58 protein-coding genes and 1 tRNA gene (2 of these 59 cut by a window edge) are annotated in these 57,671 nt (G+C 48.1%); 27 read left to right on the forward strand and 32 right to left on the reverse strand.

Features of this window, described 5'->3' with window-relative positions:
• Together pepF and O3C58_02225 are read left to right on the forward strand one after the other, a co-directional pair.
• Positions 1–1,082: the 3' portion of an oligoendopeptidase F gene (gene pepF, locus O3C58_02220; protein MDA0690681.1), read on the forward strand. Its footprint begins 727 nt before the window's first position; 1,082 of the gene's 1,809 nt are visible here — the last part of the coding sequence; the start codon falls outside the window, past its left edge; it ends in the stop codon at positions 1,080–1,082.
• Positions 1,083–1,192: 110 nt separating this feature from the next.
• On the forward strand, positions 1,193–2,002 hold the full coding sequence (locus O3C58_02225) for a hypothetical protein (protein ID MDA0690682.1): 810 nt from the start codon (positions 1,193–1,195) through the stop codon (positions 2,000–2,002).
• Positions 2,003–2,017: 15 nt separating this feature from the next.
• Here the strand turns inward: O3C58_02225 and dacB are convergent, their stop codons facing one another.
• Positions 2,018–3,331, reverse strand: coding sequence for a D-alanyl-D-alanine carboxypeptidase/D-alanyl-D-alanine-endopeptidase (dacB, locus tag O3C58_02230; protein MDA0690683.1), 1,314 nt, complete (start codon positions 3,329–3,331; stop codon positions 2,018–2,020).
• A gap of 335 nt (positions 3,332–3,666) precedes the next feature.
• Between dacB and O3C58_02235 the strand changes: the two genes are divergently transcribed.
• The 4 genes from O3C58_02235 (at position 3,667) to O3C58_02250 (ending at position 6,538) form a co-directional block, all read left to right on the forward strand.
• Complete coding sequence (locus O3C58_02235) at positions 3,667–4,191, forward strand: hypothetical protein (protein ID MDA0690684.1); 525 nt, start codon at positions 3,667–3,669, stop codon at positions 4,189–4,191.
• A 34-nt stretch (positions 4,192–4,225) separates the two neighbouring features.
• Positions 4,226–5,242, forward strand: coding sequence for an adenosine kinase (locus O3C58_02240; GenBank protein MDA0690685.1), 1,017 nt, complete (start codon positions 4,226–4,228; stop codon positions 5,240–5,242).
• A 288-nt stretch (positions 5,243–5,530) separates the two neighbouring features.
• Positions 5,531–5,842 carry a hypothetical protein gene (locus tag O3C58_02245; GenBank protein MDA0690686.1) on the forward strand — a complete coding sequence of 104 codons (312 nt, stop codon included), beginning with the start codon at positions 5,531–5,533 and terminating at the stop codon, positions 5,840–5,842.
• Positions 5,843–5,893: 51 nt separating this feature from the next.
• Entirely contained in the window at positions 5,894–6,538 is a 645-nt protein-coding gene (locus O3C58_02250) for an HAD-IA family hydrolase (GenBank protein MDA0690687.1), read from the forward strand.
• Between the two features lie 37 nt (positions 6,539–6,575).
• Here the strand turns inward: O3C58_02250 and O3C58_02255 are convergent, their stop codons facing one another.
• The 3 genes from O3C58_02255 to O3C58_02265 are packed head-to-tail and all read right to left on the reverse strand — an operon-like array spanning position 6,576 to position 9,743.
• The gene (locus O3C58_02255) at positions 6,576–8,153 is read right to left on the reverse strand and encodes a polyamine aminopropyltransferase (protein ID MDA0690688.1); all 1,578 of its coding nucleotides are present in this window, start codon (positions 8,151–8,153) and stop codon (positions 6,576–6,578) included.
• A 31-nt stretch (positions 8,154–8,184) separates the two neighbouring features.
• Positions 8,185–9,030: a DUF350 domain-containing protein gene (locus O3C58_02260; protein ID MDA0690689.1), complete on the reverse strand. Its 846-nt coding sequence runs from the start codon at positions 9,028–9,030 to the stop codon at positions 8,185–8,187.
• Between the two features lie 50 nt (positions 9,031–9,080).
• Positions 9,081–9,743, reverse strand: coding sequence for a hypothetical protein (locus O3C58_02265; protein ID MDA0690690.1), 663 nt, complete (start codon positions 9,741–9,743; stop codon positions 9,081–9,083).
• Between the two features lie 294 nt (positions 9,744–10,037).
• On the opposite strand from O3C58_02265, the gene O3C58_02270 reads away from it, so the two are divergent.
• The 5 genes from O3C58_02270 to O3C58_02290 all read left to right on the forward strand — a co-directional run bounded on the left by O3C58_02270 (position 10,038) and on the right by O3C58_02290 (position 16,663).
• Positions 10,038–11,138, forward strand: a complete 1,101-nt coding sequence (locus O3C58_02270; GenBank protein MDA0690691.1) for a potassium channel family protein — start codon at positions 10,038–10,040, stop codon at positions 11,136–11,138.
• A 30-nt stretch (positions 11,139–11,168) separates the two neighbouring features.
• Positions 11,169–12,425 (forward strand): DNA repair exonuclease, encoded by a 1,257-nt coding sequence (locus tag O3C58_02275; protein ID MDA0690692.1) that lies wholly within the window; start codon positions 11,169–11,171, stop codon positions 12,423–12,425.
• Between the two features lie 27 nt (positions 12,426–12,452).
• The gene (locus tag O3C58_02280) at positions 12,453–14,912 is read left to right on the forward strand and encodes an AAA family ATPase (GenBank protein ID MDA0690693.1); all 2,460 of its coding nucleotides are present in this window, start codon (positions 12,453–12,455) and stop codon (positions 14,910–14,912) included.
• A 92-nt stretch (positions 14,913–15,004) separates the two neighbouring features.
• Positions 15,005–15,319 (forward strand): hypothetical protein, encoded by a 315-nt coding sequence (locus tag O3C58_02285; GenBank protein ID MDA0690694.1) that lies wholly within the window; start codon positions 15,005–15,007, stop codon positions 15,317–15,319.
• A 15-nt stretch (positions 15,320–15,334) separates the two neighbouring features.
• Positions 15,335–16,663, forward strand: coding sequence for a hypothetical protein (locus tag O3C58_02290; GenBank protein MDA0690695.1), 1,329 nt, complete (start codon positions 15,335–15,337; stop codon positions 16,661–16,663).
• 10 nt (positions 16,664–16,673) lie between these two features.
• On the opposite strand, the gene O3C58_02295 is transcribed toward O3C58_02290, so the two are convergent.
• Positions 16,674–17,135, reverse strand: a complete 462-nt coding sequence (locus O3C58_02295; protein ID MDA0690696.1) for a flagellar assembly protein FliW — start codon at positions 17,133–17,135, stop codon at positions 16,674–16,676.
• Positions 17,132–17,371, reverse strand: a complete 240-nt coding sequence (csrA, locus tag O3C58_02300) for a carbon storage regulator CsrA (protein ID MDA0690697.1) — start codon at positions 17,369–17,371, stop codon at positions 17,132–17,134. The genes O3C58_02295 and csrA overlap by 4 nt, the downstream gene beginning before the upstream one ends.
• A 177-nt stretch (positions 17,372–17,548) precedes the next feature.
• Here csrA and O3C58_02305 point away from each other — a divergent pair.
• The 3 genes from O3C58_02305 to O3C58_02315 all read left to right on the forward strand — a co-directional run bounded on the left by O3C58_02305 (position 17,549) and on the right by O3C58_02315 (position 20,616).
• A tRNA-Phe gene (locus tag O3C58_02305) sits at positions 17,549–17,621 on the forward strand.
• 1,025 nt (positions 17,622–18,646) lie between these two features.
• A complete protein-coding gene (locus tag O3C58_02310; GenBank protein ID MDA0690698.1) occupies positions 18,647–19,531 on the forward strand; it encodes a FecR family protein in 885 nt (294 codons plus the stop codon).
• Between the two features lie 896 nt (positions 19,532–20,427).
• Positions 20,428–20,616, forward strand: coding sequence for a hypothetical protein (locus O3C58_02315; protein MDA0690699.1), 189 nt, complete (start codon positions 20,428–20,430; stop codon positions 20,614–20,616).
• A 60-nt stretch (positions 20,617–20,676) separates the two neighbouring features.
• On the opposite strand, the gene O3C58_02320 is transcribed toward O3C58_02315, so the two are convergent.
• Genes O3C58_02320 through O3C58_02335 form a run of 4 tightly spaced genes read right to left on the reverse strand, consistent with a single transcriptional unit; the run spans position 20,677 to position 24,202 of the window.
• Positions 20,677–21,459 carry a hypothetical protein gene (locus O3C58_02320; GenBank protein MDA0690700.1) on the reverse strand — a complete coding sequence of 261 codons (783 nt, stop codon included), beginning with the start codon at positions 21,457–21,459 and terminating at the stop codon, positions 20,677–20,679.
• Positions 21,460–21,474: 15 nt separating this feature from the next.
• Positions 21,475–22,287: a formylglycine-generating enzyme family protein gene (locus O3C58_02325; GenBank protein ID MDA0690701.1), complete on the reverse strand. Its 813-nt coding sequence runs from the start codon at positions 22,285–22,287 to the stop codon at positions 21,475–21,477.
• A 30-nt stretch (positions 22,288–22,317) separates the two neighbouring features.
• On the reverse strand, positions 22,318–22,881 hold the full coding sequence (locus O3C58_02330; GenBank protein MDA0690702.1) for a 3-isopropylmalate dehydratase: 564 nt from the start codon (positions 22,879–22,881) through the stop codon (positions 22,318–22,320).
• Positions 22,882–22,900: 19 nt separating this feature from the next.
• Positions 22,901–24,202, reverse strand: a complete 1,302-nt coding sequence (locus tag O3C58_02335; GenBank protein MDA0690703.1) for a 3-isopropylmalate dehydratase large subunit — start codon at positions 24,200–24,202, stop codon at positions 22,901–22,903.
• A gap of 267 nt (positions 24,203–24,469) precedes the next feature.
• Between O3C58_02335 and O3C58_02340 the strand changes: the two genes are divergently transcribed.
• From O3C58_02340 to O3C58_02350, 3 genes are all read left to right on the forward strand, one after another.
• Positions 24,470–25,522: a radical SAM protein gene (locus tag O3C58_02340; protein MDA0690704.1), complete on the forward strand. Its 1,053-nt coding sequence runs from the start codon at positions 24,470–24,472 to the stop codon at positions 25,520–25,522.
• 253 nt (positions 25,523–25,775) lie between these two features.
• Complete coding sequence (locus tag O3C58_02345) at positions 25,776–27,227, forward strand: DASS family sodium-coupled anion symporter (protein MDA0690705.1); 1,452 nt, start codon at positions 25,776–25,778, stop codon at positions 27,225–27,227.
• 309 nt (positions 27,228–27,536) lie between these two features.
• Positions 27,537–27,881 (forward strand): rhodanese-like domain-containing protein, encoded by a 345-nt coding sequence (locus tag O3C58_02350; GenBank protein MDA0690706.1) that lies wholly within the window; start codon positions 27,537–27,539, stop codon positions 27,879–27,881.
• 15 nt (positions 27,882–27,896) lie between these two features.
• Here O3C58_02350 and aroE read toward each other — a convergent pair whose 3' ends face one another.
• The 6 genes from aroE to O3C58_02380 all read right to left on the reverse strand — a co-directional run bounded on the left by aroE (position 27,897) and on the right by O3C58_02380 (position 34,155).
• Positions 27,897–29,366 carry a shikimate dehydrogenase gene (gene aroE, locus O3C58_02355; GenBank protein MDA0690707.1) on the reverse strand — a complete coding sequence of 490 codons (1,470 nt, stop codon included), beginning with the start codon at positions 29,364–29,366 and terminating at the stop codon, positions 27,897–27,899.
• A 44-nt stretch (positions 29,367–29,410) separates the two neighbouring features.
• The gene (locus O3C58_02360) at positions 29,411–29,677 is read right to left on the reverse strand and encodes a hypothetical protein (protein MDA0690708.1); all 267 of its coding nucleotides are present in this window, start codon (positions 29,675–29,677) and stop codon (positions 29,411–29,413) included.
• An 18-nt stretch (positions 29,678–29,695) separates the two neighbouring features.
• Positions 29,696–30,136, reverse strand: coding sequence for a hypothetical protein (locus O3C58_02365; protein MDA0690709.1), 441 nt, complete (start codon positions 30,134–30,136; stop codon positions 29,696–29,698).
• Between the two features lie 2 nt (positions 30,137–30,138).
• A complete protein-coding gene (gene fliD, locus O3C58_02370; GenBank protein ID MDA0690710.1) occupies positions 30,139–31,968 on the reverse strand; it encodes a flagellar filament capping protein FliD in 1,830 nt (609 codons plus the stop codon).
• A gap of 387 nt (positions 31,969–32,355) precedes the next feature.
• Positions 32,356–33,141, reverse strand: a complete 786-nt coding sequence (locus O3C58_02375) for a hypothetical protein (GenBank protein ID MDA0690711.1) — start codon at positions 33,139–33,141, stop codon at positions 32,356–32,358.
• A 408-nt stretch (positions 33,142–33,549) separates the two neighbouring features.
• Positions 33,550–34,155, reverse strand: a complete 606-nt coding sequence (locus tag O3C58_02380; protein ID MDA0690712.1) for a hypothetical protein — start codon at positions 34,153–34,155, stop codon at positions 33,550–33,552.
• Between the two features lie 192 nt (positions 34,156–34,347).
• On the opposite strand from O3C58_02380, the gene O3C58_02385 reads away from it, so the two are divergent.
• The 3 genes from O3C58_02385 to O3C58_02395 all read left to right on the forward strand — a co-directional run bounded on the left by O3C58_02385 (position 34,348) and on the right by O3C58_02395 (position 35,542).
• Positions 34,348–34,869 (forward strand): flagellin, encoded by a 522-nt coding sequence (locus tag O3C58_02385; protein ID MDA0690713.1) that lies wholly within the window; start codon positions 34,348–34,350, stop codon positions 34,867–34,869.
• 63 nt (positions 34,870–34,932) lie between these two features.
• Entirely contained in the window at positions 34,933–35,199 is a 267-nt protein-coding gene (locus O3C58_02390) for a flagellin (GenBank protein MDA0690714.1), read from the forward strand.
• A gap of 142 nt (positions 35,200–35,341) precedes the next feature.
• Positions 35,342–35,542, forward strand: a complete 201-nt coding sequence (locus O3C58_02395) for a hypothetical protein (GenBank protein MDA0690715.1) — start codon at positions 35,342–35,344, stop codon at positions 35,540–35,542.
• 163 nt (positions 35,543–35,705) lie between these two features.
• Here O3C58_02395 and O3C58_02400 read toward each other — a convergent pair whose 3' ends face one another.
• From O3C58_02400 to rpmH, 6 genes are all read right to left on the reverse strand, one after another.
• Positions 35,706–36,764, reverse strand: a complete 1,059-nt coding sequence (locus O3C58_02400; protein MDA0690716.1) for a sigma-54 dependent transcriptional regulator — start codon at positions 36,762–36,764, stop codon at positions 35,706–35,708.
• Between the two features lie 176 nt (positions 36,765–36,940).
• Entirely contained in the window at positions 36,941–38,317 is a 1,377-nt protein-coding gene (gene mnmE, locus O3C58_02405) for a tRNA uridine-5-carboxymethylaminomethyl(34) synthesis GTPase MnmE (protein ID MDA0690717.1), read from the reverse strand.
• Positions 38,318–38,546: 229 nt separating this feature from the next.
• A complete protein-coding gene (gene yidC / locus O3C58_02410) occupies positions 38,547–40,190 on the reverse strand; it encodes a membrane protein insertase YidC (GenBank protein MDA0690718.1) in 1,644 nt (547 codons plus the stop codon).
• 26 nt (positions 40,191–40,216) lie between these two features.
• Positions 40,217–40,429, reverse strand: coding sequence for a membrane protein insertion efficiency factor YidD (gene yidD, locus O3C58_02415; GenBank protein MDA0690719.1), 213 nt, complete (start codon positions 40,427–40,429; stop codon positions 40,217–40,219).
• A 43-nt stretch (positions 40,430–40,472) separates the two neighbouring features.
• Complete coding sequence (rnpA, locus tag O3C58_02420; protein ID MDA0690720.1) at positions 40,473–40,817, reverse strand: ribonuclease P protein component; 345 nt, start codon at positions 40,815–40,817, stop codon at positions 40,473–40,475.
• Between the two features lie 3 nt (positions 40,818–40,820).
• Entirely contained in the window at positions 40,821–40,955 is a 135-nt protein-coding gene (rpmH, locus tag O3C58_02425; GenBank protein MDA0690721.1) for a 50S ribosomal protein L34, read from the reverse strand.
• A 323-nt stretch (positions 40,956–41,278) separates the two neighbouring features.
• Between rpmH and pal the strand changes: the two genes are divergently transcribed.
• Positions 41,279–42,871 carry a peptidoglycan-associated lipoprotein Pal gene (gene pal / locus O3C58_02430; protein ID MDA0690722.1) on the forward strand — a complete coding sequence of 531 codons (1,593 nt, stop codon included), beginning with the start codon at positions 41,279–41,281 and terminating at the stop codon, positions 42,869–42,871.
• Here the strand turns inward: pal and tyrS are convergent.
• The gene (gene tyrS / locus O3C58_02435) at positions 42,864–44,075 is read right to left on the reverse strand and encodes a tyrosine--tRNA ligase (GenBank protein ID MDA0690723.1); all 1,212 of its coding nucleotides are present in this window, start codon (positions 44,073–44,075) and stop codon (positions 42,864–42,866) included. The two genes, pal and tyrS, sit on opposite strands and share 8 nt — an antisense overlap.
• Positions 44,076–44,165: 90 nt before the next feature.
• Here tyrS and O3C58_02440 point away from each other — a divergent pair, with 90 nt between their 5' ends.
• The 4 genes from O3C58_02440 to O3C58_02455 all read left to right on the forward strand — a co-directional run bounded on the left by O3C58_02440 (position 44,166) and on the right by O3C58_02455 (position 47,910).
• Entirely contained in the window at positions 44,166–44,603 is a 438-nt protein-coding gene (locus O3C58_02440; protein ID MDA0690724.1) for a hypothetical protein, read from the forward strand.
• 38 nt (positions 44,604–44,641) lie between these two features.
• A complete protein-coding gene (hutH, locus tag O3C58_02445; GenBank protein ID MDA0690725.1) occupies positions 44,642–46,171 on the forward strand; it encodes a histidine ammonia-lyase in 1,530 nt (509 codons plus the stop codon).
• Positions 46,168–47,277 (forward strand): hypothetical protein, encoded by a 1,110-nt coding sequence (locus tag O3C58_02450; GenBank protein ID MDA0690726.1) that lies wholly within the window; start codon positions 46,168–46,170, stop codon positions 47,275–47,277. The genes hutH and O3C58_02450 overlap by 4 nt, the downstream gene beginning before the upstream one ends.
• A gap of 192 nt (positions 47,278–47,469) precedes the next feature.
• Positions 47,470–47,910: a DedA family protein gene (locus tag O3C58_02455; protein MDA0690727.1), complete on the forward strand. Its 441-nt coding sequence runs from the start codon at positions 47,470–47,472 to the stop codon at positions 47,908–47,910.
• Here the strand turns inward: O3C58_02455 and O3C58_02460 are convergent, their stop codons facing one another.
• Together O3C58_02460 and O3C58_02465 are read right to left on the reverse strand one after the other, a co-directional pair.
• A complete protein-coding gene (locus O3C58_02460; protein ID MDA0690728.1) occupies positions 47,911–48,240 on the reverse strand; it encodes a LysR family transcriptional regulator in 330 nt (109 codons plus the stop codon).
• 70 nt (positions 48,241–48,310) lie between these two features.
• A complete protein-coding gene (locus O3C58_02465; protein MDA0690729.1) occupies positions 48,311–49,168 on the reverse strand; it encodes a phosphodiester glycosidase family protein in 858 nt (285 codons plus the stop codon).
• 498 nt (positions 49,169–49,666) lie between these two features.
• Between O3C58_02465 and O3C58_02470 the strand changes: the two genes are divergently transcribed.
• Both O3C58_02470 and O3C58_02475 read left to right on the forward strand, forming a co-directional pair.
• Positions 49,667–49,852 carry a hypothetical protein gene (locus tag O3C58_02470; protein MDA0690730.1) on the forward strand — a complete coding sequence of 62 codons (186 nt, stop codon included), beginning with the start codon at positions 49,667–49,669 and terminating at the stop codon, positions 49,850–49,852.
• A 174-nt stretch (positions 49,853–50,026) separates the two neighbouring features.
• The gene (locus O3C58_02475) at positions 50,027–50,968 is read left to right on the forward strand and encodes a hypothetical protein (protein ID MDA0690731.1); all 942 of its coding nucleotides are present in this window, start codon (positions 50,027–50,029) and stop codon (positions 50,966–50,968) included.
• 29 nt (positions 50,969–50,997) lie between these two features.
• Here O3C58_02475 and O3C58_02480 read toward each other — a convergent pair whose 3' ends face one another.
• From O3C58_02480 to lepA, 7 genes are all read right to left on the reverse strand, one after another.
• Positions 50,998–51,909, reverse strand: a complete 912-nt coding sequence (locus O3C58_02480; protein MDA0690732.1) for an ATP-binding protein — start codon at positions 51,907–51,909, stop codon at positions 50,998–51,000.
• Between the two features lie 12 nt (positions 51,910–51,921).
• The gene (locus tag O3C58_02485) at positions 51,922–53,796 is read right to left on the reverse strand and encodes a PAS domain S-box protein (protein ID MDA0690733.1); all 1,875 of its coding nucleotides are present in this window, start codon (positions 53,794–53,796) and stop codon (positions 51,922–51,924) included.
• Positions 53,797–53,799: 3 nt separating this feature from the next.
• Positions 53,800–54,651: an HDOD domain-containing protein gene (locus tag O3C58_02490; protein ID MDA0690734.1), complete on the reverse strand. Its 852-nt coding sequence runs from the start codon at positions 54,649–54,651 to the stop codon at positions 53,800–53,802.
• A 10-nt stretch (positions 54,652–54,661) separates the two neighbouring features.
• Entirely contained in the window at positions 54,662–55,000 is a 339-nt protein-coding gene (locus O3C58_02495; protein ID MDA0690735.1) for a hypothetical protein, read from the reverse strand.
• A 212-nt stretch (positions 55,001–55,212) separates the two neighbouring features.
• Complete coding sequence (locus O3C58_02500; GenBank protein MDA0690736.1) at positions 55,213–55,950, reverse strand: HAD family phosphatase; 738 nt, start codon at positions 55,948–55,950, stop codon at positions 55,213–55,215.
• Between the two features lie 19 nt (positions 55,951–55,969).
• A complete protein-coding gene (lepB, locus tag O3C58_02505; protein ID MDA0690737.1) occupies positions 55,970–56,647 on the reverse strand; it encodes a signal peptidase I in 678 nt (225 codons plus the stop codon).
• Positions 56,637–57,671: the 3' portion of a translation elongation factor 4 gene (gene lepA, locus O3C58_02510; protein MDA0690738.1), read on the reverse strand. 768 nt of this gene lie beyond the right edge of the window; only the last 1,035 of its 1,803 coding nucleotides appear in the window; its start codon lies beyond the right edge, outside the window — the gene reads right to left on this strand; the stop codon is at positions 56,637–56,639. Before lepA ends, lepB begins: the two co-directional genes overlap by 11 nt.

Genomic DNA, 57,671 nt, shown 5'->3' on the forward strand with positions numbered 1-57,671 from the left:
AAGATATGTTCTACGCCCGCACCCGGAAATTCCCTTCGGTTCGGGAGCAGGCCCTGTTTTCCGAAAATATTCCCGTTGCGGTTTACGACAATCTCATCGAGAGCGTTCATAAAAACCTTCCCGCTCTTTACAAATATTTCGATTTACGCAAGCGTCTTTTGAACCTCGACGAACTGCATGCCTATGATTGCAGTGTGCCGCTGGTGAAAGACATCCACTGGCACATGAGTTACCAGGACGCTTCGGAGACCATCACTAAAGCTCTGCAGCCGTTAGGCGACGATTATACCGAAATGGTGCATAAAGGATTAATGGCCGACCGGTGGGTCGACCGATATGAAAATAAAGGGAAGCGTAGCGGCGCTTATTCTTCCGGGTGCTATGATTCCAATCCCTTTATCCTCATGAACTACCGTGAAGATAACATCAACAGTCTGTACACCCTGGCCCACGAAGCGGGTCACTCGATGCATTCTTATTATTCGAAAAAGAATCAACCGTACTTATATGCGGATTACACGATTTTCGTCGCCGAGGTGGCCTCCACTTTCAACGAAGCCCTCATCACCCGTTATCTTTTGGGACAGGAAATCAACCGCGACATGAAGATCTACCTTCTGTGTCGGGAGATTGATAATTTCCGCGGCACGTTGTACAGGCAAACCATGTTTGCTGAATTTGAATATCTCATTTATAAGGAAGCGGAAAGCGGTCAGCCAATGACGGGCGAAGCGTTCCAAAACAGTTATACCGACCTCCTTAAGCTGTATTTCGGAGAAAATGTGGTTTTGGACGATTGTCTCTCGTTGGAGTGTTTTCGTATTCCACATTTTTACTTCAGTTTTTACGTTTATAAATATGCTACGGGAATCTCCGCCGCCTACGCTCTGGCAGACCGGGTATTTCAGGGGGGAGCGTCCGAACTCAACGCCTATCTGAACTTTTTGAAATCCGGCGGCTCCAAGTTTCCGATCGATCTACTGAAAGGCGCAGGAGTCGATATGACGTCTCCCGAGCCCGTAGACACCGCTCTGGAAAAATTCTCTGGACTGGTCGACGAATTAGAAACATTAACCGCCTGAATCATATTTTTGCAACCATTTATAATAAAGCATCGGCCGACTCCGCAGATCGTGTACGGAAGAATCATCAGGTCAATGAATTCAAACCTTCAAAGTAGAGGACCATCATTTTGAATAAATCAGGTTTTTCCCGTCGTCCTTCCTCCGGCAAGTCCGGTGGAAACCAAAACGCGACCCCCAACAGATCTTCCAAGGGAGCCACCAATAACCGGCGCCCCCAGTCCAACTCTCAAAGCCACAGAGCCAAAGCCGTGGAACAATGGATGACCGCCCCTTCGCAAACGCTTAGCTCTCACATTTCCATCATAAATAAGCGTAATGCGGATAATGCATCGAACAACCCCTTCGGCAAAAATAGCACTGGGGGGTCTTCTACCAAAGGCAATGGTAAAAACAAAACCAATCGGGACCGATCCAGACAAAACGGACCTTCCGCTTCCCGCGATCAAAGGAAAAGTAATTACCCCAACAAAGCACAACGAAGTCATGAGACGCCAGCGGCAGGGCGCCCTCATCCCTCGGCAAGCAGGCCTTCCCCAGAACAAAAGGCGGGCGAACCAAAAAAAGTTGCCAATTTGGAGCCTTTTGAATTATTTTGCGCCTATCATCTCGGCATCGGACCCAACAAGCAATACAAGCCATCCAATATTAATGAAGTGGCCAATCGATTTCGGCAGGAACCTGGGATCATCCGTCAGGCCTTAAAAGAATATGGAATGGATTCTGCGTCTCTTTTGGACCGGGATTTTGACATGGCGCTGGCTCAACTGGATATTCAAGTGGCTCCCGAAGGAGTGGACCGAATAGAGTTGGCTAAAAATATTTACAAGGAATATTTGGAAGCACCGTACCAGAAAAGGGATTGGAAAAAAATCCTTGATGATGATCGAAATGAAAACCGCAAAGTTTTCGGCGGCTGATGAGTTAAGAAATCTTCAGGGCTTTGCCTTGATTTCATCTCCACGGTTGAATCTCAACCCCTCACGGACAATCTTATCCTGAATTTTCAATGCCTGCCCGTTATGGCATTTTAAATCATTCATCAGAATGGAAAAGGCGAACCACTCTCCATCCATAGATTGAAAGTAGCCCGAAAGCGAACTGACGGCGTTCAACGTCCCGGTTTTCACCCTGGCTTTTTGAGACTCCTCCACTCCGTTCATCCTTTTGCGAACGTTACCATCCACCCCCATCACCCCAAGAGCCGAGATGAACTCAGGAAATATACTCAAATCTTTTTTTACTTGCGCCAATACCCTGACAAATTGATTAGGAGTTAACCTGTTTTTCCGCGAGAGACCGGAACCATCCAAAATGGTGAACTGATCCGCAGCAAAACCCAGCGATTGCATGTATTCGTGAATTACTTTCAGACCGTTTTCCGTGGTCCCTGGGGGACCGAATTTTTCCGCCGCCAGGGTTTTAACAATTTGTTCCGCCACAAAGTTGTTGCTGAATTTGTTCAGCCCCCGGAGCGCCAGAGCGAGCGGTTCGGATTTATGGTTGACCAGGAGCTTGGCCCCTTTTGAAACCTGTCCTCGAAGCGTTTCCCCAACCACCTGAATGCCTACCCGTGCAAGATATTCCTTGAACACACTGACACTGTATTTCGTTGGATCGGTTATATTGACAAAGTACCTTGCACGCGGACGGCTTTGGGAAATCCCTCCCGTCAGGGAAATTTCGTCATAATCCCCCCGGTCGATTCGCTGCACTGTCAATTGCCCTCTTCTCCCCCGTGGCAAGGTTCGGGTCTGATTGTTTATTTTGAGGTATTTCGTATCGGGTTCGACAATGACACGCGGTTTGTCATCAGCATGTTCCCCCGGAGACACATAAACGGTGACCGTATTGAAATTGAACGACAGGGCTCCCAAGGGAGCGTTGTAAGCCTCCGAGCCGCCCGACTGCTCCCAGGTTTTGACGTGCAGCAGGGGATCGAAAAAAGAATCATCCGCAATGATGTTGCCGACTATTTTCCGCAGGGGAAGGTTTTCCAACTCGTTGACCAGAAGCCACATTTGCTCCGTGACCAGTTTCGGGTCTCCGTAGCCCTTGATATACAAATCTCCGTACAGGGTGTCCCCTTGCAGTTTTCCAGACGTGTACAGGCGGGTGGGGAAGCGGTAATCAGGACCCAGGTTTTCCAGAGCCGTGGCAGTCGTGATCAGCTTCAGATTGGATGCCGGGATAAACAGCTGGTCTTTCCGGGTCTCATAAAGAATTTCATTCCTGTCCAGGGAATAAATTTCGATCCCGTAGTTCTGCTTCTTCAGGCAGGAATGATCCAGTATTTTCTCGACCGCCTGATGGAACTCGCGAACTTTATTTTCGGTTGGCTCAGCTTGCGATGGGGAAACGAGAAAGAGAAGCGCCGTGATGATTAAAAGAGAAAGTGAAACCTTGTTTTTAATATCGTGACCTTTCCAAAAAAATGGCGGGAGGATAATAAAATTTCATGCTCACACGACAGTATAAATGAGATCCGCATTATTTTCAGGAACTGTTTTAGAAAAATCCGCAAGGAAAAATCGGGTCCTTTTTATAAAGATGTTATAAAATCGTTTTTTTATGGGAGTTAATAATGATGGACTTCACGCATGTAAAATATGGCATTTTCATTGCGATGGTTGCAATATTATTTGGCGGTTTTCTGGGGCTTTCGTTTGGATGTTGCGAGGATGATGTAAAAGGTTACTTGAACGCCGAAGCAGATGCCGTGTCCATTGAAAAATATGAAGGGAAACAGGACAAAAAAGATAAGGTAGTGAGTAAGTCCTGGGTCTATATGAAAAGGGCTCACCTGCATTCTCAAACCATGGGCGTGATCGCCATCGCCTTTTCCTTGCTGATGGCCTGGCTCAATTTCCATCCCAAGATTCAATTGGGTGTTTCCCTTCTCAGTGGGTTGGGAAGTCTGGGGTACGGTGCGTTCTGGTTATTGTCCGCCGCTTTGGCTCCGGGGATGGGTTCCACTCACGCGGCCAAAGAAGCGGTGGGGCTGATTGCTCAGGCTTCGGGGGGAGCATTTTTCGTGGCGGGAGTCACGTTGTTCGTCGTTTTGTCTTGTAGAATATTTGCCTGCAAACAGACGGACAACCCTCTCTAAATAAAATTTTAAACTTTTTCGGCAAATAAAATCTATGAATTATGACCTGGTAGGAATCGGCAATGCGTTGGTGGACATTGAAGTTCATGTAGAGGATGCCTTTATTGAAGAAAAATCCCTGATTAAAGGGGGAATGAAGTTATCCACGGCTGAGGAACAAACCGAGATGTTAAACGCACTTTCAGAGAAACCGACAAAGATTGCCTCCGGCGGATCGGCGGCCAACACCGTTCACGGCATCAGCGTCCTGGGAAGCAGTGGTTACTATCTGGGTCGGGTCGCCAACGACAACTACGGCCAGAATTACACGGAGGACATGAGGATATGCGGGGTCGGCTTCCCCGGTATCGGTGCAGACACCCACGGAACCGGAACCTGTGTCGTCATGATCACTCCCGATACAGAGCGCACCATGCTCACGCACCTGGGAATTTCTTCGTCCCTGCATTCCGACAATGTGGATGAAACCATCGTCCGCAATGCCAAAATGGTATATATTGAGGGCTATTTATGGACAGGGGAAGAAACCCGAAACGCCGCCTTGAAAATGGCTGAAATCGCGAAGTCAGACGGTATCCCCGTAGCCTTTACCCTGAGCGATGCATTTGTGGTTAACACCTTTAAAGAAAGCTTGATCGACTTCATCCGCTGGAACGTCAATATTCTTTTCTGTAACGAAGTGGAGGCGCTGGCCATGACAGGCGCCGCTAATCACGAATCCGCGTTCGAGACTCTCAGGGGAATGGCAGACACCGTATTCATGACGCTTGGGTCTAAGGGTTCCTGGGCTGGAAACAATCAAACGAAAGAAATTGTTGGGGTCTTCCCCACCACTCCTGTGGACACAACCGGAGCCGGAGACTTGTATGCCGCCGGTGCGCTCCATGGAATAACCAAAGACTACAGCCTGAAAGAATCCGCTATTCTCGGCGCTTATTGCGCCGCTCAAGTGGTTTCGCATATGGGACCGCGCATGCCGGTACATTCCCACACAGATGCTACTAAAATCCTGAACGAATACTCAATTATCGAGAAAAAAAGTAATGCCTGACCATTGTCGGGCCTGTCAGTCCTTTGAAATACTATTTAACCTGGAAATTTCTGATAAGACTCATTATTGCAAGTTCTTCGGTCCTTAACAATCTCTCATCCAGCGGGTAAAAATTTTTAATTCAAAATATTAGAAACTGAAACTGGTATTTTTTGCAGTTCGAGTTATACTTTTTTCGGGAGGGTGGTAAACTGAGTTTCGCCAATCCAACGTATTGACCTGACCTCAATAACCCGCCCATATCACCTTGGTCATAAAAACCACCAAAGTCTTCAAAGGAGGAATAATATGAAACAATCGTTACAAAATTTAGGGACCCTTCTGATATTTTTATTACTAGTCGGATGTGGAACTAATGGAAAAGATTTTTCCAGCGACAAGGTACAGAACATTCAAAACAACGTGACCACCCAGTCCGAAATTCTGGATTGGTTTGGGGTCCCGTTTAAAGAGGGCATCGAAAACACGCACACCATGTGGACCTACCAGTTGGACAAGTGGTACGCATTGGCTGAGACCAAGTCCAAAGATCTGGTGATTTTGTTTGATGAAAAAAATATTGTCAAAGCTTACCGGTTTACATCCAGCATCGACGAATAGCCAGGGACATCGGATGGAAGCCCCTCTTTATTTTCCCTTTGCTGGATACAAATGAACCAAATCTCGCTCATCGTTTATGATTTCGACGGCACCCTGGTCGATACTCTGGACGACATCGCCCTTTCCGTCAATCTTGCCCTCACCGAACTGGGGCAACGCCCCCTGGAGCAGGAAGTTATCAGGACCTGCGTTGGCAGTGGGGTGTTCATGCTGATGACCCGTGCGCTGAGCGGCACGGGATGGGACGATATCGACAAGGCGGTTGCCGTTTTTCGTAAGCATTACGCCAACCACCTGATGGATCACAGCGATTTTTATCCCAACAGTCGGGACATGATCGAGTATTTTTCCAACAGGAAACAAGCCATCTGTTCCAACAAGCCTGAAGATTTTGTAAGAAAAATTCTCGAAAATCTCAACTGTCTGCATCCCTTTGAATCCATCATCGGCGGGGACAGCTTCAAGACGCGCAAACCGGACCCTGAAGGCATCAACCATCTATTGAAAAAGCACAACCTGTCTCCTCGGGAAGTGCTGATGGTGGGCGACAGCGCCCTGGATATTGAAGCCGGAAAAAACGCCAACGTGCGGACCTGCGCCGTCACCTATGGCATGGGTGATCTTAAAGCCCTGCACGCGCTTAAACCCGACTGGACCATCGATGACATTTCAGAATTGAAAAACCTGGTGGGTTAACCGCACACATCCTTCAGGCTGCACCTGATAACGTGGTTTAGTACATATCCCAATCGCCCTTACGGTAATATTTGAGAAGAATGTGGTTGAACTGGGTATTTACCTCGACGCCCGCAGACCGTTCGAACAGACCTTTACCGAAATGGGTCATGGAAGTCATTGCCTCGCGGTTTAAAAACCGCGTCTCCAACCCGGAAAATTCTAGGCGCAGTAAATTTTCCTTGAGCCGATCCGCGCTCATCGCCTCGTTCTTCACTCCCAGGTTCCAGCCCCACTCCCCCATCGTCGGGATAGCGTTTTGATAAGGAACCACCGAAAACCCCGCGGCTTCCATACTTTTTTTGATACATAAAAATGCTTCTGGAGAATACAGAGGGCTGGTGCTCTGGGTCACCAGCACGCCAAAAGGTTTCAAATGCTTATTCGCAAGTTTATAGAATCCCAACGAGTACAAAAGAGAAAGGGAGACGGATTTCGGATCGGGCAGGTCCACAATGATGGCGTCATAAAGTTTTACGGAATTATTAATGAACTGGTAGGCATCCTGATTGATAATTTCCACCCGAGGATCGTTGAACGACCCCTTGTTGACCTTAAGAAAAATCTCATTTGACTTTGCAAGCCGGGTCATGGCCGGGTCCAGATCGACAACCGTGATTTTTTCGACATCGGGGTATTTCAACAATTCCCGCGCCGCCAGCCCGTCCCCGCCTCCCAGAACCAGGATGTCTCTGCGCTCTTTCAGTAGACTGACCGCAGGATGAATCAACGGCTCATGGTAACGGTGTTCATCATAAGTGCTGAACTGGATACTGCCGTTCAAAAACAGCCAGTGGTCGTCCTTCCATTGAGTGACAACGATTTTCTGGTAACGGGTCTGTTCCTCATAAATAATTTTATCTTTGTACTTGTGCTGTTCGCCATAAAGGATGATGGGTTTGGCGAAATAAGCCGCGCCGGCGATGACAACGAGCAGGGCTGAAAAAATGACCTGTAGAGTTTTAGCCCATTTGAGCAATCCAGAAAATTTCCACAGGATCATTCCCGCTACCAGCAGGTTGAGGCCTCCCAGAAGAACAGGCGTGTAGGTCAGCCCTAAAAACGGCAAAAGCACGAAGGCAAACAACGCCCCTCCCGCCAGCGACCCGTAATAGTCAAACTCCATCACCGAAGAAATGTTGACCCTGAGCGGTTCGTGTTTTTCATTGATCCTGGTGACCAATGGAATTTCAAGTCCGGTCAAAAACCCAATCAGACAGGCGACGCCATAAATCACCAGCCCATTGTGAACGGTGAAGGCGGCGATCCAGAAAGAAAAAATTGCCGAAAAGGTGCAAAATAATGACAGGCCAAATTCAGCGCAGACATAACGGTCCAGAAGATTTTCTGATAATTTTCGACTTTGGCGGCTCCCGAGTCCCATGGAAAACAGCATGAGGGAAATGACTGCGGTCCATTGAAAAATGGTGTTGCCAAGCAGGTAACTGGCCAGGGTGGCCAGTGTGTATTCCGTCACCATCGCCGCGCAACCGGTGGCGAACATACAAATTTTCAGAATCAGGCTCAGTTGCGAGCGAGAGGCCTCAGGAGAATGGTTGGTCGTCGTGGATTGCATGCAAAACCGGGAGAATACTAAGGGGCGTGGGTTACAGACACCAGATAATCAAAAAAGAGGAACCGATGTAGGACACGGCTTCCAGGTAGGCGGCGCCCACATTGGGCTTTTCCTGATTCACCAGTTCATCCGCCAGCCTGCGACTGGGCAAAAGCACCCGGTCGGTGATCATCCTTGCGGCGGGTAAGAGCAGGAGGCCTAAAAAAACAAACCAGATAAAAGTCATGAGATTGCTTTCCCAGGAGACAAAATTTTCCGCCGAAGCGGCGCGCATCAGATTGCCGATGGCGATCAAGGCTCCGGCAAAACCCACACCCACCGCGACGTTATCCTTTTCTATATGTTCGTGGATATCGTAATGCGTGATCAGGTTGTAATAGTGGCCGATCAACACCAGGATGCCCTGACCCAACGCCCAGAAAACCAGGGCGGTGTAGATATTGCCCCCGGTCCCGTACACGGCTCCGAAAATATTCAATCCGGAAGCAACAAATATCGCAAACTCCACCACTCCGGTGCCGCAGTTTTGGTCATCCAGAATTTCTTTGCGAATGTTAAACTTGTAAAGAATGAAGCGATCGTTGATCCAGGCGGATATATTGAGCAGGAAAATGGCGAGCGGTCCGTAGACCAGTAAGTCGATCAGATCCTCAACCAAGCCCGCCGAAGGGCCTGCAATCACCCCGCCAATGGCCAGGATCAAGCCCAGGTAATAACCACCCATGACCAGGGCGAGCGCGGCGTTGTCCTCTTCAACTAACTCGTGCGGGATGTTGTACCCCACCCGACACAGGCGGAATACGCCGTGCCCAATGGCTAAGAGCACCAGGCAGGCGAGCAAATAAATAACAGAGGTTAATAAATTATCCAGCCACATTGTTATGCGGACCTATAAAAATTGATGTTTTTTGACTTCTGCAATCGCCCTCATTTCCCAAAACTCATTCCCCGGCTTCGAAAAGAACTTTTGCTTCTGCCCACCCTTTGGTTGATCTTGTTTTTGAATCGGCTTTGCGACTGACTCATTTTCGCCGACTTGCGTGCATAAAAATCCGGTTTTTGTGTTTTAGTCACCGACCCGTTGGTTCCATACTGATTATTACTACCGAAATAAGGTCGCCCCCCGGATAGGTTGGTGGCATAATTATTATAATGGTTGCGGTTCATCCCGAACCCCGCCCAGTTCATCACCTGAGACATAAGCATGTATTTTCCGTAAAACTCCCACATGCTGCCGCCGCTCTCATCTTGCCGCCAACGACCGTATTCAGGATTGCCCACGTATTGATAGCCATTGGGAATGGGTGTGTTGGTCGCCTTACCGTCAGGGGTCTTCGTTGCCAGGGCCATCCCAAGATACGGCTCGTTTTTTTTGTAGAAGGGTTCCGTCACTTCCACAAAGGGACCGACTTCCTTAGTCTCGCCCTTATCGATGCGGTATTGATGATAATAGGACGGTACAAAATTTCCTTCTTCCCGCATATCATTCAAAATAATGGCATACTCTTTTTCAGCCGCGAGTTCCTTTTGCAGTTTTTCCACCGGATTGCTGAACCCGCCGCAACCCGCAAAGGTCAGCGCCGCAAACAAGCATAGGATGAATGCTAAAAAGATCCGAGCTGGGAAATGATGAGTTCTCATGGATGATAATGAATGGGTTGCAAATTGGTATAGGTAGGAAATGCTACCACTAGTTACACTATATAAGAAGAAAAACCATGTCAACCTGGAATCAACGACCTCGCCGCAAGCAGACGGGGACTCCGACAATGTATCCAAGACACTCCAAAAACAAATACTATGCTTTTTTTGCCAGGGGAACTCGTTATAATGAGCTGTTTCATTTTTAACATATCCCATAATAACCGATTTCTTTAATTCAGAATGAATCCATTGATTTGGAAACGCATCAAGCGCTTGCTTCTCCACCGCGAGCTCCGATATCCCCTCACTCTTATATTAATACTTCTGGGAATGATCCTCATCTTTGCGACGGTCTTTTCCCTGTTTGAAGAAGGCGCCAGCTTTACCGACGGGCTGTGGACCGCTTACATCACGGTGACCACCATCGGCTACGGTGATTTTTCCGCGCAAACCCCGCAAGGAAGAGTGATCACTGTACTCACATCTTTATTCGGAATCGGGTGCTTTGCGGTATTCACCGGTATCATTGTTGAGAAGGCTCTTCAAAGGAGGATGAAAAAAGTGAAAGGCGAAGGACAATACACGCGAGAAGGCCATCTGGTGATTGTGAATGTTCCGGCTTACGATGAAATCCTGGAGTTAATGAATGAACTGGACCTCAGCCCCGACTTGAAGGAAATTCCACGCGTGGTTTTGGCGGAATCTCTTCCTGGGGGCGACAAGGAAATTCCAGATTTTCTCTCCAGCAGGATCGACGGCTTCATCATGGGGCTTCCAGCGTCGGGAGAAACTTTGGGTCGAGTCAATATCGGAAAGGCAAAAGCCTGCCTGATCATGTCGTCTCCCCATGACCCGAAGCTGGACGACACCAACACGCTGACTGCTGGACTCATCGAAAAAATCTGTCCGCAGGTGATCACCATCATCGCCTGTAGCCGACCGGAGACGATGAAAAACTTGAAGGCCTTCAATATCGATGGCGGCATCAATGCCACCGAATTGAACGTGGGATTGCTGGTTCAGGAACTGGAAGACCCCGGCGTGTTTGAGGTCTACAGTCAATTGTCATCCAACGCGGGAGGCAGCCAGATCTACATCAGCCGAACGCCGATGGGAAACTGGGACGGAGATATCAATCAGCTCACAATCCGGCAAATAAAAATCTCAGCGATTCATCTGGACCTGCCGACGGAGATTATCGGCATCAAGCGCGAATCCAATGAACAATTATTGCTCAACCCTGCAAACGATGAGCGGATGCTGCCAACCGACCGGCTGGTTTATGTCGCAAAACAACGGTTTGACTGGCAGAAAAAAAGTGCGGAAATTTTAAACGCATAAATTAACTGACGACCCCATTAATTCATCTCTATGGATTCCTTTCGCTTCATTCATTGTTCCGACCTGCACATCGACAGCCCGTTCAAGGGCCTTTCCTCTGAAAAACCCGATCTGGCGAATAGGCTTCGGGCCTCCACCTCCCAAGCATTTCAGAACATCGTTGATCTTGCGATCCACGAAAAGGTCGATGCTGTGGTCATCGCCGGCGATATTTACGACGGAGCCGATAAAAGCCTGCAGGCGCAATTTAAATTCCGTAAAGGGTTGCAGCAACTTTCCGATGCGGGAATCCCCTCTTTTCTGGCGCACGGCAATCATGATCCGCTGGACAGTCGCTTCGCCACGTTAAAATGGCCGGACCTTGTGACGGTCTTTTCCGGCAAAGCAGTGGAATGCCACAACCTCCAACGGGATGGAAAACCCCTCGCCCAGATTCATGGCATCAGCTACCCCACCCGTGACGTTAAAAAAAATCTGGCGGTGCAATTTGCAAGGCATTCCGACGCAGGATTCGCCATCGGCGTTTTGCACACCAATGTCGGCAGCAACCCCGATCACGGCGATTACGCCCCCTGCTCAATAGAAGACCTCGTTGCAGGAAACATGGATTATTGGGCCCTTGGCCATATCCATAGCTACCAAGTGCTTCGCGACAGCGATCCGGCCATCGTTTATTCGGGCAACACTCAGGCGCGGCACAAAAACGAAACCGGAGTCAAAGGGTGTTGCCTGGTAACTCTGCACCCGAATTCATCGCCTGAGATTAAGTTCGTTCCCGTGGACAGTGTGCGTTTTATCTGCGAGTCTGTGGATTTGAGTGCGGCCCGGGATTTGGATGACGTGATTCAATGCGTTCAATCCCGGTGCGAGGAAATTTCAGCCAGGGCTGAGGGGCGCGATACGCTGATCCACCTGACCTTGAACGGGCGCACCGAGGCCCACGAGGAACTCCAGCGAGGAAACAACGCCGAAGACCTGACCGAACAAATCCAATCGGGTTGTGAAGGCAAAACCCCTGCACTCTGGGTGACTCTCGCATTCCAGACCCAGGGAACCTACGATGTGGAGGCTCTGAGACAGGGCAACGATTTCATTGCCGACCTGCTCGCGCTTTATGACAAGGCGGACGAGGCGAAGGAAACCGAAGCGTTAAAACAAGCTCTCTCACCTCTTTATGAGAACTGGGCGGGAAGCAAATATCTGGAGGAAATTTCCCCCGAAGACCTTCAGAATCTGATACTCCGGGCGCGCAACCTCACTCTCGACCAACTGGTGGAGGAGAAATGATTCAACCGTACAACGCATCCATACCGCATGCAAATTCGTGAAATACATATCAACGGTTTCGGGATTTTCTCCAACAAGCAGGTGACCGGTCTGACATCCGGGCTCAATGTGATTTACGGAGAAAACGAAGCGGGAAAAACCACGCTGATCGAATTCATCCGCAAGATGTTTTTTGGTCTCCCACGCAAAACAAAGGAAACCAACCTCTACCCTCCTGTAAATGGAGGTCAGCATGGAGGCAAACTGAAATGTCAATCGGCTGCGGGAGAAACTCTTTTTATTTCCCGAAACCTTTCCGGCAAGGACGACATCACCCTTTCCATCCCTGGCAGGGAATTGGGAGGAGCGTCTGATCTCGAATCCCTCCTGGATCATGCCTCCATTAATATTTTTCAAAACATTTTTGCTTTCACGCTCGATGAACTGCAAAACCTGGACTCCCTGCAAGCGGAGGAAATCAGAAACCGCATTTACGGAGCGGAACTGGGTCTTGGAACCGTGTCTCTGAAACAGGTGGAAGATTCCGTCAATAAACGGGCGAAGGACATTTTTCTTCCCGGTGGAAAGAAAACTAAAACCAATCTCCTGTGGAACGAAATAAAAACCCTGGAACAGGATATCCGCAACATCCAAAACGAAGCGGAAGAATACGATCAATTGATGGGGCGCTTGGAATTTTGCGAAAGCCAACAAAACGCCAGGCAAATACAAATAGAATCCCTGGAATCCACAATACGACACCTTGAAACCCTGGCCGGTTTATACAAGATGATCGATGCTGAAGAGGCCGGTCTTAATGAGTTGATAATCGAAAAAAAGTCCTTGTCCGTCAATCACGATTTGCTGACTCACGAAGCCGATATTATTTTTCTGCAACAATCGACACAGGCCATCCAATCGTCCTTGAACGACCAAGTGACCGTGCAACGGGAAAAAACCGAGCTGGAAAATCAAATTCAGACAGGTCTCCATGAAATCGGAGTCTCCTGGAACGAGGACACGGTAAAACGTTTTGAATTTGACCGCAGTAAAAGCGATCACATCAAATCCGCCCTCAAAGCCTTTGAGGATCTACGGCAGGAAGTGACCCGAGCGGAAGACCGGCTGACGCAGCATCAGGAGAAAAAGGCCGAAGAGCTGTCAAAAGGGACCAGCATCCCCCCCTGGTTAAAATTCATCGCCGGCTGTCTTGCCGCCCTGGGGCTTACGGGCACCGTCTGGAGCCTGATGGAACTAAATATCCCACTTTTAGCCGCCAGCATTCTTTTTCTGCTTTTCGGCATTTTTATTTTCTGGAAAGCGGTTGCCGGAAAAAAGGATTTCATCCGGGAGGATCTCCTGGAAAAAAATCTGGAGGAAAAATTGGATCAGGCGCAGTTGGCATATAACCGGAAAAAGTTAGCTTGGCGCACCTGGTTGCAGGAAATTTCCTTCGATGAAAAACTGGAGCCCTTGAGCGCCCAGGAAATTGCAAATACCATTAAAGAGATCAAAGGAAAAATTTTTCACAAAGGCGAGATCGAAGCACGTCTTAAGGAAATGTTTCAATTTGAAGCGGATATAAAACACCGGATAGAGAAAATAAAATCTTCCATTCCCGAAAATTCGTTGCGGGAGCATCTTCCCACCAATATTAAAATCATTTGCGACTTATTCACCCAGGCGAAGGAAAACCAGACTGAAAAGAATCAGAACGAAAAACAAATCCAGCAACAGAATTTTAAAATCGAAAAACTTAAAAATCAATTAAAGGAAACAGAACAATCGCTCGAACAAATTATCGGAAGGGCCGGGGCCGCTGACGACTTCTCCCCAGAAAACCGAATCATTGGAAATAGAAATTCCCTGCCGCAAGAACTGAATCTGGTATCCAACCAATTAAAGAAACTTGATGAAGAAAAAAACCGCTTGCACGAAACCATCGGGGAAACGCGAAACAAGCGGGATCAACTGATGTCCAATGAAGATCTGTTAATCCAACAGGAAGCCCTGGAAATCAAAAAACAAAATCTCAAAGAGTGCGCCCAGGAATGGTGCAAAGCAAAAATCGCCCTTTTCATGCTGGATGCCGCCAAGAGCCAGTATGAAGAAACCCGCCAGCCGGGAGTGTTGAAAGCGGCAAAAAAAGTTTTTTCCGAAATCACTGAAGGAAGGTACCCGCAGATCATCAAACCCATCGACGATGACGAAATCCTCATTGAAAATAAAACCGGCGATCGAAAAAAAGTCACCGAGATGAGCCGGGGAACCCGCGAGCAACTTTACCTGAGCATGCGCCTGGGGTTGATTGAGGAATACGAATCCCGTTCGGAGCCGTTACCCATCGTCATGGACGACGTTCTGGTCAATTTCGACGATCCCAGAAAAGCTCGGGTGATCGAAATGCTCAAGCAATTTGCCCAGTCCCGGCAGATCATCGTCCTCACCTGCCACAAGTCCTCCCTGCAAGACTATATAAAATCTGGGGCAACACGAATCCTGATATAAATCGTACGAGAAAACCGGCTCTCCCAAAAAACATTTGACTGAATGAGGAAGACCCGCAACTGGAAGCGTTTGAGCGAATTCACGAAACCTCTATGGACCTCGGAGCCCTTGTTGAGGTAATCTTTGATGAGCGGGGTAATGGCGCAACCACGCCCTTTGAAAACGATATCGCCCTGGCTTTGCGCCTCACCCTCAACGATCCGGAAAGCACAGAAATCCTTATGGGTTTGGTTCAGGATATGACTGACAATGCGCGTTCTCTATTTCTGGAAACCAGCAGACGGTTCGGCGATCACTGGAAATTAAGTGTTGAAATACGAGCTTCATTCAGTCAACCTGCCAGTAACCTCTTTTACGATCAACGGGCCGATGACTTGGCCCGGATGTCATTAAATTATTACTTTTGATAAAGTTTTTATACTATGAATCGATTAAAAACCAACCTGCTGGCGGTAGCCGCCTTGACGCTTGTTTCTCTCCATAGCGGGTCAGGAACCGCCGCAGGGGCTGATGCAAGCGCTCTCAACCAATTGTTGCAGGACAAAGCAATCCTTGAGAAACAGCACGGAATAAAATCCCTCGAATGTTTTCCCTTTATCAAGGGCATCGGTTTTACCGAAGATCAAATCCCCTTGATTAAAAACTGCCGCGCGGGAACTCGCAACCTGAAAGAAGCTCTCACTCAGGCTCCAGATGCTGATATCCAAACTGTGGGGATCAGTACGAGATTTTTGCGAACCGGAGGTTTTCACACCCTCCTTGTCCCCTGGGACGCTTCCACGGACAACATGGTGGAGTTTCTTAAGAAAAATAAAAATGAAGAAGAGAAAAAAGAATTTCTCGAAAAAATCCATGCGTTGAAACGCTCGATCGCTCAAAAAATAAAAATCGAAGATCTCTATTGCGGACTAGAAATATCCAACGAGCAATGCCTGACGGGCTATCAAAATCTGGCCGCAGTGAACCCCGAAAATTCTCTCAAGAAAATGCAATGGCGGGAGATTGTGATCTCTGCGGATCATGGCCCGAAAAAAGATCCTTATACTTTGGCTTTGGGTTTCAACAGTCCGCCTCAAGAAATGCTGGGGCTCCTGCAAAAAGATGTCAACCAGATATGGTCTGTAAAAAAACGGGGGTACGAGGAAATTCAAGCGCAGTTCAGCCCGTCTTTCAAGGAAAGGTTGCAGTTGGAGAATTTCTTCTGCGAACCAGATCTTGCCCCGGAAGAATGCCAGCAAGGCGCTTTGAACTTGTTTCAAGCCAGCGAAAAAGATGTCTTACAGGAAAAGTTTTGGGGGCGGGTAACGATTGACCGATTCAACACTATTATAAAGGATGATTTTCATGTCACCCTCCGCTACGACTTACCTCCAGTTGAAGTCATAAAGCATTTTTCCCAAAAACCCTCGCGCAAGGATGCCACCAAAAATACCCTCATGGCGGAAAAACTGGAAGGAAGGTCCAAAAACAACAGTGCCGGCCTAAGAGGAGTCTGCGATCTGGAGGGCCTTCGCTCGGAACTTTGCGCCAGGGCGTTTCAAAATTTTATCGATTTTTTGAAAAAAAACCAGGACTACCATGTGGTTGAACCCTGGACGAATCTTATGTTCGTAGATGGCACACAGTTGTCGAGAGTCAACTTCGCTCTCAATTCGTCATCCAGAGACACTTATATCTATGTGGATGCGAATACAAACCTGAAAGAAATGGAAGACTACTTAATGCTTTTCAAAGCTAAGGAGGGGAAGTGACCGGGAGTTCTTATTCAGAGCTTACTTTACCTTCCCTGACTTCCTGAGGGAGCAGGTAATGGCGCGTATCATATTCCATGGACGTTAAAACAAATTGTCTGGCCAAGCCGGCATCCAGGTTGATGACAAGGGGAGCGACGAGGTTCGCCGTCATTTCAAAATAGTTTTCAGGAACGGTGACAATCGCCCTTGTCATAATTGTATTTCCAGGCTCAAACCGGATTTGTTTTTTTTCATTTTCCGTCAATTTCACCGAATAACCAGGGACATAAAGAAACGGATCGGTGATTACAAAAGCCAGGCGCGGCGTTTGCAATGACTGTAGCCATTCCATGGGGCTTTCTATATTGGGATCGAAAGGCAAGCGGAGAAAATCCCTTTCATTCTCGAACCCATAAAGACCGACCGGAAAATTAAGAATTTCGCTATCCTTTACTTCGAGACTGCCAAACCGTGTCGTTTTGTATATCATGTTTCCAGATTATCTCTTACAAGCTTAGAAATTTTACCAAAATCAACATCGACTGGGGTGGCGGCAGAACGATTTTCCTGCTTGATCCGTAAAAATACCTCTTCACGATAAATTTTCGTTTCCCTCGGTGCCTCAATCCCCAAACGAATATTTTTTCCTTTTACATCTATAACGGTTATTTTTACTTCTTCATTAATTTTAATACTCTCGCCAATTCTTCTTGTGAGGACAAGCATCGGTGGATTCCATTCCGTAATATTGGCAAATTGATTATAAAACCGAAGTATAGCAGAATGGATAGCGAATTTTAATTATTTGTTGAGGCATTCATTATTCTGGGGTTATTCATTGACAGAGGTAGGTTGTTTATGATAATTTCCGCTCTTTCCTCTGCAAAGTAAAGCATTTCCAATGCGAGGGTAGCTCAGTCGGTAGAGCAGAGGACTGAAAATCCTCGTGTCGGCGGTTCGATTCCGTCCCCTCGCACCTTTATTTGCATAACCTGAAAATCAACGGTTCCTGATCGACCGGTTCCTTGCAGGGATTTTTCTGAAAGGTGATCCAGACCTTTTTTATTAAAATGGAAAAAATAGCCCAACACAGAACGCCGGGATTTTCCAAGCACCTCGGCAAATTGTTTGTCGGAGTCTGAGTTTCGGATATAACGGGCCACGGTCTCGGAAACTGCCAGGTTGCCACCGGCTTTATCTTGCAGTTCCTGTTGCAGCTGCATTAATTTTTCGACCCCCGAGCTTTCATCCGGAGAAGAAAAAACCATATCAAAACCAATGACTTTGGCATTGCGCTCGACAAGCTTTTCCACCAGCAGGATCAAATTTTTTCTCGGCCAGGGCCAACGCCCCAATTCGTCGATGCTTTTTTCATCGATGGCGGCAATCACGACCTCAGGACCGGGAGAGATCGGTCCACGCCATTGAAAATGAGCTTTTTGGAACAGGAGTTCCAAATGGTATAGGATGGGTGGGTTCAGTCTATATAAAACAACCATAACCATGATGATCGATAGACCAAACACCCACGGTGCTGTTTTTCTCATTACGGCCAAAGACAATCAAAATGTTTTCAATAATTTGATTATACCATGCAACATTAAAATCTCTTAACTTGACATATCAAGGCAAAATTCTAAAATAGACTCGAATTTAGCAGGCATCCACAGTCGACCATAGAATCTACTTTACCGGGGAAATACGATGAACATTCGGAAAAAATATTCAAATTCAGGATTCCGATTTTCCTTACCTATTGTGGGTTATATCATTTTTGTTTTTATTTGCCAGGCAGTATTTTTGCCCAACGCTTTCTCCAAGGTGCAAGGGAAAATCACCCGCGGGGAATTCATCAAGATAATGGCTCAACATCAACCCGAGAATCCCCTTTTTCCGAAAAATCCCGCCGGGCTTCCTGATAAAGAATTATACGCCCAAACGGTCTAGTCTCTAAAACAACAGGGCTTTAATACTTTAGAAGGCAAAGGCTCGGACGATCCATTGAAGGATATTGAGTTTATAACCGTGACCTACGCTTTTACCGGAGCGCCTGCAGGGAAAAGCCTTCTCGATCAAAAACTTTATTTAAAAGAGGCCGGAATTGTTATTTCCGCCGATATCGGCCTGGCCACAGGTGTCGAGGGAAAAGTTTTTCAGTTTGCCGAAGGAGATAAGACAGGAAGACGTACCGAGCTGGCTTCCCCCGTATTCATGAATGATCGGATCAACACCGCCGTGAATTCCAAAGTTTCTTTTGCTTTCGATGATGCCAGCACACTCTCCCTTGGGGAAAATGCCAAGGTCAATATCACCAAACATATTTACGACCCGGATCAGGAATTACGGCAAACTGTCGTCCAGGTTTCCCTGGGAGCGGTTCGGTTTGTTGTGACCAAGGCAAAATCCAAGGATTCCACTTTTGAAGTCATCACCCCTGCGGGCATTGCCGGAGTGCGGGGAACAGAGTTTGTTGTCTTCGTTGAGCCCAGCGGGAAAACCACCTTCGTTGGGCTCGAAGGCTCCATTGAAACCATTCCAATGTCTCCGACAGGACGCCCGGGAATGCCTCAGATTGTTTCCCGTGGGCAAACTCTGGAAGTCTCGGAATATGGGAAGGCCGCATGGGTCACCAAGGCCCCTTCTAACCTGCTGCAAAAAGCCAAACAGGAAACCACTATCCAGCATACGATTTTCCCAAATCGGGGCATCACCGAAGCCCAGGCCGAAAAAGCGGCGGAAACCGCTAAAGTGGCTCGATTGGCCCATGATGCCGAAGAGAAAAACAACACTGTCCCTGGAGGTGGAGACCTCAAAACAAATCCTATGCCCAACGATAAAGAAAATTTTTCCAAGGCGCCTTTGAAATTGGAAAAGTTTTTGGGATAATAGGAAAAATTTTTCAAATTCCCTTTCTCCGCCCTCTAATCTTGTTTGTTCTTTTTCCGTAAAGCCCCCACCAGCAATAGGCGCTATAAAAATCGAGCTGGATTTCAGATGTAAAATTGTGACCCCGGTCACTAGATTGTGTGACTCCTATCCTACCCCCACTTTCCATAACGCTATACGCTTATAACTGAGGTTAAATGCATTTCTAAATACCGGAAGTTCCTGAATTGAGGCTCGATATGGATTTTCCTTTTGGCATTCCATTAGTAAGAACTCAAAAGATCCCCCCGAAGCCCTGCCTTAAAGTATCCTTCCTGGCTGGTATCGGTGCATCTTACACAAGACAATTAAATCATTCACCAGCCCATCAAAAATCTCAGGAAGATCTTTTAGCAATAGGGAAGTAAACAAGGTCCGTTTGGCAAAGTTCGCCTCCTTTTCTTTGTCTCCGACCCTATGGCCGGGCACCCCCCAATTCCCTTCCAAAGGGTCGGAGGCGGACCTTTCCATTATCAAACCCGGACACCATTAAGGGCATCTCTAAAAATTGACAACGACGCCGAATCGCCAATTCAAAGAAGCGTCTTTTGTTTTAGTAGGACAGGCGACCTACCCTTAAATTTAAGGATAGGTCGCCCGTGCCACTGATTTAAGAAACTTTTGCACACGATTCTATTTTCTGTGAAAACTAATTTTTAGAGATGCCCTTAAATCTAAAATTTCAACTGGCAGGGTTTTGTTCGGATTTTCTTGAATCCTTTAGGAGGCTAAGAATATCTTATAGAAAGGTAGCATTGCTAATCCCTCTCTACCGCCTATCGGGAGCGTCACTGTTCCCGGTAGGTTTTTTTTTGCCGAAGTCATATCCCAAAAACCGTTTTCATTAAGAGTGGCCCATGGAATTTTATGAGAAAATCAACGACTGTCTGAAGGAAATAAAAGCGGAAAATGAAAATTTCAACAAGGCTCAGGAACCTGAGGATCAGATCGAAGCCCTAAAAGAAATGCTGGATGGATTCATGCAGGGCGCACAAAGCGTGCGCGAAAAAATTGACAGCTACAATGACCGCCGGTGGCAACGGTAGATAAAGAAAAGATAGGGGCTGGGGTCGCCCCTATCCTTACCTTAATTGAGCCGCTCCCGCCTAAAACATTTGCAGTGATTTCAGGCTGGGCAAGGTCGCGGTTTTTTCAAGATTCAAGGCGGTGTCCACATCCACACTATTCCGAACCAAAACCAAAGTTTCCAGTTGGGTCAGAAACTTGGACTGCACCAAAGCTTTAATACCTTCCGGTCCAATTTGGTTGTTGTACAAATCCAGACTTTTCAGATTGGACAAATGTGGCGAATTGGCAATCGCGATTGCCCCTTGATCGGTGATTTGATTCGCATCCAGATTGAGAACCGTCAGGTGGCTGGCGTTGGCAGACTGGACCAGGGCGCTCACGCCTTCGTCTCCCAACTTGTTGCGGGTCAGTTTCAACTCCTTCAACTGTCCAAGATGCGGAGACTCCGCCAGCATCTTTCCTCCCGCGCCCGTGAGATCGTTGCCCCAAAGATTCAGCAGTTCCACATGCTTAAAGGTTTCCGATTGTGCGAGAATACCTACTCCTTCATCTCCCAACTTGTTCCCCTGCAGGGCAAGAGAAACGACATTCGTAAGTTCCGGGGATGACGCCAGAACGGACATTCCCTTAACGCCGATCTCCGAATTATTAAGGTTGATCCCTTTCCCATCGGGGCTGGTTCTTTCTTTAATATGAGCCGGAATATCCGCCGGCGGTCCTTTGTGCCTGCTGTAGCCGTGATGCCCTCCGCCTTTTTTGCCTTCTTTACCCGCGTGCTTACTCGGGTCATAGCCCCAACTTGATTGCGCGAGAAAAAGTATCGCAATTGCGGGGACAGCCCATTTTAAAAAATTGTGCATTACAAATTCTCCATTTTAAAGGTCGCGGACACAACGGAACCCGATATAGTTTTGGGGTTGATCGGGAATGGCTTTGCCGCGGATTGCCGAACGCGCAAGGTCCATATTCGACTGCCACGACCCCCCTTTTATGACTTTTAACAATTCTCCGTACATATCACTTTTCTGATTGTTTCCATTATAAGGCTTATACCAGTCCGCCGTCCATTCCCAGACGTTCCCGGCCAGGTCTTGAATTCCGAAAGGACTCTTACTTTCTTCATAATCCCCCACCGGCGCCGTGTAGCGGTTACCATCTTCCATGCCCCGGACATTGGCCAGGGTTGGGTCCGGTTCATTGCCCCACGGATAATAACGGCCATCAGCGCCCCTGGCCGCTTTTTCCCATTCCGCTTCCGTAGGCAACCGCCCCTTGACCCATTGGCAATAATCCGCAGCATCCTGCCAGGAGACGCCCACAACAGGGTGGTTGGATTTATTGAACTTCGGTTCAGCACTGTACTTGGATACGCTTCCCAGGACCTCTTTCCTGAATTTCTTAAATTCTTCGTTGGTCACCTCGTACTTATCCATATAATATGCGTTCAGGTGCACCTGTCGCGCCGGAGTTTCATCCTGATACCAATCCAGAGATTCGGAAAAAAAAGTGGTCGCGACCCATTTGATATCCACCTCTGTGCTCCCCATCGTGAAGGGACCTGCGGGGATGAGAACCTGACCCGGTTTTTTAGGCGCATCCTCAAGCACGACACCACCCGCTGTGGATAAAAAAGAAAAAAAGATCCAACACAGGATCATCGCAACTCTGAGTGTCATTTTTTTGTTCATAGAAAAAAACCCGATCTTCCTTCCTGTCAGCTATTTCGGAATCAATCCCGCCTTCTTAGCGTATTCAAAGATATTTCCCGCCCGAATTATTTCGATGACCTCTCCCAACGATTTTAACTGATAGGTCTTGTTGGAGGTTTTATTGGTCAACGTTCCCGCGTCCACATCGATCGAGAGCATGTCGCCGGTTTTGATTTCATCCACCAGACGCACCTCGGATTCAAATGGAATGAAGAAACCGCCGTCCACGGAATTGCGGTAGAAAATTCGAGCGAAGGACTCCGCCACCACGGCGTGGATACCGGCAATCTCCAGACACGCCGGGGCATGCTCCCTTGACGAACCACAGCCAAAATTTTTGCCACCAATGAGGATGGCATATTCCGACAGGTACTCGCCCTCCTTCACAAACGGGTGGTTGCCTTCGGGAAGACCCGCGCCCTCTTTCGGAACGCCCGAAAGGGAGAATTTCCCATAATTCTTTCTTTCTTCCGGCTCCGTCAAACTGTAAACCAGATGCTCGGCGGGAATGATTTGATCGGTGTCAACATCATTGCCCAGCACATAAGCCTTGCCTTCAATAAAGTGTTCCATAAGTATTTTAAAACCAGTTTCAACTGTTGATAAATTCTCTTGGGTCGGTGATCCTGCCCGTCAGAGCTGACGCCGCCGCCGTGTAAGGGGACGCGAGATAAACCTGAGACTGCTTGGACCCCATTCGACCGGGGAAATTGCGGTTGGTGGTGGAAATCACCACTTCCTCGGCATTGGCCCGGCCAAACGTATCCTTCGGCCCTCCCAGACACGCCGCACAGGAAGGCTCTCCTATCCTGGCTCCGGCATTTTTAAAAATGTCCATCAGGGTTTCCCCGTCCAGGGTTTCTTTATAAAGATCCTGCTCCACTTCCCGGGTGGCGGGAACGATGAAGGTTTCGATCGCCACTTTTTTGCCCTTGAGCAATTGCGCCGCCGCGATAAAGTCGGTCAGCTTGCCGCCGGTGCAGGAACCTATATAGGATCGGTCCAGCTTAACGTCCTGACATTCTCTGACCAGGGCTTTGTTGTCCGGCGAATGAGGTTTCGCGACAACCGGCTCCATCTCGCCTGCCTTGTAGGTTTTTGTGAAATAATAATTGGCGTCCGCATCGGAATGATAAATTTTGTAAGGCTTGTCGGTCCTGGTTTTCAAATATTCCAAGGTCACATCGTCGGCCTCAATCACCGCATTTTTTCCGCCGGCTTCAATGGCCATGTTGCAAAGCGTCATCCGCTCTTCCATCGAAAATTTATAGACGGCATCCCCTGCCCATTCCATGGCACGGTAGGTCGCGCCATCGACGCCGATGTCGCCGATGACCTGCAGGAGGATGTCCTTGGCCATGATATACGGCGGGAAGGTTCCGGTGAATTCAAAGCGCATGGTTTCCGGAACCTTGAGCCAAATTTTTCCGGTTCCCAGAATAAACGCGGCGTCGGTGTTGCCGATTCCGGTGGAAAACATGCCAAACGCGCCGGAGGTACAGGTGTGCGAATCGGTTCCGAACAATATCTCGCCGGGGCGATTGTGCCCTTCCTGCGCCAGGGCGATATGGCAGACGCCTTTATAATTTTCAGTGCCCACATCGTAATAGTAGGGAAGGTCCTGCTCTTTGACGAACTCGCGCAGGATGTCTATATTGCGGTTGGCGTGCTTGTCGGATGTAAAAATATAATGATCCGGGATGATGACCACTTTCTCCCGGTCCCAGACCTTGGCGTTTTCGCCGAATTGCTTTTTAAAAATACCAATGGTCCCCGGACCACAAACGTCGTGGGTCATCAGCACATCCACGTCCACCCAGATGTTGTCCCCAGGTCGAACCGATTCTTTTCCCGCGTGCGCGGCAAGTATCTTTTCCGTCACTGTCATTCCCATGAAACAGTCTCCCTCCTGAACCCAGATTTACCTGGGCAGAATCCAGCATTCATCTTAAGCTTAAAAAAAACAATCAGTTCACATCGCCCTGTCAATAATGAGAGCAATGGCTATAGTTTTTTACTTCAGCGTCCGTTAAGAGTATAAAATACCATTTAAACCTGCTGGTACGAACAAATTTTTAAAAAATATTCTCTTATCATCCCGGCTTTCACCACAAAAGTCTTTGATAGTAAACGGTAAAAGCCCGATTCCCACTTGCACCCTATGCTCAGTCTGGTTCTCGATACATTTAACCGATTGAAATATAAGATCCCCGCCAAGCCGCGCCATATTCAGATTGAAGTCACCAATCGTTGCAATATGGACTGTTCCATGTGCCCCAGAGAAGATCTTGAGATCGAGCTGGAACACATGGACTGGGATAAATTCGCCGCCGTTGTCGAGCAATTGCAGGGCACAGAAGACATCACCCTCACCGGCTGGGGAGAACCCTTTCTTCACCCCAGAATATTCGATATGATCGCCTTCTGCAAGGACCGTGGGCACAAGGTCATGATCACCTCCAACGGCTTGTTCACCAAACCCGCCATTGCAGAACAGATCCTCCAGTCCGGCCTCGATACCCTCACGTTTTCCATCGACCGCGTGGAAGGAAGCGACAGCGCCGAGGAAGGTCACAACAACAACGGGGTGTACCAGAATATTGAAAAGGTGGCCCGGATGCGGAAAAAGGGGAGTCTCTCCCTGCGCCTGCAATCGACCTTGCATGCGGACTGTGAAAACGATCTTTATGACGTGATCCGCTATGCCGGAAAAATCGGCTGTGAAGTGGTGAATGTCGGACGCCTGGATCGGAAATACGCCCCCAACCTGAAACGCCCCAACTTGAAGGAAGAGGAGCGCATTTTCCAGAACGCAAACCGGGTCGCCAAGTCCCAGGGCGTGCAACTGGACTGGATTCAGTACTCCGTTTCCAAAGGCATCATGCGGTTTGCCTACAAGCTGTTGCGCAAAAAGCTGCACCGCTCCGGTAAATACTGCCTGAAAACTTTCGACAACGCCTATATCAGCCGCGAGGGCAACGTCACCCCCTGCTGTCTGTTGCCCGAAGCGAAGATGGGCAATATGCTCGATCAAAACCTGGAGGCTATCTGGCAGAGCGACGGATTCAACGATTTCCGGGAAAACTACAGGGATACCTGCGGGTCCTGCGATTTGTGGACCATCTCCCAGGTGGACATGGGGGAACAAAATTCGAGTCAACCAGATAGAAACTCGGATGCGTTGGCAGAGAATCCATCGCCCGTTAACGTTTGACCCACCCCCAGGCGGGCACGGCAATTAGCCAACCCCCTCTCCCCCCTAAACCGCTCTTACATTTCCAATAAAAGCCATTCGCGCTTCTCTGCAACCCATTGTTATTTATTGCAGGATTTTCATGTATATTGTAGGGTACGCATCGGCTGGAAGAGATTGTGTTTGTTGGGTTAATCAGATTAAACCCAAAAATACCCCCTCATCCGGCTCTGCTGGGCGCTGAAATCATACTGTAAAATTACATTGGACCCGGATGCAAAACCGCGAAGATAACTCCCAGATCATTGTCGATCGCCGACCGTTGTGGATCGTCATTCTCGATAGAATGCGGCGACCCATTCTGCTGACCTTGATCTTTGCGGTTTTTTTGATCCTGCTGAATCAGGAAGGCCCTCAGGATCTGTCCCCTGAGGGTTATAAGGTCCTCTGCGTGTTTTTTCTCTGCGTCAGCCTGTGGTCCACCAACCTCATCCCGCTATCCATCACCAGCCTCTTGGCAATCGCCCTGATTCCCCTGCTGGGAATTATGGAAGCCTCACAGGTCTATTCTTTTTTTGGCAACCGGGCGGTCTTCTTCATTCTGGGCGTTTTCATTTTATCGGCGGCGATGGTCGGGTCGGGCTTGAGTGTCCGCCTGTCGATGTGGGTGATGGAGCATTTTGGCGGCACTCCCAAAAAACTGATCACATCGATTTATTTTTTTGGCGCCATCAGTTCCTGTTTCATGTCCGAGCACGCGGTCGCGACCATGCTGTTTCCGATCCTGACGGAAATCGTCAGCGCTCTGAACCTGCAAAGGGGGACATCGGTTTTTGCCAAGGCTTTATTTTTTGCCATGGCCTGGGGGTGCATCATCGGCGGGGCCATGACGGTTCTGGGCGGCGGGCGGGTTCCTCTCGCCGTTGAGATTCTTGAAAAATCGACCGAGGGAACCAGCACCATCGGCATTCTGGAATACACGCAGTTGAGTTTTCCTCTGGTGGTGTTGCTCTTCCTCTGCGGCTGGGTGGTTCTGGTCACGATGTTTCCTCCTGATCTTGACGACATCAAACCCGCTCAGGATATTCTGGCGAAAAAACATCAAACTCTAGGAGCCATGACATTTCAGGAAAAAGGCATCGCCGTGGTGATGGGAGCTACCCTGTTCACCTGGTTTGGTTATGGAGATGCACTGGGAATCGCGAACATCGCCATCCTTTCTCTGGTCCTGTTATTTTCGCTCAACCTCATCAATTGGAAAATGGTCGAACCGCATATCAACTGGGCCATCATTTTGATGTATGGGGGCGCCATCTGCCTGGGCGAAGTCATGGCCACGTCAGGAGCGGCTTTGTGGCTGTCGCAATCTCTTTTCGAGGGGACGGTGCAATCGGGGTTCCTGTTCTTGATTTCCATCGCCGGGCTTTCCCTGTTGTTCACCACCATCATGAGCAACTCGGCGGTGATCGCAATCCTTCTGCCGCCTGCCATCAGCATGTGTGAGGCTTATGGAATCAGTCCAGCGCTTGCAACCCTGACCGTTATTTTGCCCAGCAATTTCGCGTTCAGCCTGCCCATCGGCACGCCGGCCTCCGCACTCGCCTATTCTTCGAGATACATCACGCTTGGGGAAATGATTCGGGCCGGGTCTCTGCTCAGCCTGCTGGGTATGGGGTGCTATCTTTTCCTGCTGTTTGTTTACTGGCCGATGATCGGGTTCAAATAAAATGAGGCAGGCTCAGGGAGATCCGAGAGGGAACGGACCCCCCTGAGTGCTCAGTGGACGGAAAAATTTGTCTTAAATTTTCCCGCACTACATTCTTACTTTGGATAATTTTAATTGAGCAAAACCTATGCCATTAGCGGCACACCCCATACCCTTTCCACGCAATCGAGGGGATTTCAAAGCATACCCTGAATACGGTATTTTTGAGGCGTCACTGAACATCAAAACTCGATATCAATGTATGAAACACCTGTGTGGTATTGTTGACACAGCAACCACCCCACTCCAATAAGAGGCCTTTTTTCAATCATGACAATTCCAAAAGTGCTGGAAATCCAACCTTTGGTTTTAAAGAAATGCATGGATGCCGGAGAAGATATTTGCCTGGTCGATGTCCGCGAAGCCTGGGAACACTCGCTGGCGGCGATTCCCGGCTCTGAACATATTCCCATAGGCGAACTGGTGGACCGTGTGCAGGAACTGCTTTACGAGGAGAACATCGTGGTGTACTGCCATGTGGGAGAACGGTCTTACCGGGGAGCGATAATCTTAATGGAGTCGGGATTTAAAAACGTGCACAACCTGGTAGGCGGCATCGACGGCTGGTCGCAGGTGGTTGACGCTTCGGTGCCGAGGTATCGAGCTGGGGGTTAAGAGCCTAAATCGTCCTCACTTCCCTTCAATCTTCTCCATCAACACGTCACGCATGGCCTGGGCGGGGGCTTTGTTTCTGGTCCACATTTCGAATTGACCGACCGCCTGGTTGATGAACAATTCCACGCCGGAGATGACCGTGCATCCGGCCTCCCTGGCTTCCTTGAGGAGACGGGTTTCAGGCGGATTGTAAACCGAATCAAACACCACCATCCCCGGTTTTAAATTGCGATTGGAGAACGGCGTTGTATCGACATTGGGGTTCATGCCCACAGGCGAACAGTTGATCACCACATCGTAATCGTGGTCGTCGATATCGCGGATGCTGGCCAGCCGGCAATCCAGCTCTTTTGCCAGCTGTACACCGCGCTCTTTATTTTTGTTGTAGGTCACCGTCAGATTAGCCCCCTTGGCGACCACGCCATAACCGATGGCCTTCGCCGTGCCGCCGGAGCCGATGATCAAAACATTTTTATCTTTTAAATCCAGATGCGTCTCCAACGCCTGAATGGCGCCGCTGCAATCGGTGTTATAACCTTTCCAGCCAGCGTCCTCCTTGACCACCGTATTCACAGCGCCAATTTTTTGCGCCGTTGCATCAACCGCATCGAGAAGAGGCATGATTTTCTCCTTGAACGGCATAGTCACGCTGAGCCCGGAGAAAAACTCTTTGAACTCGTTAAAAAACTTTTCCACATTTTTGACCAGAAACGACACGTAGATGTCGTTCGACCCGATTTCCTGAAAGGCGCGGTTGTGGATCAGATAGCCCATGCTTTTTGACACCGGGTTGCCGATGACTCCGTAAATTTTAAAGTTTTCCCTTGGACGATCGGCGCGATAAATATTTTTGAGGGTACTGGCGAGAATCTGTCCTGGGGCGCTTTCCTTGCCCGTCTCCAGGGAACCAAAAGTCAGGAACCCTCCAAACAGCGGAGACAGCACACGGCTGATTTCGCCGTTGTCTCCCATGCACAAGGCGATCAGTTTCCGGTTCTCAATTCGCGCCCGTTCGAGCAATTTAAACATTTTTAAATTGTCGTTGATATCTTGAGCGTAGGTCACTATCTTCAAAATATCTCCCGGTAAATCGCACATGATCTCGTAAAGCGGTTCGAGGTCTTCCAGGGTGTTGCTGAAATTATGGTAGGAGAGAATGACCTGGGTCTTGCTTTTATTTTCAAGAACCGATTGCAATAATTCTTTCGGCGTCGAAGTTTCGATGTCGATATAATCCACGCCCGCCACAATCGCCTGGCGCAAAATTTCGACGCGCTCCTCTTCCGAGCCTTTAAACTGACCGCCTTCCAGCTTTGTGCGGTTGGTGACGATCAGGGGAAGCTTTGTTGCCTGCATGAGTGCTGGCAAATCGAATCGGGCGATCAAATCGAGACGCAGTTCAATAATATCCGCTATCTTTTCCGCGGCGGAAATATCTTCTAAAGCCTTCTGCATGGAAGGGCCGACGATGGGGATGCAAATCATAAGTTTGTTTTATCAAAAAGGGGTAATAGAAGTTGGGCCTGCAACTAATCAGGCCCCATTCTTGAGAGATTCCTTGGCGTTGTCAAGGGCTTTGGGTTTGCCCTCTTCAACCTCAGTTGGCTTTTGGGGACGGGTGCGGTTTGCGCGTCCTGATTCTCCTGCAACAGGCGCTCGGCGGTCGATGAAATAGAAACCCGGTCCACCTGACCTTGAGCGCTTTTGAACGGATACTTCTGGTTCAATTCGGCGATCCGGTTCTGGTTCTGGTAAACCTTGGAAATTTGAGTGCTGCGAACAATTGAAAAGTCCATAGTATTTTCTTTAAAAGGTTAAGCGTTTTTTGAAATTTTTGGTTTTATGCGTTGCGATATTTTGTATCCCTTCAGCAGGGCTTTCCTATCCTTGAGATCGAGGATCTTGTCCTGAACCAGAAATTTTCTGGCGAGCAATTCCGCCTGGCAGTCATTTTCCAGCGCGATGATTTGCTCCAAAACAGCCGCCACCTCTTCTCTCAGGCTCGCCGCTGCCTTCTCGATTTGGATCGATGTTTCCCCGTTCCATCCTGTAAGTAGTTCTTCAATCCGGGCTTCATTTTTCCGCGTGACTTGCAGGATGTTGTCCTTTTCTTCCATGATGGCCTGCAATCGGGTTTCGTCTTCCTGTTGAATGCGACCCACCTGCTCTTTCACAAGCAGCAACAGCTGGTCGTAGCATTTTTTCTCTTCCTGCAAAAATTCCAGAACGGCTTTTGCCGGTTGGTTTTGTTTCATATTCAAGCCACCGCAATCAGGGTTTGTGTCGTGCGTTTCAAGGTAGAACTCTCCTCGAATTGACGCAATTTCGCCGTTATAAAATTAGGAATTTTAGAACTCAGAGAGTTTGCCTGCCGATTGCTGGCACTATCTCCCGGCCCTGATTCCAGAATTCGGTTCAACTGTTTATCGAGTAGAGGGAGAATACCGTTTTCAGGATTGTTTAACAAGTCCAACACTTCTTCGGAGTTGATATTCAATGCCCGGTCAAGTTTTTCCCGGTCGACGACGAAGGTGTCATCCTGCAAAGTTTTAATACCGATCGAAGTCAGCCTTTGAATGAGGGTTCGTTCGGCACTCTGGATAGAAGGAGTCCCTCCGCTTTTAAGAGCGCTGATCACAGAGGACAGAGTCTGCTCCTGCACACGGTTTTTATCCGTATTTTGCACGTCGATGCCAATCAGCCCTGGATATTCTCTTTTGCCGCGCACGGCATCAATGTTGCCGTTCCGCTGGTTCAGTTGTCTGGTTTTTTCCTGAGGGGATTCCACAAGGTGCTCGCGGATTCTCTGAATTTGCTGGTCACTTTGAAAGGTTCGGGATTGCGCCAGAAGATCGTTCAGGGTGATGACGGCGGCATTGAACTGTCCAAATAAAGTTTGGATTTTAGAAACCACGTCCGAGGCGTCGATAAAAATACGGACCTCGGCTTGTCGTTCGGAAGTCTGCTTGACGGTCAGGGTGGTATCTTCAGCAACGTTTTGAAAGGTATTAGAAGCGCTGGTGACGGGTTGCCCATCCACCTCAATTTGTGCGCTTTCAGGGCTCTTGTTCAAATTAACCGGAGGGTTGCCGGAATCGTACTGGCGCTCCCTCAATACGGAGTTCCCTTTTCGGTCGCTTTCGAAAAACCCCAGCGCCAGAAGAACATCATCCTCATCACGCAAATCGATGCGTGTATCGCTCCCCGTAAGACTGGTAAACACCAGTCGATTTTCGCGAACGGAGGCAACCACTTTTGTTTCGGCGCTGCCGCCATCCAGCCGCTCGTTATTGTTGCTGTCTTCAGTTGGGTCTAAAGCTCCATCGCCATCTGTATCTTCATTGACATACACCCCCGGTCCAAATGTGGAGCCGGCCACGCTATACGTTTCCAGGACAGCATTGCCGTTTAAATCTTCCGCCCTGTCCAAAGCCCCGTTGTGATTCTGGTCTTCGCCAAAATTGATTTTATTTCTTATATCGAAAACGGAATCCGAGGATTCCACGGTGACCTTGGTTCCGTTGATGAAAAAACTTCCCGAAAGCCCTAAAGCGCCCGTTGTTTGCGCATCGGACACCAGAACATCGACCTGAGCCAACCGGTCCGCTCGAACCGAAAAATTGGTCACCGGGCTGTTCTTTCCCGTTGCCACCTGGACCACGCCGCGCTTGGAAGACTTGCCACTGCGAAAATTCAAGGCGTCCTCCCCCTGCAATCGGGACACCCGGCTCTGCAGATTTTGCAAAGTGCTCTTCAGATCGTTGAGCCGGTCCCGTTTCAATTCGAGAAACCGTGACGTTTGCTCCAGACCATCGGCAATCGGGAGGCGTTGAGAGCTGGAACTTTGCGACAAAATTTTTACCGCATCCGCCGCCCGAAGTCTGGAGAAAGGCCCGGTCGCCTCCAGAGAATTGATTCCTGCCGAAGATTTATTGACGGAATCGAACAGAATATCTCTCTTATTTGAACGGGGCGTTTCTGTGAGAGCGATTTTCGCCTGCGGCTCTGCAAAGGAAGGGGAGCTTCTACTTCCCGGTGTGGGAGTAAAAAATAAAAATGCGGAATTTTGGCTTCCCGTGACTTGCATATAACAATCCTTCAAAAATGCAAGCTCTCGGGAAACAATTCAAGTGCCGGAAACCAATAACCGATAAGAGTATCAGGCAAGGCTTTGACTTGTCAGGCTTTTAAACAAAAAACGCCCGCCTCGCCGGTGTCGCGCAGATACAATTCGACTTTGGCTTCCAATAACCTGTTGAAGCCAGACCAGAATCCGGCAGGCTCCATTCAGGTGCAACGTGGCTGAAACCTAACCTTCTTAATGAATTGGGGGCGACCAACCATTCCAATTCTGGTAGAAGGTTTTCCCTCACCACCAGCCATTCGGTTGGAGATGAGGTTTGTCAGCTGTCTCCTCTAAGACATGTTTCCCTGAGAGAACCCCGATCAGCGTGACGCTGGCGGGCGTGGTATTTTATATTAAATTATCTATATTTTGCCCGGTTTCCGTTTGCGCGCTGACCGGGCTCGGGGGTTTCTTGCTACTTCCCTCCTGATCGTTTTTCACACTACTCGCTGTTGACTTGGCCGATTCCGACCCGGTAGAAGCATCTGATTGAATGATTCTTTGCGACGGAGCCTCCAACGCAGGTTCCTTCGCCGCCTCTGCTTTTTCCCGCTGGTGTTCAATCTCATCCACGGATTCAGCCACAATTTGCGGCTCTATTTTCACCTCATCCTTGGTTTGAAATTCCCGCAACTGCACTTCCGGGTTTTTTCTGTCAGAAGCCTGTTGTTCAATAATTCTGGAATTCTTGTCCGCTCCACTGGGTTGCACCCGGTTGCTCTTGCTTTCATCGATGCCATTGCTACTTTTCCCGGAAGAGTCTTCCGTTTTAGCCTGAACAGCGGCTTCGTCAGAATCACGGACTCCCCTGGCGTTGCTATTTTGCAGATCTCTTAATTTTTGCGCCGACCCGCGCTCATTTTCAATCTGTTCCTTTTCAGGGCGCAGGTTGTCCACATTCCTTTTACCTTCATCGATTCGGCTACCTCTGCCTTGCTCCTGGGCTTCCTGGCTGATGCGAACCTTATCCTCCTCTTTAGCGACCTGTCGGGCCGCTTTCGCCTGCGCCTGGGTCACCACACGCTTACTTCCGGTATTCTCCTCGGCTTCCTTGCGAATTGAACTCGAACGCCTTGTCTGCAAAGGACCGAAAGCATCCGGGGAACTCGCTGACGACTCACTCACCTGTACCATTATCGTTTCCTCCAAAAAGTAACTTAAACAACCAAGAACACGATCCCCTTACCCCGGAACACACTCAAAACAACAAAAATCAACTAACTAAAACATTTGAAAAACCGCCACTAAAGTTTTATGCTTATATGCCGATAGTATGATTAGGATAATTATTAGATAAATTTTATTTTACCTAAAAAAAACCACACCCAAGGCGCTTCCAAATCTCGTCTCATAAAAAAGTTAGGGGATCACACAGGGCTTATCGGAAAAAATCCGCAAAACTTTACCCCTAGTTTACTTTTTTATTCAAAAAATTCAAATAGTTAGAGAACTTTTTCGGGTTGGAAAGAGAAAAGGAGGGGAAAACCTATACAAAACCGATGCTTGCAATTTTTCCGGTTCTGGGGGAATTATTCGGGGTTTTTAGTTTTTATCGCCAAGGATTTTCGGCAGGTACTCGTCCCATTCGGTATAGTGCGGCAGAATTTCATATTCCAACAAATCCGCAAGCAGCACCCAATCATTATTTTTATTGGCCTCTACCATTTGCCGGGTCCATTCCACGAGCTTTTCTTGCCGGGCCTCGAAGTTTTTTCTATCCAACACGACCGCTTCCGTCTGCAAATCATCCACTTTTTCAATGGTATCCATGACTTCAGAAAACCAATCCATGCCATCGATTATATTAATGAAGAATTTGTTGGCCTCCTGCTCACTTCCCGATCGGAAAAGATCCGCGGCTTTTTGAATGCCGGGAAGCAATTTTTTCAGATAATTCTGGGCATTGATGATATTTTTTTCCAGAATTTCATTTAAAGAGGCAATTTCTGTTTCCAGCGTCTCAATTTGAGAAACTGGAGTTTGGCGGGTTTCTGCGGAATCGTAGGCAACGACCGCATCATTCAAGCGAATATTACTGAAAAAATTTCCCTGCCCCGGTTCTTTGGCAAGGAGTTGGTCCAGAAGTTCTCCTAAAGTTCCCCCCTGGAAAGAGGGCGTGTTTTCCACACCGTTAACAAATATTTTCATCAAACCTCCACGCGAGCGTATTATCGGACCTTGCAAGGCGCATATTTTAATCCTTGTTCCGATCCATTGCAACATTCAATAAAGTTTGAATAATCGTCCCTTGAGAGACAATACATTGACAACCCTCGAAATTGTTTTTAATCTGTTAATTCCTTCTATTTATTGATCTATTAGTTTTCAGAGGCTCAGGGAATGATCGAACCTATAAATTCAGGCGGCATCAATCGGCTCCTCAATAGTATCGAAAAAAACAAATCCGGGCTGGGAAAGTCTTTGGAAAAAATCGCCTCCGGTCGACGTTTGAATCGGGCGGGGGAAGACCCTGCCGCAAATGCCATCGCCACTCAATTGCGTTCGGACATTCGCGCCCTGGGTCAAGCGGTTCGCAATGTCGATTCCGGGTCAAATTTTATCCGCTCTGCTGAAGGCGGGCTGAACACCATTTCGGAACTCACCGCTCGTGGCCGGGAACTGGCCTTACAAGCCGCAAACGGGACAATGGGCGATACCGAAAGACAAACCTTGAATGCAGAGTTCTCGCAGATAAAAAGCGAAATCGATCGAATTTCCAGCTCCAGTGAATTCAACGGGCAAAAGCTTCTGGACGGCTCCTTAAGCGCCCAATCCACCACACCTGTCGAAATTCAGGCCGGAACCGGGAGCGGCCCGGAAGACCGCATCAGCCTGAATGTCGTTGAAGCCACAGACACATAATCCTTAGGGATCAGTTCTACCGACCTATCCAGCGCAGATTCTGCCCGCCAGGCCCTGGGAGACCTGGACCAGGCGGCGGCAAGTGTGGCGGCATCCAGGGGACAGATTGGAGCTGTGGCCAACCGGTTAGTCACGACCACCAACGGGCTGGGATCGGAAATCGAAAACCTGACCCGGTCGGAATCCGCCCTGGCGGATACGGATCTGGCCCTGGAAATTTCAGATTTACAACGCGGAATTTCCTTATTTCAAACCTCCATAAAAACGCTGGCCACCTCCCTGCAACAAAATGAGCGGGCTACCGGCCGTCTCCTGAATTTTAGCGTCTGACCCACCCGCCAAGAGCCTACAGCTGTTGCCTTTAGCTGTTGCCTTTTCTCATTTTCTCGATTGGTTCTTGACCCCTTCTTCCCGAAATGATATTAAATGACACTTTCATAAGTATGGGAAATATTATTCTGGAGAGGATTCAATGGAAGTCAATACGATTAAAATTGAGATCAGGAAACACCATGTGACCCCAGGGGTGAATGTTCTGGACCTGGTCATTGATGCCAATGGTGAGAAAATTGTCAAGCAGACCCAGCATAAGGATACGGATAAGTCGTACCAGCATTTTGTCAAAGAAGCGATTCGGATTGGCAAGGAGTTGGCCGAAGCCCGGATTGAATGATCGGCTTGCATATTACAAGTACCCCCCACCCCGCGTGATTTCTCATGGGTGCCTGCGCAACGAAAACCGGCGCCCCCGCCTTTGATTCTATTTACCAAGGGGTCTTAAAAAGGGTTGCGGACAGAAATAACTCTGGAGTTTCGGAAGATTTTTCAGTGAGGGGTCAGAAAACCGCTTCACGCGTGATGTTCATTTTCTTTAGTTTCTCGACAAGCGTGGTCCGATTCAGGCCGAGAAGACCGGCGGCCTTGTTTTTCACCCAATCGGTTTTTTCGAGAGCTTCCAGGATCAGTCCCTTTTCAAAGTTCTCAACCGCTCTTTTCAGGTTCATGCCTTCATCGGGCAGACTCATGGAGTAGGTTTTTCGCAATGAATTTTGCAGAACCTGAGCCGGGCTTTCATCGAGTTCGGGTTCTTCGAGGGACACCCAATTGGCTCTCGGAGTTTCGCCAAAAACTTTTTCAGGCAAATCCCGAGGGCCGATTACAGAGTCAGGACTGAGAACAACCATCCTCTCAATGAAGTTTGCCAGTTCCCGGATATTTCCCGGCCATTCATAATTCATCAGAATCCCCATTGCTTCCTCACTCATACTTTTCTCGAAACCACACCTTGCCTTATTGAATTGGTTCAGAAAATAGCTGACAAGGAGAGGAATGTCCGATCCTCTTTCTCTAAGCGGAGGGATAAAAATCGGAATGATATTGAGACGGTAATACAGATCCTCGCGGAACTTTCCGTTTTGCACGGCCTGTTCCAGATTTCTGTGTGTTGCGGCAACGACCCGAACATCTATAGGGATGGCTTTGGAACCGCCGATGCGATCGATCTCACGTTCCGACAAAACCCTTAAAAGCTTTACCTGCAAGGTCATTGGCATGTCGCCAATTTCATCGAGAAAAATCGTGCCTTCGTTGGCCAGTTCCATACGGCCGATGCGGGCATTGATGGCGCCGGTGAACGCGCCTTTTTCGTAACCGAAGAGCTCGCTTTCTAATAGTTCGTGGGGGATGGCGGCACAGTTGACGGCGATGAAAGGTTTGGTGGCGCGCAAGCTGTTGGCGTGCAAAGCGCGCGCAACTAACTCCTTACCCGTTCCACTTTCACCAAAAACCATTACTGTGCTGGTTGCCGGAGCCGCCTTTTCGATGATCTCAAAGACTTCTCGGATGGGTTTGCTTTCGCCTATTATTTGGAAGGAGCCTGTGCGCGAGGTAATCATAAATTTGAACTCATTATATCCACAACCTAATGATTGTCAAAAAAAACAGCGTCAAAATTCTCGCAATCACACAGAAATTAATTTTAACTTTCACATAACTTTAATTATTTAATATCCTTCAGCCTCTCAAAAATATAATCGAAAAAAAATAATTTTCATTCATATTTAGCAAAAAATTATTTACCGATACAAAATTCACCAAAAATTTGATCCAGCAGATCCTCTTCAAATGTTTTTCCTAAAATGGATCCGATACGATCCATAGCAAAACTCACATCCACAGCAACAAACTCTTCTGATAAATTTTGTTCGAATGAGTCGCAAGATTTTTTAAGCGCAAGATTTGCTTCCACCAAACATTGCCGATGCCTTTCCCGGGTGATGACCAGAGTTTCCTGAAGAGAAATATCACCCATCACAAATTGATAAATGGCTTCGCAAAGTTCATCCACTCCGGTTCCATCTTTGGCGGAAATTCTGAGAGCTTCTTCATCAGGAAATAGAGATCGTAAAGTGGAGGCATCCAACCGTTCAGGAAGATCAATTTTATTGAGGATGATCCGCTTCGATTTCCCCCGCACCTCCTCGATCAGCAGGTTGTCGTTCGCGTCCAGAGGCTGGGAACTGTCAAAAATCACCAGCGCGAGATCGGCTCGCTGAACCGCCTCCCGTGCCCTCCTCATGCCTTCTTTCTCAATGAGTTCCGGGTCTTCCCGCAACCCGGCGGCATCGATGATATTGATATGAATATCCCGAATCCGCAGCCTCTCTTCAAGTGTGTCTCTGGTCGTTCCAGGCAGTGGGGTCACAATGGCCCGGTCTTCCTTAAGAAGCGCATTGAGCAGGCTGGATTTCCCTACATTAGGTTTGCCCACCAAAACCACATGGGCGCCTTCACGAAAAATTTTTCCCTGGCGATAGGTTTGGATGAGCGCTTCAAGATCTGTTTGTATCTGTTTAACTTCAGCGAGGGTTTCTTCTCTTTTTTGAAACTTCAACCCTTCCTCTGAAAAATCGATGGAGGCTTCGAGCTGAGCGAGGACGGCGAGCAACCCCTCGTACCAGCGATTCAGTTTCCCGGAAAGACTTCCCTGCAATTGCGCGACCGCCGACTTCAGCGCTCTTTCTGAAGAGGCATGGATCACATCCGTAACCGCCTCGGCTTGCGAAAGGTCCATCCTGCCATTTAAAAATGCGCGGCGGGTGAACTCTCCAGGTTCCGCCAAACGCGCCCCCTGGTCCAATAGGAGTTGCAGAATTTTTCCGGTGACAAAAAGGCCGCCATGCATGCTGACTTCAACAACATCTTCGGCGGTGTAACTTTTTGGCGCTCTAAAATAAGTCAGCAATACTTCATCCACACAAGCTTGAGATTGCGGATCAAGAATTTTTCCAAAATAAACTTTTTGCGGCACGCAATGTTGAAGGTTGGCGCCAAAGGAAGAGTGAAAAAGATTGGCGGCAATCGGTAAGGACCGGGGTCCGCTGAGGCGGATAACGCTGATACCCCCCTCACCTGCCGGGGTGGCGATGGATGCGATGGTGTCGCTCATGGCTCCTCCGCAGGGGGCGAACTGGCTCGTGAGCTCGCTACGCGGGAGGAGATGTGGGACTGACGCATGGGATTCCTTTCCATTGGCTTCATGCCCCGGAGGGGCGCGTTATGCTCACCGGCCTCGAGAACCTCAGGATAAAAAATTCAGCACGATGGAGGTCCTGTCAGCCCATAAACTCATCGCGCTAAAATATTTGCTCCAGCCCTCGGCTGGTGGGTCCAGCGGGTCAGTCCTTTGCAACCTTGTAAATATAATATTGCTGGGAGATCGTCAAAAGGTTATTGACCGTCCAGTAAATCACCAGGCCCGAAGGGAAGGACATGAACAAGAAGGTAAAAACCAGGGGCAGGAACATCATGATCTTTTGTTGCACCGGATCGCCTACTGCAGGCGAAAGCCGCTGTTGCAAAAACATGGTGACCCCCATGAGAACCGGAGTCACATAATACGGATCGCTGACGGAGAGATCCTGTATCCATCCGAAAAACGGAGCACCGCGCAATTCGATGGAAAAGAACAGGGCGTGGTACAAGGCAATAAAAACCGGGATCTGTAAAAGCATGGGCAGACACCCCCCTAGAGGATTCACCTTATACTTTTTGTACAGCTCCAGCATCTCCTCGTTGATCTTCTGACGATCGCCCTTGTTGCGCTCCTGAATCAACTTGATGTACGGCTGAACTTTTTGCATCCCCTTCATGGATTTGAAGCTCTTATGGGTCAGGGGAGAAAATATCAGCTTGATGATGACAGTCAGAAAAATAATCGACCAGCCATAATTGCCAGTGAGTCCATGAAAATATTCGAGCGTTTTGAGCAGGGGTTTGACCAGAAAAGCAAACTTGTTGCCAAACCACCCATAATCCATAAGACGAAACAGCTTGTGACCGGAATCTTCCAGAACCTGCAGTTGCTTGGTTCCTGCATAGATGAGATGAGAGGCCGAGACCGCTGACTGAACCGCCTCGAAATCCAACCCGACATACATGCGGTCCCCTTCTTTTTTCACCAGAGAGGATTTGGTCCCGCTCACAGGAATCAGCGCCACACCGAAATATTTATTCTGGAAAGCAGTCCACTGCACATCGCCCCGGTGATGCACCACATCGGTGATTTCATCAGCGGGTGTTTCAATGCGCTCATTATTCGCAAACGTGGTGGCTCCGGAAAACACAAAATAATTGGTTTGTGATTCAACCTTGCCTCCCATTGAAGGCCCCCACAAAGCCCAATATTGCAGGTTTTGGCTGGCAAACGTCGGGGCGTTGATCCGGGTCTCTACATCCACCATGAAACTGTTGTATTGAAAGATGTACTCGCGGATCACTTCCAATCCCGATTCATGCTTGAGATGAAAGGTCAGCTTTTCGGTGGGGTTGGACTCCGTCAACACCAGTGATTTGACAGATGTCTCGTAATAAGCGTTTTGCAGAACATTTGTGATTCCGGGATCAGATGATTCCAGGGAAAGAGGCCATTTATCTACGCCTTCGTGCTCCACCAGATTGACGACGTTGCCTTTATCGTCATGGTATTTAGGCAAAAGAATTTTCCGGAGCGTTCCCCCCTGGCTGGAAAATTCCATCTCGGCCTGGCCGGTGGAAACTTTCACCACCACCTCGGTACCGGGAAATTGAACTTGTGCGGGCACAGGCAAAGCTCCCTGGCTTTTATTCAGCACGGAGCCTTGAGGCGCAACACTCTCTCCCCCTGATTGCGTAAGAGGCTGGGTCGGTCGAACTTTTCCGGCCTGCTTTTGCGATACGGCTATTTTCTCAGGCGGTGGCCCCTGAACCTCCTCAAGGAAATACCCCCATCCTACAAAAACCACCAGGGACAATACGAAGGCCAGTAATACTCTATTCTCCAAGAATCATTCTCCAGGTTTTGGGTCTGTCATTTCAGGAGGTCCTTCCCTCCGTCATGATAAGGATGACATTTAAGCAATCGAACAACAATTCTTCCCAATGCCTTGTAAGCCGGGAAACGATCCAATGCCTGTGCCGAATATTCTGAGCAAGTCGGGTAGAATCTGCAGGAAGGAGTCAAAAATGGGGACACACACTTTTGATAGATTCTGATGATCTTGATTAAAAACCAGTTTATCATGGATTTTCTCAGAGGGTTCGCCGAGGCGGGAAAGCAACAAATACTATCTTTGGGAAAAAAGAGGCTTGGAAATTTTTTCTTCAAGAATTTGAACGGGAAGGGAAACCAAATCTTTTCCAGAAATGATCACAATATCCATCGCCGGCGATATGTTGTCCTTAATGCGCCGAAACACATCCCTGATTTTTCGCTTGGCCCGATTTCGAGCCACGGCGTTGCCAATTTTTTTCGAAGCGATGATGCCGAGTCTCTTCCTGTCCAACCCGTTGGGAATTGTAAAAACAGTGCAATACGTACCGACACGCTTCCTCAGGCCATCGGCCATGACCTTTTCAAACTGGTGCCTTTTGGCCAATCTCTCAGTTTTATCGAAGGAATACCGACCCATTGGCTATACGGTCAATCTTTTCCGCCCTTTCCTTCTGCGGTTGGCCAATACTTTCCTTCCTCCTACTGTGGCAGTCCTTGCCCGAAACCCGTGTGTTCGCTTCCTGCGAATATTTTTTGGTTGGTATGTTCGCTTCATAGCAATCTCTGTTTAGGCTTTACAAAAAACAAAAACCATTGAATTTTAATGGATTATCAATAAATCCACAGACCTTCTCCAACGATTTTCAAAAACGAATTATTTCATCCGTCCCCACCCCTTGTCAAGTGTGATTTCTATTTATTTTCCATCCGGCAAGCGAGTGACAATATTTTGTCACAAGTAAAAATATATGTCCAATATTAGCGCACTTGAAATAAATAAACAGCCATTTCAGTAAAAATAACAAATTTAGTTACAAAAAAAGACAATATTGGTGTAAAATATTTAGAATTAATGCCTTAATTATTTTTGGGGGTATCATGAGGGATTCAAAGCCAGACTTGCTCTTAAAGGAACAAACAATAAATTTTTCTAATGCCTGCCAGTGGGCCACAAAAATTGGGCCTTTAATTCATTGCGGGTTATTGGTTGCGTGCATTTTTCTTTTGGAAACCGCCTCCCCTGGTTGGTCTTTCGCAGGGACACAGGTAAAATTCCTTGACTCCTCCTTCAATCCTGTTGAAATCGCTCAACTCTCTCCTGGACGCGTTCAGGTTCTGGAAGGCGAGCCGGAAGATCTCAAGGGGAGCAGACTTCAGTTTACAGAGAATACTTTGGAACAGGCAGGATTCATCCTTCCTGAAACAAGCCCGGTGGGCACCATCATTAAAAGTTTTGGCGATCATCATTTTTTTGCCCTCGGGGAAATCGTTTACCTCGATATTGGCCTTTCGGATGGCACTACAAAAGGCAGCAAGTTCACCATATTTTCCAAGGTAAGGCCCATCCTTCATCCCGCTATCCAGGGAACTGAGCTCATAGGAATTTCAGGCTATGAAAGACCCCTGGCACAACCTCACCCCACTTATTATTCTCGCGCTGGAAAAAAGATGGGACATCTGGTTCATCCGCTTGGAACTCTGGAAATACTCGAATCGACAGAAAAATCGTCAAAAGCAATCATCAGAGAATCCTACAACCCGATCAAAGTCGGGGATTTTGTCACCCCCTTTGAAAAACTGAGCGCCCCACCCCGTCTTCCCGAAGCCAAAGGGGACGAAAGCCTGGAGGCCTACGTGATCGCCTTCAAGCGGGAACATTATATAGGAGGGCTGAATGAAATCCTTTATATCGACCGCGGCAGTAACGACAAGGTAATTCCTGGCGACCGGTTTGAAGTTTACGTAACACCTAACCTGGTAATGGACAAAACGTGGAATGAACTCGCCCCCAAGAGAGTTCCCTTGATCCCCCAGGTGGTTGCTGAAGTGCAGGTGCTGGACACCCAGAAGGAAACATCCACCGCCATCGTCATCTCCGGTTTCCATTCTATTCCTTTAGGAGCGATGGCCCGTTATAAGCCTGTGGATATAATTTCCCCTCCCTTATTAGACGTCGCGGCGTTACAGGATGCACCTCTCTACGCATCTGCGGACATAGACATGCCGCTGGAACAAGCCCAGGAACCATTGCCTGTAGAGGAACCTTTCGCAGATTTAGACCCGGCAATGCTTGAGGGAGAAGAAATTGAAGATGCTGAATTGCTGGCCTATTCCCCAACTGAGGGATTAGAGGATATTCATTTTAAGTTTGACCAGTACGATCTGGATGACATGTCTCGCAAAACTCTGCTGACAAATGTTGAATATTTACAAAAGTATCCAAATATTCAAATCCGGGTTGAAGGCTATTGTGATGAGCGGGGAACCAACAATTACAACCTTGCTCTCGGAGAACGGCGGGCGAATTCAGTCAAAAGCTTTCTTTCCTCGCAGGGCATTGAAGAACACCGGGTGCAACTGATCAGTTATGGGGAGGAAAAACCATTCTGCATGGCTAGTGAGGAGTCCTGCTGGAGCCAGAACCGGAGAGTTCATTTTATGGCCAGCGGATCGAACCTGCCGGTCAACTAGATGTGATTTTAAGAAACCGTTTCTTGCCTACTTTGATGAGGTAGTCCTGGTTTCCTTCCAGCTGCAAATCTTTATCGGAAACTTTTTGGCCGTTCACGGTAACCGCGCCCTGCTTAATCAACCTCTGGGCGGCGGACGTGCTCTCGGTCAGAGAGTGTTCGGCTAAAACTTTACAAATCCACCGCGCATCCGGGCCCCAGGTTTTCGCTTCAGGAATGTCATCGGGAATTTCCTTTTTCTTAAATACATTTTCAAATTCACGAGCCGCATGTTCAGCGGCGTCTGGAGAATGATACCGGCTGACGATTTCCTTGGCCAGTTTCACCTTGGCATTTTTAGGATTGAGTTCCCCCGTTTTCGCTTGCGCTTGCAGTCCTTCGAGTTCTTTGTCCGAGATATCGCTCAACAATTGAAAGTAACGCCACATCAATTCGTCAGAGATCGATAGGGTCTTGCCGAACATTTCTGCGGGCGAGTCCAGCACGCCGATGCTGTTGCCCAGGCTCTTGCTCATTTTCTGAACGCCATCGGTTCCTTCCAGGAGCGGCATGGTGAGCACCGTTTGCGGCGCCACTCCATAGGAACGCTGCATATCCCTTCCCACCAATAAATTGAATTTTTGATCCGTACCTCCCAACTCCACATCGGCCTTTAAAGCTACTGAATCATATCCCTGAATCAAGGGGTAAAATAATTCGTGGATGGAAATCGGCAGTTGGTTCGCCATGCGTTTCTGAAAATCGTCCCGCTCCAGCATACGGGCGACCGTGTAGCGGGCGGCCAGAGAGATCATCTCCTGGGACGTGAACTTGTTCATCCATTCGCTGTTGTAGGCCACCGTGGTTTTATCCGCATCCAGAATCTTGAAAACCTGATCCAGGTAAGTTTCAGCATTGGATTTGACTTCTTCCAGAGTGAGACTTTTCCGGGTTTCGGATTTTCCGGTGGGGTCGCCGATCATGGCGGTAAAATCGCCGATCAAAAAGATCACTTCATGACCGAGGCTCTGAAACTGCCGCATCTTATGAAGCAAGACCGTATGACCGAGGTGCAGGTCGGGTGCCGTGGGGTCAAAGCCCGCCTTGACTCGAAGGGGCGTGCCTGTTTTAATGGATTTCTCCAATTGTTCGGTGAGCTCTTTTTCATCAATGAGCTCAGTCGCTCCCCGGCGGATTATTTTCAGTTGGTCTTGAACAGAAAGCATCTTAAATTATAAGGATCAATATTTAGACTGATGATGGATTCAGGGGATCAGCGGATAAGAAAGCATTCTACTGACACTATATGCAGGGTTTTGAATATCATACCCGAACGGAAACTGCAAGCCGGGGACTTATTTCAGGAAGAGGGGTGCATGGATCTGGAGATCGCCGAGACGAACAGCATCACCAACAAGCGGCTCAAAAAATTTCAAGTGGCCGGCTACGGTTTTCTGGGGTTGAGTAGTATTTATATTGCCCTGGCCTGGGGGTTCATGCCGCCTTTTTTCCCGGAGTTCCCCAAGGCAATATTCTGGCCGCTGGTGCTGGCGCTGGTTTTGTTTCTTACCAAACAAGTTTTGAATCAACGCATCCGCTGGGTAAAGACCCTGGCTGTCTTATCGGGCCTGCGTTTCTTAGGTTCAACTGGATTGATTCTGGGAGGAGATTATCTGCCGGTCGTGCCTTATTTTCTTCCCTGTTTTATTTTGTCTTTCTATCTTCTCGGCAGGGCCGGCTGGAACTGGCCTTGAGGAATAACTGGACTACCGCAAAAGCTAATATTTAAATCATGAAAAAACTTGTTCTGGATGGTGAAAGCCTCACGTTGGAAACTCTGGTAAGGGTTGTGGACCCTGACACGCAAATCCGCGTGGCCCCTGCCTGCCGACATAAAGTCCAGAAATCGCGCGAGGTCATCAATAAGGCGATTCGCGGGGGAGAGCCGGTTTACGGAATCACCACCGGGTTCGGCGCTTTAAGCGATGTCTTTATCTCCAGAGACAAAGGCAAGCTATTGCAAAAAAATATTTTAATGAGCCACGCCGCCGGCGTCGGCAACCCCTTGCCTGATGCAATCGTCCGGCTGGTCATGGCGTTGATGATCAACAGCAAGGCCAAAGGCTATTCCGGGTTGCGCTGGACCACGCTTAAAACTCTGGTCGATGTTTTCAATAGCGGAATCATTCCTGAGGTTCCAGAAAAGGGGTCGGTGGGAGCCAGTGGCGATTTGGCACCCCTGGCGCATTTGTCTCTGGTTTTGATTGGCCGGGGCAAGGCGCGCTTTCAAGACGGGCGTTGGATATCCGGAGGTACCGCTTTAAAACGAGAAAAAATCGATCCCGTGGTTTTGGCGGAAGGAGAAGGGCTGGCTCTCATCAACGGCACCCAGGTGATGACTGCCATCGGTGTCTGGACGCTACATCAAGCAATACAGTTAGCCAAAATCGCCGATATCGCCGCTTCCATGAGTCTTGAGGTTTTACTCGGAACCAACACCCAACTGCACAAAAGAATTCACCGCATACGTCCTCACCCCGGCCAGATTCAATCCGCCGCCAACATGCGGCAAATCACCGACGCCAGCGAGATCATCACCTCGCATAAAGACTGCAAGCGTATTCAGGATGCCTATTCCTTACGGTGCACGCCGCAGGTCCACGGAGCCAGCCGCGACACGATTGAATTCGCGCATCGGACCCTTGCAACGGAAATCAATTCCGCCACCGAAAACCCTCTGGTGTTTCCAGACGGGCAAATCCTGTCGGGAGGAAATTTCCACGGGCAACCCATCGCTCTGGCCATGGATCATCTCGCCGTGGCGTTGGCGGAATTTGCCAGCATCTCGGAGCGGCGCATCGAGCGCATGGTCAACCCCACTCTCAGCGGTCTGCCCTCGTTTTTGATCCAGGAAGGCGGGCTCAACTCCGGGTTCATGATCGCGCAGTACACGGCGGCGGCCCTGGTTTCGGAAAACAAGGTGCTGGCGCATCCCGCTTCGGTGGATTCCATCCCCACGTCCGCCAATAAGGAGGACCATGTCAGCATGGGGACGATTGCGGCGCGAAAGGCAAAGGATATTCTGGAAAATTTAAAGCATGTGATCGCCATCGAACTGCTGTGCGCGGCGCAGGGTCTGGACCTGCTCACCAACCTGAAACCGGGCAAAGGAACTCTGGCGGCTTACGAAGTGATCAGGCGACACGTGAGCCACATGAAAACAGACCGGGAGTTATCCCCGGATATTGAAACCATTACCAAAATCATCGACACAGGCGATGTTATCGAAACCGTGGAAAAAGCCTGCGGTGCGTTATCGTGAGTAACACCTCTATTTTCGTCACGACCCCGGACCGGCTGCCGTTGCTGACGGATCACGGTCGCGCCTTTTCAGGCTTACATCATTCCAGCTCACCAGAGCTGGTCGAGCGCGTTCAACAGTTTTTTTCTCATTTGGATCCGTCTTTAGGTTTTCCCAATAGTGAGGAAGGCAAACGGCATCAGGATTGTTTCAATTTGATTTTACGCTCGGCGTATCCTGAGTTGATGCTGGATCTCGCGGACCTGATTTACGTCCAGCATGAGCGCCCCGCTGTTTTCCTGAATTTTGACCACATCAACATCAATCTCAGAAAAGACCGTTCGGTGGATTATGCCGACCTTCCCGAGCTGAACCAGAAAATGGAAGCGCTGTTCCAGGAATTGACCCGAACGCTTAAAGCCGATCCCCAATTTCGTGATGACCCTGAAATCATACGGCTGTTGAGCGAAAGCTACAGCTATTACATGTTTCAAACGGAAAACTTCCCCTGGGATGAAGCCCTTCCGGAACTGCCTGCGAACCTGAAAAACCCGCTCATGGATATCGCCACCGGGTTGACCGGATACAACAGGATTCATCAATGGCCAGCTACACACCCAACACTTTATTTAACGGACAACATGCCGTTCATCGTCGAGGGCCTGAAGCATTACAAAAGCCTGACGAAGAAAAACAACATCGAAATTCTAAAAGCAGAATTCGGCGCTGAAGATCCCGAGGTTCCGGCTCTCGGCGAAATCTGGGCCAATAAATTTCTGCACCACCTCAAACGTCAGGAACGACAGAAGTTTTTGCATTGGGCCATGCAAGCGTTGAGCCCTGGCGGGACTCTGCAAATTCTGGACACCGACCTGGAACATCGAATACTAAAAAAAGGCAAAGAACCTGACTTTAAAGGAAAGTTGATTCCGGGATATCTGGAAACTCTGGTGACGATCGAAGGGGACTTTTGCGAAACGCTGATCAGCGATACAAAACAGGCGGGGTTCAAGGTCACGCATTTTGATTTCAATAAATACCACGATGAAACCGACGCCTACAGCCTGTTTCCGGGCGACGATATTTCCATCGATTTCCTGGGATTTGAGATCGTCGCGGAAAAGTGATTGAAGGGCACTTCTAAAAATTGACAACGGCACCGAATCGCCAATTCAAGGAAGCGTCTTTTGTTTTAGCAGGACAGGCGACCTACCCTTAAATTTAAGGATAGGTCGCCCGTGCCACTGATTTAAGTAAATTTTGCACACGATTCTATTTTCCGTGAAAACTAATTTTTAGAGATGCCCTGAATTTATCGCATGGACACTTTTGCTGAACTGGGCTATTTCGGCCTTTTTGTTGCGGCATTTTTAGCGGCGACAATTTTACCTTTAAGCTCTGAAGTGGTTTTAAGCACTTTATTGTTAAATGGTTTATCGCCACTAGCCTTAGTTACTTTCGCAACCATTGGAAATGTATTGGGGTCTCTTGCGAATTATGCCTTGGGCTATTGGGCAAGTCTGGAGGCTATAAAAAAGTGGCTGAAGATTTCTGAAGAGGATTTTGTTCGAGCAGAGCAGCGTTTTGTAAAATACGGATTGTTCTCTCTATGTTTTGCCTGGGTGCCATTCATTGGCGATCCAATAACCGTGCTAGCTGGCATTTTGCGCATTCGTTTATTGTGGTTTGTACTCTTGGTCACCGTAGGCAAACTGATGCGTTATATCGTCGTCAGTTATTTAACAATGCAAGTATATTGATTAAGAAGAACCGTCCGGTTGCTTCAATAACTGTTTGATGGCTTTCCATTCAGCCTGGGTGGATGCTTCCGCCGCAGATTCCATCGCCCGATAAAGCCCAATCATGCGCTCACCCAACGGGGTCAGCGTGGCGCCCCCTCCCCCTTTGCCGCCCGTGGAGCTTGAGACCAGGGGTTTCTTAAAACACTGGTTCATGGTATCGACCATATCCCAGGCTCTGCGATAACTGAGCTTGATTTCCCTTGCCGCTTTGGAAATCGAGCCACTGCGGTCAATGGCTTCTAGCAAATCGATTTTTCCCGGTCCCAAAGCAATGGCGTCTCCCGCCATGATTCGGAACCTGGATTTACAACGAAATTTTTTTTTGTTGCCGGGGGTCATTTTCACTGACTATGAGAGGTCATTTCTTTCTGGGAGCCCGGACAATCCCCAATACATTGGGCACGGGCCAGGCAAAGGTGCTGTCCGCATTATTGACTCCGGTTGAATAGTTGCCGACAAATTCAAACTCGTCCTTGACTGTATTGATATAAAGTTGCGCGTCTTTTCCGCCCTCAACGTACATAGCTCGCTTGAGGTCGATGGGCAGGTCTAACAGAATATTGATGAAGTCGTGAGTGGAGTGTGGAGAACTAACATGCATAAATAAAATACGTCCTTTGGAGTCCATTCCCACAGCGGCGATGCTCCATTTTTTTTGTTGTGGTTCCCAGACATTTTTCCCGTCACACGAAACCATGCGAATACTCTGAATCAGCGAACGGTAGTGTTTGCGAGTCTCCTCGAAATCTTCACAATCACGGTCAAAAATTTTTGCTGAAGGCAGGGATTTGTTTTTGGGATCAAAAGCCAGAAAGGTGCGGTCCTTGGAAACCCAGGAACTGTTGACATGATTGCCGGTCTTCATATAGGAAACACTGGTCAGATTATCTTGCTGATACATACTGGCGTTGATGCCGGCAATCAAACCATTTTCATTGACCCAGTCCTTGACGGACTTCCGTTGACCACTGGCTTTGGCGGAAGCGTTCAATAACCTGAATTCAAAATATCTCAAATCGATGCGAAGCACCTGGATGACAGAATCTCCCAATTGTGACTTCTGGGAAGGGACAAAACTCCCCAACTCCAAACCAGGCTCTAATTCTTGCCAAAATTTATTGGGAAGATCTTCTGAACGGCTCTCCAGTTGAGAGGGTATCACCGATACCACGGCAACCAAAACGGCCAGACACAGGAGCGAAAAGCTTCGATTCAAGATTTTGTTCCTCGAACGTAAATTTATCATGATACTAACAGCCCAATATATATTTCGTACTCTCATGCAATAGAGAACACGACCCATCAAAAAAGCGAATATGCTATATATGGGCTAGAGGACAGTTTCAAAATTATCATTTCTACATAATCTTTTCAATAGCATGCTCATCAAGATCTTTTACCCTTTTTTCTTTTTAAATATAAATCAAAAGTTTTTTTCAGAGGATCCTCGTAAAAGTAAGGGGAAAGGATATTCTTTCATTAATAAAAAGCGGATTCCAACCCGACAAATTCACGGGAAGAGCTTGCAATTGCGAGATATTTTGAAAATCACTGTTTTTTTTGGGTAGTGCAGAGTTATTTTTTTGTTCCCGGATTGATTTTAAAAAAGTTTTGATACATAATGGCCCTCATTATCCCCAAGTGCACTTATTCAGATGAATTACTTGTCTCTATTAATATTTCGGCGTCCCTAATTTCAAATCAAGGAGAATCTATGAAAACCACAATAATTGCAATGCTACTGACATTTTCTCTGGGCTTGGTAGGATGCGTTACGACCCAGGCGGGAAGTGGGACCCCTGCTAAAAGCGGCACCGTGAGCAGTGAGGCAAAGGACAGTAAAATGTTGACTGAAGAAGATTACAAGAGAATCGGCGTCAAGGAGACAGGTGTCCGGTAATTAAACCTTGCTCTGTTTGCTCAGGCAAACAAAAGGTTTTTTCGCCCGGCTGAATTCTGCACCGTCAGAGCGTTCTTTTAAATTCCATCCCTACTTAGGGATGGAATTTTTTTTTGCTGACAGTTAGAATAGTTGCATTTTTCACAATGAAACTCTATTGAGCCCCAGAATCAAATGCAAGGAAATGCGTTGTCGTCCGGACCGGTTTTTTCAAAGGATCATTTAATCAATCTGTATCATCTGAACGAGCTTTACGGCAATGTGGCCACGAAAGTCTCTGAAAAACTCAGAGAAGCTTATCAGCTCGAGATTCCCATCACCTCGGGAATCTGGGGGGGGACCTATCTCATTGCCGAGAAAAACGGGAAAGCTAAAAGAAGAATCTGGCGTCTCTATTGCATAGTCAACCTGCCACAAAACAGTCCTCTGGACAAACATGAAAACCTGGAACGCCTGATCAGCTGTTATTCCGATGAGTTCATAAACGCCTTCAGCCCCTACGACCTGGACTTGAAACTAAAAATGTGGGGAGGACGGCTACCTTATAGCAATCGCGCCAAACCCAGCATCACCATGCATATGGAGGACGCCAAGGAGCGGGTCCGCTGGTTACGTGCTTTTTTCGTGTGGAATCATGTTCCCTGGGAAGAATCCGTTATTCACGATGTGGCGCGAATCCTCAAAGAGTACAAGGAATTTTTCGACCTCGATCGCGGGCCGGTTACCAAAGACCCCAAGGATCTAAAATTTCTTTTGCAGGATATTATCATTATCTACCGAACCCTTGAAGGAGCCTGCTCACCAGATTTTCAAGAGCACGCCAACCCCCTTATTCAGGAATTGATGGATCACTTCATGAAAGGGCTGCACGACCCGGTTCTGATTCAGGAACTTTATCTGAAGGTTTTTCACAATGCCCTGATTTACGGGTATGAGGAAGCACTGGACGGGCATTTCGCAAAAGCCGGACTGGATATCCGAAAAATTGAAAACTGGCGTGAGGACAAGATCAACTGGGTGCCAGAAGAGCTTAAGGAACAACTCATTCCTCCCATTCAGAAAATATTTACAGGCTTTAAAATCAATCTGGAAAAAGAACGCCTGCCACCTTCCTGAGCCTCCAGCCTGAAGCCAGAAAAATTTTCTTATCCAATAACGACCTCGCCTTTTTTCTCTGCATAATCGTCAATAATTTGCAGCAATTTATCCTTTTTAATGGGCTTGGTCAAATAATCAGAACACCCGGCCTGCACACACCGTTCCTTTTCCCCATTCAGCGCATGAGCGGTCAACGCGAGGATGGAAACTTCTTTAACATTTTTTTCCTTTTCCCATTCACGGATTTTTTTCGCAGCCGAATAACCATCCATGACAGGCATTTGGATATCCATCAGAACCAGATCGTAATTCCCAGAAATGAATTTTTTTACGGCGATTTCCCCATTTTCGGCAATATCCAGCTCATGGTTTGTTTTTTTAAGGTACAACTTAATCAACAATTGATTGTCCGGAGAATCTTCAGCAAGCAAGATCTTCAACGATTTATTTTCCTCATCACCATCGCCTGTTAAATCAGGTTCCGTATTATGAGGCGTCACAACCCGACTGTTACCCGAAAGGTTAACGCTGTTTGCAAGGGCAACGGATTTTTCATCATCGTTTGCAGTTTCAAATTGAGTCGTGAAGAAAAAAGTACTGCCCTCACCTAACTGACTTTCCACCCAAATAGTTCCCTTCATTTTCTCCACAAGTTGTCGGGTAATGCTCAACCCCAGCCCCGTTCCTCCATACTTGCGGGTCGTGTCCGAACTGGCCTGGCTGAAACTTGTAAAAATAGAACCCAGTTTATCTGTTGGAATTCCAATCCCTGTATCGGTCACCGAAAATCTCAGCGACTCTTCATTTTTCTCTTCAAGGTTATTTTCGATGTGAATAAGAACCGACCCGGTGTCAGTGAATTTAATGGAATTGCCTATCAGATTGGTCAAGATCTGGCGCAGTCTATAGGGGTCGCCCTTCAGACAGTTGGGAACGTCTGCATCCACTTGCCAAATCAAGGAAATGGATTTTTACTGCGCCCGCACATCCATAATCTGCACAGTTTTTTCGACCAGGTCGCGGATGAAAAATGGAACACATTCCATATCAAAGCTCCCGGATTCAATTTTCGAAAGATCCAGTATATCGTTGATCAGCATTAAAAGACTTTCCCCCGCAGAACGGAATAATTGAACATACTGCTTTTGTTCTGAAGACAAGGGGGATTCCGCCAACAGGTCAGCCATGCCGATGATGGAATTCATCGGTGTTCGAATTTCATGGCTCATATTGGCTAAGAAATCGCTTTTTGCCATGTTGGCCCGATCCGCTTCCTCCTTGGCCTTGACGATTTCCACTTCAGCATTTTTTCGCTCGGCAAATTGTCCGATTTGACTTCCCAAACTGATAAGTAAATTCGCAGGATTTTCATCAAGCCTGCAAATCTTCCGGGTAAAAACTTCGATCACGCCGATCACCTGTTGAGATGCGATCACCGGGAAACCAAATCCTGAGTGAAGACCTATTTTAGCGGCATATGGCGCCCGCGGGAAGTTGCTGTCCTGAGTAACATCGGGTATCCATGCTGGCGCCTGGGTTTCCCAAATCCTCCCCGGCAAACCGACCCCATCAGGAAATATAATTTCATGCGTTTGTCTCTCAAACTCCTGGAAATTTTTGCCTTGAATAAAGTCAGAGCGCCAACCGTATTTGCACTGCAAGCCGGCCTCCGCTTCGTTCATCTCCCAGTAAAAACTGAGATCCCAGTGCAAAAACTCGCCAATTACTTTGAGAATATCTGGAATCGCCTCTTCCATACTTCGCGAGTCTGCAAAAAGCTTGGTCAGTGAAAATTGCATGGCCTGTTGGGCGCGCGCTTTTTTTTGCTCTGTGATGTCATGAAAAATCCCCGTAAACATGCGTTTTCCTTCGACAAACATTTCATTGACAGCGATGTTTAAAGGAACTTCGGACTTGTCCCTGCGTAGACCCTCAACCTCATCAGTAAGACCCGCAATATTTGAAATCCGGGTATCGAGATGTTGCTTTTCTGTTTCATAATATCGTGGCGGGATCAACAATTTGACAGGCTGGCCTATAACTTCCGATGCTGAGTATCCAAATATTTTTTCCGCCATGTAATTGTAGGATTTTATCCTTCCGTGCGCATCCGTGCTAATGATCCCTGCCGCCACATTGTCAACTATCATTTGAATCCGGGTCTCACTGGATTCCAGGGCCAGGATTGCCCTCTGACGCTCGGCAACTTCTTTTTTCAACTGAACGGTTTGATTTTCCAATTTTCCCGTTCGGTTCTTGACGATTTTTTCGAGATTCTGATTCTGTTCGGAAAGGAGTTTATAGAACGACGAACTTTCCAGTGAATTAGCTGTATGTTGCAAAAGGATCGTCAGCAAATAATGAAACCCTTCATTTTCCAATTGCCTTTCATCTGCAACCACCCCGGCAAACAAACCCTGAACAGATGCCCGTGTGGCCAGAGTATGAAAGATTATTTTTTGACCCGATTGACGTGACTCAACAATCACCGGCCTGTTCTGATTCAGAGTCCAGGCAACGGTTCCCTGGTCCACATGAAAACCAAATTCTTCTTGAAAATCGTACTCCTCATCCTTGGGGTCCAAATGAGTTAAAATTAAATCGGAATCTTCTTTATCCACCAGATAAAAAGCCGTGACTTCCAAGTCGATCAAATGCTTTAGATGTTTGCAGGCCATATCCAATATGGACTGGGTGCTAAGCTCCATATTGCTTTGGCGTTGAAACTCGCCAAGCGTGGACAGCCAATCCAAACTATAAACCTGCAGACCTTCTCGATTTTCCAGAAATTCGATGCGAGCCCGCATCTGCTCTTCGGTCGTAAACCGCTGGTTATTTTTTTCCATACATCACTCCTCAGGGAGAAACATTTGAGTCGCTCCCGGAAACTGCCGATCCACTTGATTGACAATGGCCGGCAACAAGCTCACCGGGAGATCAATTTTTTTCCAGGCTTCAGTGTCCAATCGAGGAACAAACGGATCTCCGCTCCCTCCCAGAATCAGCGCATGGGCGATAATATCTGCAATGTGGAGAATAGCGGCTTCCACGGGAAAGTTAATGGCTATTGATGGGTCATGCTGACAGGCAATCGGCTCACTCAGGCTTTCCGGAAGCTTCCATCTTTTTAAGAGAGCCCCACCCACTTCTGCGTGATCACAACCGATCACTTCGCGCTCCAGCTGTTGAAAAGATGCCTTCTTCTCTTTAACCCGCAACGCAATGTCTTTTACCGGGTTGGCAAAATTCATCAATAATAGCAAACGCCCCAAGTCATGAAACATGCCCATCACGTAAAACCGTTCTACATTGGTTTCATGGCGATACGTCGCAATGACTCTCGCCGCCAGGCCACAGGCAATACTGTGAAACCAAAAATCTTTCATATCGATCAATTCTGGAGGCAGGTGCTTGAACCGGCTGGTGACCATCACCGCCAGAACCAAATCCCGTATTTGCGCCATCCCAATCACGGTGACGGCGTGAGTGACAGTTTCGATTTGAGATGGGAACCCAAAAAAGGAACTGTTTGCCAGTTTTAACAAGCGGGCGGAAAGCACAGAATCTCCACTGATCAACCTGGCAATATCCAAAAGAGAACTTTCGGGATCTTCAACGGCTTTATTGATCTGTTTAAACAGACTCGGCAGGGAGGAAATCTGGCATGAAAGATCCAATACACTTTCCACATCTTGTTTCATCAGTTCTTTCTCACTTCAAGGAGGTATTTAATTTTCGGTGGATACATATATCCATAAGCTCTTTGATGACCGGATCGTTCAGATCATGCCTGCAAAACAAAGTCTGCATTTCTTCTTCTATTTGTTTTCTTTGTCGGGGATCCAGAGCATCTAAAGGGTCTGCTTTTTTCTCGAGCTTTGAATCTCCATTGATGAAAACCTCAGAGACTCCCCAGATTTTTAAAACATTCAAATGCTTGGCCGATGTTTTGGCTCCGGCCGGAACGAGAAGACGGCCATGCAGATCTTTAACATCGCGGGCGACCACCATGCCCGGTTGCAAATCGGAAGTTCTTACACTGACAAACATAAAATCCAATCTCATAGGTTAAAGAAAACACTCCAATCAGGGATCCATGCTATTGAAACTAAAGCAAAATGACTGCCAAAAGGTCAGGCGGACAAGAGATTGTTATAACCCCGGAAATACAAGGGTTTTGCGTTTCGTTATATGTTGGGAATTTTATAAAAAGAGGATATCCGCACAAACCTTATGAGAGCGGGGGTGGATTTGGTGACAAATTAAGCGGAGGTAATTTGACCTTCAACAGGAGAGGAGGGCAAGGCTTCTAGAAGAGAAACCAGTTCGGCCAGGCTGGAGAGCACTAAATCCGCACCCGCAAAATTGATGTTCCGGTTTAGCGGGCTCTTTATAATAAGACAGGGCATCCCGGCCTGAGTGGCTGCTGTCAGCCCCTTCAAGGCATCCTCCAACACCAGACACGATTCCGGCGGACATCCCAGATCCTGGGCCGCATTTAAAAAAATATCTGGATGAGGTTTTTCCCGCGGTGCGGATGCTTTCCCCAGAATGATGGGAAACAAGGAAAGCGCATCGGCATTTTTTAAAATGGCTTGAATATCCTCTTTCCACGAACCGGAAGCGATGGCCAGCTTATGCGTGGAAGCCAGGATTTTCACCAGCGGCAGGGTGTCTGGAAATAACTTGATGTCGCCACTTTTGCAAAAACGCGAATACACTGCAAATTTTTCCTGACGGAGATCTTTCGGGTCCACCCCTAGATTCAAATCGTGCCTTTCAATCTCTCCTGCAATTCCTTTTCCCTTGGATGTCCATTCCACCCAATACTCATCGGGGTCGAGGGTATGTCCATACCTCTCAAAAACTTCGTTGTACGCCCGGTAGTGAAAAGGCTCAGAATCGGCAAGCAGGCCGTCAAAATCCAGAATAATGCTCTGGCACCGTTGCAAAAGGGAGCGGAGTTTTTCTAACTTTTCCGAAGAGGGAGGTGTCGTCACGAAGAAAGCCTGAAAGAATCTATTCTAAAATCTTGCCAAACCGATCGGCACGCACCCAATCGTCCAGGGCATTCCAGGACCAATAGATCACCAGAGCCTTGCCCTTCACTTTTTTTAAATCCAAAAATCCCCAATAGCGGCTGTCCTGACTGTTTTCGCGATTGTCTCCCATCACAAACAAGTGGCCGTCTGGAACCAGCACGGGACCAAAATCGTCTCTGGGCATTAACGGGTCGGTTCCAGGAATTTCTCGGTGATAGGCATGCAGGTCTTCATATGGCTTGTCGTTGATAAACACTTTTTGTTGCTTGACCTGAAGCTTATCGCCGGGTAAACCGATCACCCGTTTGATGAAATCCCGGCTTTCATCCTTGGGAAATTTAAAAACAATGATGTCGCCTCGTTCCGGCACCTCGGAAAATAAAACAATATCCGAGAAAAGTTTCACATTGACGAAGGGAATCTCGTTGGGGATATGCAAGCCATAAGAAAATTTAGAAACCAGAATATGATCCCCGATTAACAGGGTGGGTTCCATGGAGCCGGAAGGAATTTTAAACGCCTGCAAGATAAAGGTGCGAATGAACAGAGCCAGCAAGAGGGCAATTAAAATGGCCTCGACATATTCTCTGAATACACTTTTCTGTTTTGTCTGAAACCCGGAATCTGAAGCCGAGTCGATCGCCTTATTTCCCATCGGTCCTCAATACTGCAAGGAAGGCTTCCTGAGGAACTTCCACTCTGCCGATCTGCTTCATTTTCTTTTTACCCTCTTTTTGTTTCTCGAGTAATTTTCGTTTCCGGCTGATATCGCCGCCATAACACTTGGCCAGCACATTTTTTCTGAGCGCCTTGATAGTCTCGCGGGCAATGACTTTACTCCCCACCGCGGCTTGAATGGCCACTTCATACATTTGCCGGGGAATTTGTTCCTTCAGTTTTTTCACCAGATCACGGCCCAGAAAATAGGCCTTATCCTTGTGGACGATCATCGAAAGGGCATCCACCGTCTCGCCGTTGAGAAGGACGTCCAACTTTACCAGATTTGAAGCTCTAAAATCTATAAATTCGTAATCAAACGAAGCAAAGCCTTTGGTCGAGGATTTTAATCGATCGTAAAAATCTAAAACGATTTCATTGAAAGGCAGCTCGTATTGCAAAAGCACCGTACCGGGACTCAGGTATTCCATCTTGATCTGATTTCCTCTGCGGTCGCGAGTCAAGGCCATGATCGTCCCGATATATTCTTCAGGGGCAATGATGACGCCCATGACATAGGGTTCCTCCAGATGGTCAATATTTTTATATTCGTCCAACGTTGCGGGATTATCTATTTGCACCACTTCGCCGTCGGTGGTGAATATTTTGTAAACAACGGTCGGCGCGGTGGTCAACAGATCTACGTTGTATTCTCTCTCCAGCCGTTCCCGGACAATTTCCATATGCAACAGGCCCAAAAAGCCACACCGAAAACCAAAACCCAACGCTGTGGAAGTCTCCGCTTCATAGGTGATGGAAGCATCGTTCAGACGCAGTTTCTTTAAAGCATCCCGCAATAGTTCATACTGATCGCCGCTGATCGGATACATGCCGCTGAAAACCATCGGCTTGACATCCTTATAACCGGCCAGAGGTTCCGCGGTGGGTCTGTGAAAATGAGTGACGGTGTCGCCGATCTTGGTTTGATCCAGCTCCTTGATATTGGCCACCATGTAACCCAC

The sequence above is a fragment of the Nitrospinota bacterium genome (assembly GCA_027619975.1).
Taxonomy (GTDB): domain Bacteria; phylum Nitrospinota; class Nitrospinia; order Nitrospinales; family VA-1; genus JADFGI01.

Excerpts from the sequence above, each read along its gene's own strand:
- O3C58_02235 (MDA0690684.1), top strand. The coding sequence starts at position 3,667 with ATGATGGACTTCACGCATGTAAAATATGGCATTTTCATTGCGATGGTT.
- O3C58_02240 (MDA0690685.1), top strand. The coding sequence starts at position 4,226 with ATGAATTATGACCTGGTAGGAATCGGCAATGCGTTGGTGGACATTGAA.
- O3C58_02245 (MDA0690686.1), top strand. The coding sequence starts at position 5,531 with ATGAAACAATCGTTACAAAATTTAGGGACCCTTCTGATATTTTTATTA.
- O3C58_02250 (MDA0690687.1), top strand. The coding sequence starts at position 5,894 with ATGAACCAAATCTCGCTCATCGTTTATGATTTCGACGGCACCCTGGTC.
- O3C58_02255 (MDA0690688.1), bottom strand. The coding sequence starts at position 8,153 with ATGCAATCCACGACGACCAACCATTCTCCTGAGGCCTCTCGCTCGCAA.
- O3C58_02260 (MDA0690689.1), bottom strand. The coding sequence starts at position 9,030 with ATGTGGCTGGATAATTTATTAACCTCTGTTATTTATTTGCTCGCCTGC.
- O3C58_02270 (MDA0690691.1), top strand. The coding sequence starts at position 10,038 with ATGAATCCATTGATTTGGAAACGCATCAAGCGCTTGCTTCTCCACCGC.
- O3C58_02275 (MDA0690692.1), top strand. The coding sequence starts at position 11,169 with ATGGATTCCTTTCGCTTCATTCATTGTTCCGACCTGCACATCGACAGC.
- O3C58_02280 (MDA0690693.1), top strand. The coding sequence starts at position 12,453 with ATGCAAATTCGTGAAATACATATCAACGGTTTCGGGATTTTCTCCAAC.
- O3C58_02285 (MDA0690694.1), top strand. The coding sequence starts at position 15,005 with ATGGACCTCGGAGCCCTTGTTGAGGTAATCTTTGATGAGCGGGGTAAT.
- O3C58_02290 (MDA0690695.1), top strand. The coding sequence starts at position 15,335 with ATGAATCGATTAAAAACCAACCTGCTGGCGGTAGCCGCCTTGACGCTT.
- O3C58_02295 (MDA0690696.1), bottom strand. The coding sequence starts at position 17,135 with ATGATATACAAAACGACACGGTTTGGCAGTCTCGAAGTAAAGGATAGC.
- csrA (MDA0690697.1), bottom strand. The coding sequence starts at position 17,371 with ATGCTTGTCCTCACAAGAAGAATTGGCGAGAGTATTAAAATTAATGAA.
- O3C58_02315 (MDA0690699.1), top strand. The coding sequence starts at position 20,428 with ATGGAATTTTATGAGAAAATCAACGACTGTCTGAAGGAAATAAAAGCG.
- O3C58_02320 (MDA0690700.1), bottom strand. The coding sequence starts at position 21,459 with ATGCACAATTTTTTAAAATGGGCTGTCCCCGCAATTGCGATACTTTTT.
- O3C58_02325 (MDA0690701.1), bottom strand. The coding sequence starts at position 22,287 with ATGAACAAAAAAATGACACTCAGAGTTGCGATGATCCTGTGTTGGATC.
- O3C58_02330 (MDA0690702.1), bottom strand. The coding sequence starts at position 22,881 with ATGGAACACTTTATTGAAGGCAAGGCTTATGTGCTGGGCAATGATGTT.
- O3C58_02335 (MDA0690703.1), bottom strand. The coding sequence starts at position 24,202 with ATGGGAATGACAGTGACGGAAAAGATACTTGCCGCGCACGCGGGAAAA.
- O3C58_02340 (MDA0690704.1), top strand. The coding sequence starts at position 24,470 with ATGCTCAGTCTGGTTCTCGATACATTTAACCGATTGAAATATAAGATC.
- O3C58_02345 (MDA0690705.1), top strand. The coding sequence starts at position 25,776 with ATGCAAAACCGCGAAGATAACTCCCAGATCATTGTCGATCGCCGACCG.
- O3C58_02350 (MDA0690706.1), top strand. The coding sequence starts at position 27,537 with ATGACAATTCCAAAAGTGCTGGAAATCCAACCTTTGGTTTTAAAGAAA.
- aroE (MDA0690707.1), bottom strand. The coding sequence starts at position 29,366 with ATGATTTGCATCCCCATCGTCGGCCCTTCCATGCAGAAGGCTTTAGAA.
- O3C58_02360 (MDA0690708.1), bottom strand. The coding sequence starts at position 29,677 with ATGGACTTTTCAATTGTTCGCAGCACTCAAATTTCCAAGGTTTACCAG.
- O3C58_02365 (MDA0690709.1), bottom strand. The coding sequence starts at position 30,136 with ATGAAACAAAACCAACCGGCAAAAGCCGTTCTGGAATTTTTGCAGGAA.
- fliD (MDA0690710.1), bottom strand. The coding sequence starts at position 31,968 with ATGCAAGTCACGGGAAGCCAAAATTCCGCATTTTTATTTTTTACTCCC.
- O3C58_02375 (MDA0690711.1), bottom strand. The coding sequence starts at position 33,141 with ATGGTACAGGTGAGTGAGTCGTCAGCGAGTTCCCCGGATGCTTTCGGT.
- O3C58_02380 (MDA0690712.1), bottom strand. The coding sequence starts at position 34,155 with ATGAAAATATTTGTTAACGGTGTGGAAAACACGCCCTCTTTCCAGGGG.
- O3C58_02385 (MDA0690713.1), top strand. The coding sequence starts at position 34,348 with ATGATCGAACCTATAAATTCAGGCGGCATCAATCGGCTCCTCAATAGT.
- O3C58_02395 (MDA0690715.1), top strand. The coding sequence starts at position 35,342 with ATGGAAGTCAATACGATTAAAATTGAGATCAGGAAACACCATGTGACC.
- O3C58_02400 (MDA0690716.1), bottom strand. The coding sequence starts at position 36,764 with ATGATTACCTCGCGCACAGGCTCCTTCCAAATAATAGGCGAAAGCAAA.
- mnmE (MDA0690717.1), bottom strand. The coding sequence starts at position 38,317 with ATGAGCGACACCATCGCATCCATCGCCACCCCGGCAGGTGAGGGGGGT.
- yidD (MDA0690719.1), bottom strand. The coding sequence starts at position 40,429 with ATGATAAACTGGTTTTTAATCAAGATCATCAGAATCTATCAAAAGTGT.
- rnpA (MDA0690720.1), bottom strand. The coding sequence starts at position 40,817 with ATGGGTCGGTATTCCTTCGATAAAACTGAGAGATTGGCCAAAAGGCAC.
- rpmH (MDA0690721.1), bottom strand. The coding sequence starts at position 40,955 with ATGAAGCGAACATACCAACCAAAAAATATTCGCAGGAAGCGAACACAC.
- pal (MDA0690722.1), top strand. The coding sequence starts at position 41,279 with ATGAGGGATTCAAAGCCAGACTTGCTCTTAAAGGAACAAACAATAAAT.
- tyrS (MDA0690723.1), bottom strand. The coding sequence starts at position 44,075 with ATGCTTTCTGTTCAAGACCAACTGAAAATAATCCGCCGGGGAGCGACT.
- hutH (MDA0690725.1), top strand. The coding sequence starts at position 44,642 with ATGAAAAAACTTGTTCTGGATGGTGAAAGCCTCACGTTGGAAACTCTG.
- O3C58_02455 (MDA0690727.1), top strand. The coding sequence starts at position 47,470 with ATGGACACTTTTGCTGAACTGGGCTATTTCGGCCTTTTTGTTGCGGCA.
- O3C58_02460 (MDA0690728.1), bottom strand. The coding sequence starts at position 48,240 with ATGGCGGGAGACGCCATTGCTTTGGGACCGGGAAAAATCGATTTGCTA.
- O3C58_02470 (MDA0690730.1), top strand. The coding sequence starts at position 49,667 with ATGAAAACCACAATAATTGCAATGCTACTGACATTTTCTCTGGGCTTG.
- O3C58_02475 (MDA0690731.1), top strand. The coding sequence starts at position 50,027 with ATGCAAGGAAATGCGTTGTCGTCCGGACCGGTTTTTTCAAAGGATCAT.
- O3C58_02485 (MDA0690733.1), bottom strand. The coding sequence starts at position 53,796 with ATGGAAAAAAATAACCAGCGGTTTACGACCGAAGAGCAGATGCGGGCT.
- O3C58_02490 (MDA0690734.1), bottom strand. The coding sequence starts at position 54,651 with ATGAAACAAGATGTGGAAAGTGTATTGGATCTTTCATGCCAGATTTCC.
- O3C58_02495 (MDA0690735.1), bottom strand. The coding sequence starts at position 55,000 with ATGTTTGTCAGTGTAAGAACTTCCGATTTGCAACCGGGCATGGTGGTC.
- lepB (MDA0690737.1), bottom strand. The coding sequence starts at position 56,647 with ATGGGAAATAAGGCGATCGACTCGGCTTCAGATTCCGGGTTTCAGACA.